General features: G+C 70.7%; 63 protein-coding genes (1 of these 63 running past the window's edge). 19 read left to right on the forward strand and 44 right to left on the reverse strand.

The window, feature by feature from the left end; all coding sequences use genetic code 11:
- Positions 1–201: 201 nt before the first annotated feature.
- The 8 genes from ACIRPH_RS25385 (at position 202) to ACIRPH_RS25420 (ending at position 5751) form a co-directional block, all read left to right on the forward strand.
- Entirely contained in the window at positions 202–564 is a 363-nt protein-coding gene (locus tag ACIRPH_RS25385) for a hypothetical protein (RefSeq protein ID WP_402918713.1), read from the forward strand.
- Complete coding sequence (locus ACIRPH_RS25390; RefSeq protein ID WP_402918715.1) at positions 557–982, forward strand: hypothetical protein; 426 nt, start codon at positions 557–559, stop codon at positions 980–982. The genes ACIRPH_RS25385 and ACIRPH_RS25390 overlap by 8 nt, the downstream gene beginning before the upstream one ends.
- Positions 983–1056: 74 nt before the next feature.
- Positions 1057–1908, forward strand: coding sequence for a sulfurtransferase (locus ACIRPH_RS25395; protein ID WP_402918717.1), 852 nt, complete (start codon positions 1057–1059; stop codon positions 1906–1908).
- 220 nt (positions 1909–2128) lie between these two features.
- Positions 2129–2734: a DUF4178 domain-containing protein gene (locus tag ACIRPH_RS25400; protein ID WP_402918719.1), complete on the forward strand. Its 606-nt coding sequence runs from the start codon at positions 2129–2131 to the stop codon at positions 2732–2734.
- Between the two features lie 7 nt (positions 2735–2741).
- Positions 2742–3275, forward strand: coding sequence for a DUF2617 family protein (locus ACIRPH_RS25405; RefSeq protein ID WP_402918721.1), 534 nt, complete (start codon positions 2742–2744; stop codon positions 3273–3275).
- The gene (locus ACIRPH_RS25410) at positions 3272–3619 is read left to right on the forward strand and encodes a hypothetical protein (protein ID WP_402918723.1); all 348 of its coding nucleotides are present in this window, start codon (positions 3272–3274) and stop codon (positions 3617–3619) included. Before ACIRPH_RS25405 ends, ACIRPH_RS25410 begins: the two co-directional genes overlap by 4 nt.
- Before the next feature lie 66 nt (positions 3620–3685).
- Complete coding sequence (locus tag ACIRPH_RS25415) at positions 3686–4114, forward strand: DUF350 domain-containing protein (protein WP_402918724.1); 429 nt, start codon at positions 3686–3688, stop codon at positions 4112–4114.
- A gap of 71 nt (positions 4115–4185) precedes the next feature.
- Positions 4186–5751 carry a polyamine aminopropyltransferase gene (locus tag ACIRPH_RS25420; RefSeq protein ID WP_402918725.1) on the forward strand — a complete coding sequence of 522 codons (1566 nt, stop codon included), beginning with the start codon at positions 4186–4188 and terminating at the stop codon, positions 5749–5751.
- 379 nt (positions 5752–6130) lie between these two features.
- On the opposite strand, the gene ACIRPH_RS25425 is transcribed toward ACIRPH_RS25420, so the two are convergent.
- Positions 6131–6589, reverse strand: coding sequence for a flavodoxin family protein (locus ACIRPH_RS25425; RefSeq protein ID WP_402918727.1), 459 nt, complete (start codon positions 6587–6589; stop codon positions 6131–6133).
- A 185-nt stretch (positions 6590–6774) separates the two neighbouring features.
- On the opposite strand from ACIRPH_RS25425, the gene ACIRPH_RS25430 reads away from it, so the two are divergent.
- From ACIRPH_RS25430 to ACIRPH_RS25470, 9 genes are all read left to right on the forward strand, one after another.
- On the forward strand, positions 6775–7638 hold the full coding sequence (locus ACIRPH_RS25430) for a hypothetical protein (protein WP_402918729.1): 864 nt from the start codon (positions 6775–6777) through the stop codon (positions 7636–7638).
- 361 nt (positions 7639–7999) lie between these two features.
- Positions 8000–8842: a nitrilase-related carbon-nitrogen hydrolase gene (locus ACIRPH_RS25435; RefSeq protein WP_402918731.1), complete on the forward strand. Its 843-nt coding sequence runs from the start codon at positions 8000–8002 to the stop codon at positions 8840–8842.
- 16 nt (positions 8843–8858) lie between these two features.
- Positions 8859–10265 (forward strand): dihydropyrimidinase, encoded by a 1407-nt coding sequence (gene hydA, locus ACIRPH_RS25440; RefSeq protein ID WP_402918733.1) that lies wholly within the window; start codon positions 8859–8861, stop codon positions 10263–10265.
- 19 nt (positions 10266–10284) lie between these two features.
- Positions 10285–11292: a TIGR03842 family LLM class F420-dependent oxidoreductase gene (locus tag ACIRPH_RS25445; protein WP_402918735.1), complete on the forward strand. Its 1008-nt coding sequence runs from the start codon at positions 10285–10287 to the stop codon at positions 11290–11292.
- Positions 11293–11558: 266 nt separating this feature from the next.
- Positions 11559–13124: an NCS1 family nucleobase:cation symporter-1 gene (locus tag ACIRPH_RS25450; RefSeq protein ID WP_402918737.1), complete on the forward strand. Its 1566-nt coding sequence runs from the start codon at positions 11559–11561 to the stop codon at positions 13122–13124.
- 910 nt (positions 13125–14034) lie between these two features.
- Positions 14035–15501, forward strand: a complete 1467-nt coding sequence (locus ACIRPH_RS25455) for an SDR family NAD(P)-dependent oxidoreductase (protein ID WP_402918739.1) — start codon at positions 14035–14037, stop codon at positions 15499–15501.
- Positions 15498–17558: a glycerophosphotransferase gene (locus tag ACIRPH_RS25460; RefSeq protein WP_402918741.1), complete on the forward strand. Its 2061-nt coding sequence runs from the start codon at positions 15498–15500 to the stop codon at positions 17556–17558. Before ACIRPH_RS25455 ends, ACIRPH_RS25460 begins: the two co-directional genes overlap by 4 nt.
- Before the next feature lie 40 nt (positions 17559–17598).
- The gene (locus ACIRPH_RS25465) at positions 17599–20331 is read left to right on the forward strand and encodes a CDP-glycerol glycerophosphotransferase family protein (protein ID WP_402918743.1); all 2733 of its coding nucleotides are present in this window, start codon (positions 17599–17601) and stop codon (positions 20329–20331) included.
- A gap of 407 nt (positions 20332–20738) precedes the next feature.
- On the forward strand, positions 20739–22913 hold the full coding sequence (locus ACIRPH_RS25470) for an acyltransferase family protein (RefSeq protein ID WP_402918745.1): 2175 nt from the start codon (positions 20739–20741) through the stop codon (positions 22911–22913).
- A gap of 297 nt (positions 22914–23210) precedes the next feature.
- Here the strand turns inward: ACIRPH_RS25470 and ACIRPH_RS25475 are convergent, their stop codons facing one another.
- Both ACIRPH_RS25475 and ACIRPH_RS25480 read right to left on the reverse strand, forming a co-directional pair.
- Positions 23211–23975, reverse strand: coding sequence for a crotonase/enoyl-CoA hydratase family protein (locus ACIRPH_RS25475; protein WP_402918747.1), 765 nt, complete (start codon positions 23973–23975; stop codon positions 23211–23213).
- Between the two features lie 9 nt (positions 23976–23984).
- Complete coding sequence (locus ACIRPH_RS25480; protein WP_330161798.1) at positions 23985–24758, reverse strand: SDR family NAD(P)-dependent oxidoreductase; 774 nt, start codon at positions 24756–24758, stop codon at positions 23985–23987.
- A gap of 203 nt (positions 24759–24961) precedes the next feature.
- On the opposite strand from ACIRPH_RS25480, the gene ACIRPH_RS25485 reads away from it, so the two are divergent.
- The gene (locus tag ACIRPH_RS25485) at positions 24962–25543 is read left to right on the forward strand and encodes a Uma2 family endonuclease (RefSeq protein WP_402918749.1); all 582 of its coding nucleotides are present in this window, start codon (positions 24962–24964) and stop codon (positions 25541–25543) included.
- Positions 25544–25547: 4 nt separating this feature from the next.
- Here ACIRPH_RS25485 and ACIRPH_RS25490 read toward each other — a convergent pair whose 3' ends face one another.
- The 4 genes from ACIRPH_RS25490 to rplM form a co-directional block, all read right to left on the reverse strand.
- Entirely contained in the window at positions 25548–26576 is a 1029-nt protein-coding gene (locus ACIRPH_RS25490) for an ROK family glucokinase (RefSeq protein ID WP_402918751.1), read from the reverse strand.
- 232 nt (positions 26577–26808) lie between these two features.
- Positions 26809–28149 (reverse strand): phosphoglucosamine mutase, encoded by a 1341-nt coding sequence (glmM, locus tag ACIRPH_RS25495; protein ID WP_402918753.1) that lies wholly within the window; start codon positions 28147–28149, stop codon positions 26809–26811.
- A 159-nt stretch (positions 28150–28308) separates the two neighbouring features.
- Positions 28309–28818 carry a 30S ribosomal protein S9 gene (gene rpsI / locus ACIRPH_RS25500; RefSeq protein WP_330161793.1) on the reverse strand — a complete coding sequence of 170 codons (510 nt, stop codon included), beginning with the start codon at positions 28816–28818 and terminating at the stop codon, positions 28309–28311.
- Between the two features lie 37 nt (positions 28819–28855).
- On the reverse strand, positions 28856–29305 hold the full coding sequence (gene rplM, locus ACIRPH_RS25505) for a 50S ribosomal protein L13 (RefSeq protein ID WP_267946666.1): 450 nt from the start codon (positions 29303–29305) through the stop codon (positions 28856–28858).
- A gap of 1228 nt (positions 29306–30533) precedes the next feature.
- Here rplM and ACIRPH_RS25510 point away from each other — a divergent pair.
- Positions 30534–31682, forward strand: a complete 1149-nt coding sequence (locus ACIRPH_RS25510; RefSeq protein ID WP_402918755.1) for a hypothetical protein — start codon at positions 30534–30536, stop codon at positions 31680–31682.
- Positions 31683–32037: 355 nt separating this feature from the next.
- Here the strand turns inward: ACIRPH_RS25510 and truA are convergent, their stop codons facing one another.
- The 37 genes from truA to ACIRPH_RS25695 all read right to left on the reverse strand — a co-directional run.
- Positions 32038–33036 carry a tRNA pseudouridine(38-40) synthase TruA gene (gene truA / locus ACIRPH_RS25515; protein WP_402918757.1) on the reverse strand — a complete coding sequence of 333 codons (999 nt, stop codon included), beginning with the start codon at positions 33034–33036 and terminating at the stop codon, positions 32038–32040.
- 145 nt (positions 33037–33181) lie between these two features.
- The gene (gene rplQ, locus ACIRPH_RS25520; RefSeq protein ID WP_402918759.1) at positions 33182–33673 is read right to left on the reverse strand and encodes a 50S ribosomal protein L17; all 492 of its coding nucleotides are present in this window, start codon (positions 33671–33673) and stop codon (positions 33182–33184) included.
- 70 nt (positions 33674–33743) lie between these two features.
- Positions 33744–34766: a DNA-directed RNA polymerase subunit alpha gene (locus ACIRPH_RS25525; protein WP_267946670.1), complete on the reverse strand. Its 1023-nt coding sequence runs from the start codon at positions 34764–34766 to the stop codon at positions 33744–33746.
- A 184-nt stretch (positions 34767–34950) separates the two neighbouring features.
- Entirely contained in the window at positions 34951–35355 is a 405-nt protein-coding gene (gene rpsK / locus ACIRPH_RS25530) for a 30S ribosomal protein S11 (RefSeq protein WP_053616319.1), read from the reverse strand.
- A gap of 65 nt (positions 35356–35420) precedes the next feature.
- Positions 35421–35801: a 30S ribosomal protein S13 gene (rpsM, locus tag ACIRPH_RS25535; RefSeq protein ID WP_267946671.1), complete on the reverse strand. Its 381-nt coding sequence runs from the start codon at positions 35799–35801 to the stop codon at positions 35421–35423.
- A gap of 214 nt (positions 35802–36015) precedes the next feature.
- A complete protein-coding gene (gene rpmJ, locus ACIRPH_RS25540; protein ID WP_082206327.1) occupies positions 36016–36129 on the reverse strand; it encodes a 50S ribosomal protein L36 in 114 nt (37 codons plus the stop codon).
- 54 nt (positions 36130–36183) lie between these two features.
- Positions 36184–36405 (reverse strand): translation initiation factor IF-1, encoded by a 222-nt coding sequence (infA, locus tag ACIRPH_RS25545; protein WP_013156135.1) that lies wholly within the window; start codon positions 36403–36405, stop codon positions 36184–36186.
- A gap of 394 nt (positions 36406–36799) precedes the next feature.
- Positions 36800–37264 carry a DUF1707 domain-containing protein gene (locus tag ACIRPH_RS25550; protein ID WP_402918763.1) on the reverse strand — a complete coding sequence of 155 codons (465 nt, stop codon included), beginning with the start codon at positions 37262–37264 and terminating at the stop codon, positions 36800–36802.
- 67 nt (positions 37265–37331) lie between these two features.
- The gene (gene map / locus ACIRPH_RS25555; RefSeq protein ID WP_402918765.1) at positions 37332–38156 is read right to left on the reverse strand and encodes a type I methionyl aminopeptidase; all 825 of its coding nucleotides are present in this window, start codon (positions 38154–38156) and stop codon (positions 37332–37334) included.
- A complete protein-coding gene (locus tag ACIRPH_RS25560) occupies positions 38156–38821 on the reverse strand; it encodes an adenylate kinase (protein WP_402918767.1) in 666 nt (221 codons plus the stop codon). The genes map and ACIRPH_RS25560 overlap by 1 nt, the downstream gene beginning before the upstream one ends.
- On the reverse strand, positions 38822–40135 hold the full coding sequence (gene secY / locus ACIRPH_RS25565; protein ID WP_402918769.1) for a preprotein translocase subunit SecY: 1314 nt from the start codon (positions 40133–40135) through the stop codon (positions 38822–38824). It abuts the gene before it with no gap.
- Between the two features lie 282 nt (positions 40136–40417).
- Positions 40418–40882 (reverse strand): 50S ribosomal protein L15, encoded by a 465-nt coding sequence (gene rplO / locus ACIRPH_RS25570; RefSeq protein WP_402918771.1) that lies wholly within the window; start codon positions 40880–40882, stop codon positions 40418–40420.
- Positions 40879–41064 (reverse strand): 50S ribosomal protein L30, encoded by a 186-nt coding sequence (gene rpmD / locus ACIRPH_RS25575; protein ID WP_013156129.1) that lies wholly within the window; start codon positions 41062–41064, stop codon positions 40879–40881. The genes rplO and rpmD overlap by 4 nt, the downstream gene beginning before the upstream one ends.
- Before the next feature lie 2 nt (positions 41065–41066).
- Positions 41067–41669: a 30S ribosomal protein S5 gene (gene rpsE, locus ACIRPH_RS25580; protein ID WP_267946677.1), complete on the reverse strand. Its 603-nt coding sequence runs from the start codon at positions 41667–41669 to the stop codon at positions 41067–41069.
- Between the two features lie 49 nt (positions 41670–41718).
- The gene (gene rplR / locus ACIRPH_RS25585; RefSeq protein WP_402918774.1) at positions 41719–42096 is read right to left on the reverse strand and encodes a 50S ribosomal protein L18; all 378 of its coding nucleotides are present in this window, start codon (positions 42094–42096) and stop codon (positions 41719–41721) included.
- Positions 42097–42098: 2 nt separating this feature from the next.
- A complete protein-coding gene (gene rplF, locus ACIRPH_RS25590) occupies positions 42099–42635 on the reverse strand; it encodes a 50S ribosomal protein L6 (RefSeq protein ID WP_267946679.1) in 537 nt (178 codons plus the stop codon).
- Positions 42636–42651: 16 nt separating this feature from the next.
- On the reverse strand, positions 42652–43050 hold the full coding sequence (gene rpsH / locus ACIRPH_RS25595; RefSeq protein ID WP_267946680.1) for a 30S ribosomal protein S8: 399 nt from the start codon (positions 43048–43050) through the stop codon (positions 42652–42654).
- Between the two features lie 284 nt (positions 43051–43334).
- The gene (locus ACIRPH_RS25600) at positions 43335–43520 is read right to left on the reverse strand and encodes a type Z 30S ribosomal protein S14 (protein WP_267946681.1); all 186 of its coding nucleotides are present in this window, start codon (positions 43518–43520) and stop codon (positions 43335–43337) included.
- Positions 43521–43533: 13 nt separating this feature from the next.
- On the reverse strand, positions 43534–44109 hold the full coding sequence (rplE, locus tag ACIRPH_RS25605; RefSeq protein WP_267946682.1) for a 50S ribosomal protein L5: 576 nt from the start codon (positions 44107–44109) through the stop codon (positions 43534–43536).
- Positions 44109–44414, reverse strand: a complete 306-nt coding sequence (gene rplX / locus ACIRPH_RS25610) for a 50S ribosomal protein L24 (protein ID WP_267946683.1) — start codon at positions 44412–44414, stop codon at positions 44109–44111. The genes rplE and rplX overlap by 1 nt, the downstream gene beginning before the upstream one ends.
- 3 nt (positions 44415–44417) lie before the next feature.
- Positions 44418–44786, reverse strand: coding sequence for a 50S ribosomal protein L14 (rplN, locus tag ACIRPH_RS25615; protein ID WP_013156121.1), 369 nt, complete (start codon positions 44784–44786; stop codon positions 44418–44420).
- A 107-nt stretch (positions 44787–44893) separates the two neighbouring features.
- Positions 44894–45166, reverse strand: coding sequence for a 30S ribosomal protein S17 (gene rpsQ / locus ACIRPH_RS25620; protein WP_267946684.1), 273 nt, complete (start codon positions 45164–45166; stop codon positions 44894–44896).
- Positions 45163–45417, reverse strand: coding sequence for a 50S ribosomal protein L29 (rpmC, locus tag ACIRPH_RS25625; protein ID WP_267946685.1), 255 nt, complete (start codon positions 45415–45417; stop codon positions 45163–45165). The genes rpsQ and rpmC overlap by 4 nt, the downstream gene beginning before the upstream one ends.
- Positions 45417–45830 carry a 50S ribosomal protein L16 gene (gene rplP, locus ACIRPH_RS25630; RefSeq protein WP_267946686.1) on the reverse strand — a complete coding sequence of 138 codons (414 nt, stop codon included), beginning with the start codon at positions 45828–45830 and terminating at the stop codon, positions 45417–45419. Before rplP ends, rpmC begins: the two co-directional genes overlap by 1 nt.
- Before the next feature lie 3 nt (positions 45831–45833).
- A complete protein-coding gene (rpsC, locus tag ACIRPH_RS25635; protein ID WP_402918780.1) occupies positions 45834–46637 on the reverse strand; it encodes a 30S ribosomal protein S3 in 804 nt (267 codons plus the stop codon).
- On the reverse strand, positions 46637–47005 hold the full coding sequence (gene rplV, locus ACIRPH_RS25640; protein ID WP_267950527.1) for a 50S ribosomal protein L22: 369 nt from the start codon (positions 47003–47005) through the stop codon (positions 46637–46639). Before rplV ends, rpsC begins: the two co-directional genes overlap by 1 nt.
- Before the next feature lie 72 nt (positions 47006–47077).
- A complete protein-coding gene (rpsS, locus tag ACIRPH_RS25645) occupies positions 47078–47356 on the reverse strand; it encodes a 30S ribosomal protein S19 (protein ID WP_053616300.1) in 279 nt (92 codons plus the stop codon).
- A gap of 12 nt (positions 47357–47368) precedes the next feature.
- Positions 47369–48208, reverse strand: coding sequence for a 50S ribosomal protein L2 (gene rplB, locus ACIRPH_RS25650; RefSeq protein ID WP_330089887.1), 840 nt, complete (start codon positions 48206–48208; stop codon positions 47369–47371).
- A 57-nt stretch (positions 48209–48265) separates the two neighbouring features.
- Positions 48266–48556, reverse strand: coding sequence for a 50S ribosomal protein L23 (gene rplW / locus ACIRPH_RS25655; RefSeq protein ID WP_267946689.1), 291 nt, complete (start codon positions 48554–48556; stop codon positions 48266–48268).
- On the reverse strand, positions 48553–49224 hold the full coding sequence (gene rplD, locus ACIRPH_RS25660; protein WP_402918784.1) for a 50S ribosomal protein L4: 672 nt from the start codon (positions 49222–49224) through the stop codon (positions 48553–48555). Before rplD ends, rplW begins: the two co-directional genes overlap by 4 nt.
- Positions 49225–49227: 3 nt before the next feature.
- The gene (gene rplC, locus ACIRPH_RS25665; RefSeq protein ID WP_267946691.1) at positions 49228–49878 is read right to left on the reverse strand and encodes a 50S ribosomal protein L3; all 651 of its coding nucleotides are present in this window, start codon (positions 49876–49878) and stop codon (positions 49228–49230) included.
- Between the two features lie 12 nt (positions 49879–49890).
- A complete protein-coding gene (rpsJ, locus tag ACIRPH_RS25670; protein ID WP_013156110.1) occupies positions 49891–50199 on the reverse strand; it encodes a 30S ribosomal protein S10 in 309 nt (102 codons plus the stop codon).
- A gap of 254 nt (positions 50200–50453) precedes the next feature.
- Complete coding sequence (tuf, locus tag ACIRPH_RS25675; RefSeq protein ID WP_402918789.1) at positions 50454–51647, reverse strand: elongation factor Tu; 1194 nt, start codon at positions 51645–51647, stop codon at positions 50454–50456.
- A gap of 81 nt (positions 51648–51728) precedes the next feature.
- Positions 51729–53843 carry an elongation factor G gene (gene fusA, locus ACIRPH_RS25680; RefSeq protein ID WP_402918791.1) on the reverse strand — a complete coding sequence of 705 codons (2115 nt, stop codon included), beginning with the start codon at positions 53841–53843 and terminating at the stop codon, positions 51729–51731.
- Between the two features lie 45 nt (positions 53844–53888).
- The gene (gene rpsG, locus ACIRPH_RS25685; RefSeq protein ID WP_267946694.1) at positions 53889–54359 is read right to left on the reverse strand and encodes a 30S ribosomal protein S7; all 471 of its coding nucleotides are present in this window, start codon (positions 54357–54359) and stop codon (positions 53889–53891) included.
- Between the two features lie 2 nt (positions 54360–54361).
- Positions 54362–54733: a 30S ribosomal protein S12 gene (gene rpsL / locus ACIRPH_RS25690; protein WP_014912437.1), complete on the reverse strand. Its 372-nt coding sequence runs from the start codon at positions 54731–54733 to the stop codon at positions 54362–54364.
- A 466-nt stretch (positions 54734–55199) separates the two neighbouring features.
- Positions 55200–55244: the final stretch of a hypothetical protein gene (locus ACIRPH_RS25695; protein ID WP_402918793.1), read on the reverse strand. The gene runs 3084 nt beyond the window's last position; 45 of the gene's 3129 nt are visible here — the last part of the coding sequence; its start codon lies beyond the right edge, outside the window; its stop codon occupies positions 55200–55202.

The raw sequence follows: 55244 nt of genomic DNA on the forward strand, positions 1-55244 counted from the left end.
CGGGGGGGGGGGGGGGGGGGGGGGGCGGGGGGCGGGGGGCGCGGGGGGGGGGGCGGGGGGCCCCCCGGCCCCGCGGCCCCCGCCCGTTCGGGCTCCCCGGTTGGCACGGGGGCCGAACGGAGTACTACGCTGTGTCGTAGACAAGTGTGGTGCGCGGACCGCTGACATGGGCGGACGCGGCGGAGTGCGAGCGGAGGCGGCGTGGTCGACTGGCTGACCATGACGATTCAGATGGTGTCGCTGGCGATGGCCGGCTGGTGCCTCGTCTCGACCTTCCGCGACCAGCCCATGGTGGTCCCCCACCTGGTCGGCATGGGCGTCCTGTGGCTGCTCGTGCTCGGACAGGTGGGCGTCTCCGTGGCCGCCATGGTCGGCGGCGACCGCCCCGCCGAGACGGCGATGTACGTGTCCTACCTGGCGACGGTGGCGCTGCTGCCGCCCGCGTGCGCCGTGTGGGGGTTCATGGAGCGGAGCAAGTGGGGTCCCGCGGTGATCGCCTTCGCGTGCCTGATCCTGCCCGTCCTGTTCGTCCGCCTGGAACAGCTCTGGAGCCCCGTTGCCTGAGACGTCCGCGCCCACCGGGGCCAAGACCCTGCGCACCGGTCCCGGCCGGCTCCTCGTCGCCGTGTACGGGGTGTTCGCGCTGGCGGCGACCGCCCGCGGGAGCTACCAGCTGGCCACGCGGTTCGACGAGGCGCCGACGGCCTACACGCTGTCGCTGTTCGCCGGGATCGTCTACCTGGTGGCGGCGGTGGGCCTGGCCCGTGCAGGGCGGACCTCGCGGCGGGTCGCCCTGGTCTCGTGCGCCGTCGAGATGGCGGGCGTCCTGGTGGTGGGGACGGCGAGCGTGTTCTGGCCGTCCGTCTTCCCCGAGGACACCGTGTGGTCCGGTTTCGGCAGCGGCTACCTGTTCATCCCGCTCGTGCTGCCGGCGCTGGGCCTGTGGTGGATCCTGCGGGTGCACCGCATGGACCGTGACTGACCGGGCCGGTCGCGTCCCCGGGGCGGGGCCCCGGATCCGTGTGCGGCGGACGGCGTCCGGTTAGGCTGTCGCCCATGTCAGAACCCTCGTCCCTCCCGGTGGCCGTGTCGGCCGACTGGCTCCGCGAGCACCGCGACCAGGTGGTCCTCGTCGACTCCCGCTGGTACCTCGACGGCCGTTCCGGCCGTGACGCCTACCGCGCCGGGCACCTGCCCGGCGCCGTCTTCGCCGACGTGGACACCGACCTCGCCGCCCCGGCGGGCCCCGGGGTCGGCCGCCACCCGCTGCCCTCGCCCGAGGACTTCGCCGCGGCGCTGGGCCGCCTCGGCGTCGGGGACTCCGCCCGCGTGGTCGTCTACGACGACGCCGGGGGCTCCGTGGCCGCCCGCCTGGTGTGGATGCTCCGCGCCCTGGGAACCCCTGCCGCGTTCCTCGACGGAGGCATGCGGACGTGGACCGGCGGCCTGGAGGAGGGGGAGGCCGCCCCCACGGCCGCGCGCCGGACGGCACGGCCCTGGCCGCCCGCACTGGTGGTGGACACCGACACGGTCCTAGCGGAGGCCGGCGAGCCCGCCGACCTGCTCGTCGACGCCCGCGCCTACGAACGCTTCACCGGCGAGCGGCCCGCGCCGGTGGACGCCCGCCCCGGGCACGTGCCGGGCGCCCGCAGCGCCGAGTGGACGGCGAACCTGGACGGCGACGGCCTCCTCGCCGCGCCGGAGGTCCTGCGCGAGCGCTTCGCCTCCCTGGGCGCCGACTCCGCCAGGACCATCACCGCGTACTGCGGTTCGGGGGTCACCGCCTGCCACGACCTGTTGGCCCTCGAACACGCGGGGTACGCCGGCGCCCGCCTGTACCCGGGCTCCTGGAGCCGGTGGGGCGGGGACGACTCGCTCCCCGCGGAGACCGGCGACCCCCGCGCCTGACGGGCCGTCCGCTCCCGGCGGCCCGCCCCGCGGGCGGCCGGGGCCGTCCCGGACCGACCACGCACCGTCGTGACCTGTCGCGATCCGGTCTCGGAGGGAACCGGCGCCCCCTGTGCGGCGTCCGACCAGTCAGTAGGATTGCCCGGCCCGGGGAACGACGCGGCCGGGGCACATCCGACACCCCGCCCCCGCACCCCGCTCCACCGCGAAACGAGGAACCTTGTCCGTCGAACTCGTTCTGCTGTTCATCCTCCTCATCGTCGCCGCCGTCGCCGGCGTCCTGATCTATCTCCAGCGCTCCAGGCAGCGGCAGGCGGCGCCCCCGCCGCCCGCGGCTCCCCGGGACCCCTTCGCCGACCAGGGCGACAGCGCCGCCGGGGACCCCCGCTCCATCAAGGCCGGCGACATGATCGACTGGGGCGCCGAGCGGACGTGGATCCGCGGCACCCTGCGCCTGTCCGAGGGCGGCTACGTCTGGTCCGAGCACTTCCTGGAGGTCGAGGGCGGCAAGCGCTGGCTCTCGGTCGAGGAGGACCCGGACGTGGAGCTCGCCCTGTGGTCCGGGCGCCCGGACCTGGAGCTGACCCCGCACAGCAAGACCATCGAACTGGAGGGCGTCACCTACCGCCTCCAGGAGAAGGGCAGCGGCTCCTACCGCTCCGAGGGCACCACCGGCCTCAAGGCGCAGGGCGGCCTCGACTACGCCGACTACGAGTCCTCGGACGGCAGGCTCCTGTCGTTCGAGCGGTTCGACCACGGCGGCTGGGAGGCCAGCACCGGCACCAAGGTCGCCCCCGGCACGTTCACCATCTACCCCGGGAGCTGATCCGCACGTGCGCGCGAGCATCAGCGCCCCCTTCGTCGACACCGGCGCGGACGACCTCGTCTGGACACTGGGGCATCCGCCGACCGAGCCGCTGGCCTCCCGCTCCCTCCGGGTGGCGGGCGCCAGGGTCGAACTGCGCGTGCTGGGGGCCTCGCACCAGGTCGTCGTCACGCCGGATTCCGGCGGAGGAGCCCTGGTGGAGACGGTCGCCTGCCTGCCCGGCCTGCCGGGCGGGCTCCCCGGGCGCGCGGAGCGCCCGGACCGGGGCGGCTACCGTTTCGGCTCCCTCGTGGAGACCCTCGCGCGCGGCGAACTGGCCGACCGCGTGGAACGGCTCCACCGCGAGGTGGCCGATTCCCCCGGCGGCCTCCTCGTCGCCTTCCCCGGCGACCCCCTGGCGATCACCGCCCTGCACCTGACCCCTCTCGGCGGTTCTCCCCTCGGCTGGCGCACCTGGCACGCCTATCCGCAGACAGGCGAACTGGTGACGACCACCTCGACGATGACCACTCCCCCCAGTCCGGAGAGATCCGCACCATGAACGCATACGAGGAAACCCACGAGAACAGGAACAAGATCATCACGGTGGTCGTCGTCGTCGGCGTCATCCTCCTGATCCTGATCCTGCTGAGCGCCTGCAACAGCAACAGCAACAACTACTGCCCCGACGACGACGTCGTCGCCGTGGAGGGCTATGACGACGACGACTGCGAGGGGTCCTCGTCGGGTTCCGGCGGTGGCGGCGGGTTCTTCTTCTTCGGAGGGACCGGCGGCAGCTACCGGAACGACAACAGCAGCAGCTACAACAGCGGCAGCAACAACTACCGGAACGACAACGGCAGCGGCAGCAGCTACCGCGGCGGCGGGAGCAGCTTCGGCAAGTAGTCCCCGCGTCCCCGGCGACCCCGCGACCGACAACCCGACGACGTCACCCCCTCTACGGACAGGACCATGAACGAGATCCTCTTCAACTCCCTCGCAGCCCTCGCCTACGGCGGTGTGGGCATCGCCATCCTCGTGGCGGGCTACCTGATCACCGACCTGCTCACCCCCGGCAAGCTGCACCAGCTGATCTGGGAGAACCGCAACCGCAACGCCGTGCTGCTCGTGTCCGCGAACACGCTGGGCTCGGCGATCATCGTCACGTCGGCGATCCTGTCCAGCGACTCGGAGATCGGCCTGGGCGCCGGCCTCCTCTCGGCCGCGGTCTACGGTGTGATCGGCCTGGGCGTCATGGCCCTGTCGTTCCTGCTGATCGACCTCATCATCCCGGCCAAGATCGCCCAGATCATCAGCAACGACGAACCGCACCCGGCCACCTGGGTGAGCGCCACCGCGCACGTGGCCATCGCGCTCGTCGTGGCCGCCGCCCTCACCTGACGCCGCCGGGACCGCAGGGCCCCTGACCCCGGCCGCAGCCCCACCCGCACCACCACACGAAGGCATCCGCGTTGACTGAGAACACGACCCGCGCCCGGCCAGGACTCCCGGTCCCCGCCAGGGCCGCACGGTTCCTGGTGCTGCTGGCGGTGTTCATCTGCGCGGCCTGCGGCCTGGTGTACGAGCTGGCGCTCGTCGCCATCGGCAGCTACCTGCTGGGCAACACCATCACCCAGGCCTCCGTGGTGCTGTCCGTGATGGTGTTCGCCATGGGCGTGGGGTCGCTGCTGTCCAAGCGCTTCCAGGCCAGCCCCGCGGTGTCGTTCGCGGTGATCGAGGGGCTGCTCTCCCTGGTCGGCGGCCTGTCGGTGCTCCTGCTGTACGGGGCCTTCGCCTGGTTCTCCGCCTACCAGCCCGCCCTGGTGGTGCTGTCGTTCGTCATCGGTCTGCTCATCGGCATGGAGATCCCCCTGCTGATGACGCTGATCCAGCGGATCCGCAGGCAGGAGGCCTCGGAGGCGGTCGCGGACCTGTTCGCGGCCGACTACGTGGGCGGGCTGATCGGCGGTCTGGCCTTCCCGTTCCTGCTGCTGCCGCTGCTGGGCCTGCCCCGGGGCGCGCTGGTGGTGGGGGCGCTGAACGCGGTGGTGGGCGTCGCGGTGGTGCTCTGGCTCTTCCGCTCGGAGCTGACCCGGCGCGCCTACGCGGGTCTGGGCCTCGGCCTGGCCGCCATCATCGCGGTGCTCGGCCTGGCCTACGTGTACGCCGACCGGTTCGAGGTGGACGCCCGCCAGGCGATGTACCGCGACCCGATCGTGCACGCGGAGCGCTCCGAGTACCAGGAGATCGTGCTCACGCGCTCCCTGGACGGCGAGGACGTGCGCATGTTCCTCAACGGGAGCCTCCAGTTCTCGACCCTGGACGAGTACCGCTACCACGAGTCGCTGATCCACCCCGCGATGGACGGGCCGCACGGGAGCGTGCTGGTCCTGGGGGGCGGGGACGGCCTCGCCCTGCGGGAGGTCCTGGCCTACGACGACGTGTCCTCGGTGACGCTGGTGGACCTGGACCCCGCGGTGATCGAGCTGGCGTCCACGGACCCGGTGATCACGGAGCTGAACGGGGACTCGTTCGAGGACCCGAGGGTGGAGGTGGTCAACACCGACGCCTTCCAGTGGCTGCGCGAGAACGGGGAGGGCTTCGACGTGGTCGTCGCCGACCTGCCGGACGGCGACGACACCTCCACGTCCAAGCTGTACTCGGTGGAGTTCTACTCGCTCCTGCGGCACGCCCTCGCCGACGACGGCCGCCTGGTGGTGCAGGCGGGTTCGCCGTTCTTCGCGCCCGACGCCTTCTGGAGCGTGGACCGCTCGCTGGAGGAGGCGGGGTTCTCGACCACCCCGTACAACGTGGACGTGCCGAGTTTCGGGAACTGGGGCTTCTACCTGGCGGCCGTGGGCCCGGCGCCCGAGCTGGACGTGCCGGACGACGCGCCACCGCTGCGGTTCCTGGACGAGCCGCTGTTGGACGCGGCGCAGGTCTTCCCGAGGGACCGGCGTGGGAGCGACGCCGAGGAGTCGACCCTGATGCACCCCCGGGTGATGGCCTACCACCAGGGCGCCTGGCGCGGTTACTGACGCCGCGCCGCCACGGCCGGCGGGGGCGCGGGGCCGGGACGGCCCCGGCGCGCCCTCCCGTGGAGTGGACACCGCGCGGCCTGGAACTGTGGGCCAGTGGGCGGCCACGCGGTGGGTCTGTGCGGGGGGCGGACGTCGTGCCGGACGTTCGCACGTCGGCCCGCGACCGGGTCCATCCTGTCCCGGGTGGCGGGCTTCCGCGGGGTCGCCACGCCGCCCCGGTCCCCGCACAGGCCAAGCCCTTACCCAGCCTTACCGCCCCTTTTCCGACAGGAGACGGGCCGCCCGGCGCGCCGGGCGGCCCGTCGGCCGCCGCGTGCCCGGGGCGGGCGGGGGTCGGCCCGGTCCCGCGCGCGGAAGGGCGCGGACGCTCCCGGGGTCAGCCCCTCTCCTGGGCGGCGAGGGCGGTCACGGCGCCCAGTTCCCAGCAGGCCTCGCGGGCGGCGGCGTCGGGGCTGCCGTGGACGGTGACCGGGGGCCGGTGGCGCTCCCAGCCGATGCCCTTCGCGATGGACTCCACCGCGCGGACGGCTCCGGCGGTGTCGTTGTCCCCGTGCACGTAGAGGGAGTAGGGCATCCCCTCCGTCTCCCCCTGGGCCGGGTAGAACACCGTGTCGAAGAAGTGCTTGAGCGCGCCGGACATGTAGCCGATGTTGGCCGGGGTCCCCAGGACCAGCGCGTCGGCCCCGAGCAGGTCGCTGACGGTCGCGGACAGTGCCGCCTTCGACCGCACCTCCACCCCTTCGATATCGTCGTCGCGGGCACCGTCGAGCACGGCCCCCAACATCTCCCGGGTGGCGGGTGAGACCGTGTGGTGAACGATGAGAAGTCGTGCCATGCCCCCACAGTAGGCAGTCGAACGCGTCTGGAACTGTCGGCCTCCGGCCGGCGTCACACTCAGCACGGGCAAGACGGCCCGGCCGCCTCCCGACCCGCCCGCAGCAGAAAGCCAGGACCTCCATGAGTCAGCCTCCTCCCCCGAACGGCCCTTACCAGGGACCTCCGACCGGTGGCCAGCCGCCCATGGGCCCTCCCCCGCCGGGTGGGCCCTACGGCCCCGGCGGCCCGTCCGACGGCTACCCGTCCGGGCCCTACGGCCCTCCCGGCGGAGACCCCTACGGTCCCCCCGGCGCAGACCCCTCCGGGCCCTACGGCCCTCCCGGCGGGGACCCCTACGGTCCCCCCGGGGGTGACCCGTACGGTCCCCCCGGCGGGGACCCCTACGGCCCTCCCGGCGGGGGCCCGTACGGCCACCCCGGCGGACCGGGCGGGCCCTACGGCCCCGGCGGCCCCCAGCCCCCCTACGGCCCCGGCCCGCAGGGGCCGAAGAAGAGCTCCCCGTGGCTGTGGGTCGGCCTGGGCTGCGGCGGCCTGTTCGTCATCGGCGTCATCCTCGTGGTGCTCATCGCCTTCGTCTTCAACGACCGGGGCACGTCGGGCGGCGGCTCCACGACGGTCACGACCGAGAGCCCCGGCGAGGGCTCCGGCGAGTCCGGTGGCGGCGGCGGTGGCGGCGGTACCGGCGAGACCGTCGAGCACAACGGCATCCTCTACACGATCACCGGCACCGAGGTCACCGACGAGGTCGGCGGTTACACCGCCGACGGTGAGTACGTCATCGTGCACCTCGACGTGGCCTACGCCGGCACCGACACGTTCTGGCGCGACGAGCAGCACCTGTACACGGCCACCGGCGAGCAGTTCGAGGAGGACTACGACGCCACCGGCACGCTCGGCGACTCCATGTGGAGCGACCTGCCCACCGACGGCACGCCGGTGAGCCTGAGCATCGCCTTCGACGTGGACTCGGCCGCCGACATCACCCACATCGGGCTGAGCTCGGAGACGTACGGCGGGGACGAGATCGAGGTCGAGATCAGTCCCTGACCCGCACCCGCCCCGGACACGGGGCCGAGCGCGAGCGGGGCCGTCGGAATCCCTTCCGGCGGCCCCTCGCCGTGTCCGCCGAAAGGCATGTGCGGTTCCCCGAAATTTCTCGGGAAAACGGCGCGAAACCTGTGTTTTCCTCCGAATTGTTTTCACCCGGAAACGCCATTATGCCCCTGTTGTGCAAGATGAGGAAACAGGAAACACCGACTTATCACATGAACGGGGATGTCGAACGTTGACCCCCCGTTCCCCTCTTCTCTAAGGTGCGACTCTCACGCGCACAGCCCGCCGCGCCCACCGCACGACCACCGGCGCCACCAGGGGGTACGCGGGCCGCCAGCCGAGGAGCGAGGAAGCCATGCCGAACAACGTCCGCGCCGCGCTCGTCCAGACGGAATGGACGGGCGACACCGGGTCCGCGCTCGCCGCCCACGAGGAGTACGCGCGCGAGGCGGCGGCGCAGGGCGCCCGGATCATCGGTTTCCAGGAAGTGTTCAACGCCCCCTACTTCTGCCAGGTGCAGGAGGCGGAGCACCACCGCTGGGCGGAGCCCGTCCCCGACGGCCCCACCGTCACCCGGTTCAGCGCCCTGGCCCGGGAGCTGGGCACGGTGATGGTGCTGCCGGTCTTCGAGGTCGAGAAGCCCGGCTTCTACTACAACACCGCCGCCGTCGTCGACGCGGACGGCGCCTACCTCGGCAAGTACCGCAAGCACCACATCCCGCAGGTCGAGGGCTTCTGGGAGAAGTACTACTTCCGCCCCGGCAACCTCGGCTGGCCCGTGTTCGACACCGCCGTCGGCCGTGTCGGGGTCTACATCTGCTACGACCGCCACTTCCCGGAGGGGTGGCGTGCGCTCGGCCTGGCCGGGGCACAGCTGGTGTACAACCCGTCCGCGACCAGCCGCGGCCTCTCCGGCCACCTGTGGAAGCTCGAACAGCCGGCCGCCGCGGTGGCCAACGCGTACTTCGTCGCCGCCATCAACCGCGTGGGCGTGGAGGAGTACGGCGACAACGACTTCTACGGGACCAGCTACTTCGTGGACCCGCGCGGGCAGTTCGTCGGCGATGTCGCCTCGGACACCTCGCCGGAGCTGGTCGTCCGCGACCTCGACCTCGACCTGGTCGACCGGGTCCGGCAGCAGTGGGCGTTCTACCGGGACCGCCGCCCGGACGCCTACGGTCCCCTGGTCGAGGGCTGAGAGGGGGAGCGGACCCATGGAACGCACCGTCATCAGCGGCGGCCTGGTCGTCACCGCCTCGGAGGAGGCGGAGGCCGACGTCCTCGTCGAGGGGGAGCGGATCGCCGCCCTGGCCCTGCGCGGCAGCGACACCGCGCGCTCCTGGGCCGCGAGCGGCGCCCGCACCGTCGACGCCGCCGGCCACTACGTGGTCCCGGGCGGGGTCGACGGCCACACCCACATGGAGATGCCCTTCGGCGGCACCCGCTCGGCCGACACCTTCGAGACGGGCACCCGCGCCGCCGCCTGGGGCGGGACCACCACGATCGTCGACTTCGCCGTCCAGGGCCGGGGGAGGTCCGTACGCGCCGGGGTGGACGAGTGGATGGCCAGGGCCGAGGGGAGGTGCGCGATCGACTACGCCTTCCACGCGATCCTGTCCGACGTCGACGAGTCCTCCCTGAGGGAGATGGACGCCCTGGTGGACGAGGGCGTCACCTCCTTCAAGCTCTTCATGGCCTACCCCGGCGTGTTCTACAGCGACGACGGCCGGATCCTCCGCGCCATGCAGCGCGGCGCGTCCAACGGCGCGCTGACCATGGTGCACGCCGAGAACGGCATCGCCATCGACGTGCTGGTCGAGCAGGCCCTCGCCGAGGGCAGGACCGACCCCCGCCACCACGGGGAGGTGCGCAAGGCCCTGCTGGAGTCGGAGGCCACCCACCGCGCCGTCCAGCTCGCCCGCGTCGCCGGGGCGCCCCTGTACGTGGTGCACGTGTCCGCCCGGGAGGCCGTGGAGGAACTGGTCCGGGCCCGCGACATGGGCCTCAACGTGTTCGGGGAGACCTGCCCGCAGTACCTGTTCCTGTCCGCCGACAACCTGGCCGAGCCGGGCTTCGAGGGCGCCAAGTACGTGTGCTCCACGCCGTTGCGCCCGCGGGAGCACCAGGAGCACCTGTGGCGGGCCCTGCGCACGAACGACCTGTCCGTCGTCTCCACCGACCACTGCCCGTTCTGCTTCAAGGGGCAGAAGGACCTGGGTGTCGGCGACTTCTCCAAGATCCCCAACGGCATGCCCGGGGTGGAGCACAGGATGGACCTGCTGCACCAGGCGGTGGTGGAGGGGCGCATCGACCGGCGCAGGTGGATCGAGATCGCCTGCGCCACGCCGGCCCGCATGTTCGGCCTCTACCCCTCCAAGGGCACGATCTCGCCGGGCGCGGACGCCGACATCGTCGTCTACGACCCGCACGCGGAACAGGTCCTGTCGGCCGCGACCCACCACATGAACGTGGACTACTCCGCGTACGAGGGCAGACGGGTCACCGGGAGGGCGCGCACGGTCCTCTCGCGCGGCCGCGTCGTCGTGGACGGCGGCGCCTACCTGGGCGAGGCCGGCCACGGCCGGTACGTGCCCCGTTCCACCTGCCAGTACCTGATCTGACCGCCCGAGGGGACACGACATGGACTTCGGACTCGTCCTCCAGACCGACCCGCCCGCCGACCTGCTGGTCGAGCGGATGGTGCGCGCCGAGGCCAACGGCTTCACCCACGGGTGGACCTTCGACTCGGTCGTGCTCTGGCAGGAGCCCTTCGTCATCTACAGCCGCGTCCTGGAGCGCACCGAGCGCCTGGTCGTGGGACCGATGGTGACCAACCCCGGCACACGCGCGTGGGAGGTGACCGCGTCCCTGTTCGCCACCCTGAACGACATGTTCGGGAACAGGACGGTGTGCGGGATCGGCCGGGGCGACTCGGCGATGCGGGTGGCGGGGCGCAAACCCGCGACGCTGGACCGCCTCTCCCTCGCGATGGGGGCGATCAAGGACCTGGCCGAGGGCCGGGAGGCGGAGGTGGACGGCACGCCCATGCGCCTGCCGTGGGTCCGCGGCGGCTCCCTGCCCGTGTGGATGGGCGCCTACGGCCCGAAGGCGCTGGACCTGGCGGGGCGCCGGGCCGACGGTTTCATCCTCCAGCTGGCCGACCCGTACCTGACCGAGTGGATGGTCGCGGCGGTGCGGGCGGCCGCGGCCGGCGCCGGGCGCGATCCCGCGTCGGTGAAGGTGTGCGTGGCGGCCCCCGCCTACGTGACCGACGGCTCCCCGGAGGCGCTGGCCCACGCGCGCGAGCAGTGCCGGTGGTTCGGCGGGATGGTCGGCAACCACGTCGCCGACCTGGTCGCGCGGTACGGCGAGTCCGGCGCCGTGCCGCAGGAGCTGACCGACTACATCCGGGCCCGCGAGGGGTACGACTACAGCCACCACGGACGGGTGGACAACCCCGACACCCGGTTCGTCCCGGACGCGATCGTGGACCGGTTCTGCCTGGTGGGCCCGGTCGAGGAGCACGTCGCGAAGCTCGAACGGCTGCGGCGCGCCGGTGTGGACCAGTTCGCGGTCTACGCGATGCACGACGACGTGGACGGGGTCGTCGAGGCCTACGGCCGCGACGTGGTACCCGCCCTCTCCTGAGGTCCGGGAGCACCTGGCCGGGTGGGACGCGGGGAGGCGGACGGCGCCCCCGCGCGCGGGCGGCCGCACACCGTTCCGGAGCCCGGCGGGGCCCGCTTCCCGGGGCGCGCGGGGAGACGTCATCTCACCCCGGTGACGTGCGAGGATATTCGGTGACCTCTGCACAATCCGGACTTTCCGTGCATGCCGCCGGGCTCCGTCCCCCGCGGGCCCGGCGCCGCCACCCCACCACGCTCCCCGCCAGCACCACCGAAACCAGGTGTCCCGTGACCCAAGCCCCGCCGTCCCCGGAACCCGCCGTCGTCACCCATCCCGACGGACGCGTGTCCCTGGCGGAGGGCTCCGCCCTCCCCGAGAGCCCCTTCGTCAACGCCGACCTCCAACCGGTCCCGATCTCCCGGCGCGACTGGGGCACGGGCAGCTTCACCGCCCTGTGGGTGAGCATGTCGGTCAGCATCCCGGCGTGGACCCTGGCCAGCGGCCTGATCGCGGCCGGCATGGACTGGCGCCAGGCGATGCTCGCCGTCGTCCTCGGCAACCTCGTCGTGCTGCTGCCGATGGTGCTGACCGGCCACGCCGGAGCCAAGTACGGCATCCCGTTCCCGGTGTTCGCCCGCGCCTCCTTCGGCCTGCGCGGCGCCAACCTGCCCGCGCTGCTGCGAGGCGCGGTGGCGTGCGGCTGGTACGGCATCCAGACCTGGGTCGGCGGCCAGGGCGTGTACGTCCTCCTCGGACGCCTGCTCGGCGACGGGTGGACCGGCGCCGCGCAGGTCGGCGGCAACCCGTGGACCCTGTGGCTGTCCTTCGGCCTGTTCTGGGCGGCCCAGCTCGCGATCATCCTGTGGGGCATGGAGGGTGTGCGCCGCGTCCAGGTGTGGGCCGCGCCGCTGATGGTCGTCGGAGGCCTCGCGCTGCTGGCGTGGATGGCCGTCGAGGCGGGCGGCGTCGCCCCGATGCTCTCCCTGGACTCCGGCGAGGCCCTGGACTGGGGCCCGTCCTTCTGGGCGCTGTTCTTCCCGTCCCTCATGGGCGTCATCGGCTACTGGGCGACCCTGACCCTGAACATCAGCGACTTCACCCGGTTCTCCGCGTCGCAGCGGTCCCAGGTCGTGGGCCAGACGCTCGGCCTGCCCACCACGATGACGCTGTTCTCCCTGTTGGCCGTGATGGTCACGGCGGGCACCGCCTCCGTGTACGGCGAGCCGCTGTGGAACCCGATCGACATCGTCGCGCAGATGGGCAGCGGTCTCGGCCTGCTCTTCGCGGTCTTCGTCGTGCTGCTCGCGACGGTGTCCACCAACATCGCCGCGAACCTGGTCGGCCCGGCCTACGACCTGGCCAACCTGAGGCCGAGGCTGATCAGCTTCCGCACCGGAGCGGTCATCACGTGCTTCCTCAGCGTCCTCATCTTCCCGTGGAAGCTGCTGGAGAACGAGAACGTGTACATCTTCACGTGGCTCGGCACCGTGGGCGGCGTCCTCGGCACCGTGGCGGGCATCCTGCTCGCCGACTACTGGCTGCTGCGCCGCACGAGGATGAACCTGGCCGCGCTGTACGAGCGCGGATCGGAGTACTGGTACGCGCACGGGTGGAACTGGCGGGCCCTCGCTGCGTTCGGGATCGGCACGGTGCTCGCCGTGGGCGGATCGCACTCCCCCGAGGGCTCGGGCCCCTTCCCCACCGACGGCCTGATCCCGGTCCTGGCCCCGCTGGCCGACTACGGCTGGCTGGTCGGGCTCGTCAGCGCGCTGCTGGTCCACTGGGCGCTGGGCGTGTTCCTGCCCGACCGCCGCGCCGGCGGGCGGCGGACCGCGGAAGGCCCCGCCGTCTGACCGGACCGACCGCCCGACGGGTCCCGGGGCCGCGCCGGCGTCCGGCGCGGCCCCGCCGCGTCCCCGGGCCGGGCCGCGGTCCCGGGCCGGGCCGCGGTCCCGGGCCGGGCCGCGGTCCCGGGCCGGGCCGCGGTCCCGTGGGGGCGCGCCGCGCGGCGGCGGTCCGGTCGGTCGGCACGGCCGCGCGCTCCCGTTCCGGTGGGATTGGACACCCTCCCGTCCGCGGGCAGCGCCCGGGCCGGGCGGCGGGAGTGCCTTCCGGGCCGGCCGCACGGACAGGGTTCGGCGCGGCCGCGCGGCCGACCCGTACGCCCGGGCCGTCCGGGACTCCGCCCCGGGCACGGCGGCCGTACCGGCGCCGGCGGACCCTTTCGCGGCGACCTCGGGTCGGATGACTGCTATCACACGAGAAGAAGGTTCTTCGGCGGGTTGGGTAGTGTTCACCTGTGTGTCCCCGCTACGTGGATATATCCGGCCGTCCGGGCGAACCGTTCCCCTGGGGCGGGGCGTTAGCCCAGGAGTCGGCCCACGAGTCCCGCTCCGGGCGCCCGACACGCGTCCCGCACTCCGTTCACACGGGGGACACCGGCCGTCCTGCCGCACCGTGGCGGACGGGCGGGCGATGTCACCCGAACAGGGGCCACAGGACACGCATCCCAGACCAAGACGACCAGAACGAACTACCACTCGCATCGGGCCCCGGGTAAACCCCGGGGCGGCCACGGCCGTCAACGTGACGCCGAAGCATCCACTTTCATCCAGACAACGCACACATGTCATGAAGTGACGCGCATCCCCCGCGCGGGCCCTGTCCCTCCCGCGTCCTCTCTCCCCCACACGCCCACCCCGACGGGGTCCGCGTAACCGGGGGCGTCGTTCGACATCTCGCGTTTCGACGGGAGACATCACCTTGCCTCACACCTCCGCGCGCCCGACGCCTGTGTCGGCGCACCGCACCGTGGCCGTCGTCCTGGCGGGCGGCAGCGGCCAGCGCATCGGACTGGCCACCCCGAAGCAGCTGCTCAAGATCGCCGGGAAGTCGATCCTCGAGCACACGCTCACGATCTTCGAGCAGGCTCCGAGGGTCGACGAGGTCATCGTGATGATGAACCCCGGGTTCGTCTCCGACGCGGAGGCGATCGTCCGCGGCGCCGGCCTGTCCAAGGTCACGCGCGTCCTGCCCGGCGGCACATCGCGCAACGCCACCACCCAGCTCGCCCTCGACGCCCTGGCGCACCTTCCGGCGGAGACCACGAACGTGCTCTTCCACGACGCCGTGCGCCCGATGCTGTCCCAGCGCGTCATCGACGACTGCGTCACCGCGCTCGGGTCCTTCGAGGCCGTGGACGTGGCGATCCCCTCCTCGGACACGATCATCGAGGTGGACGACGACGTCATCACCGACGTCCCCGTCCGCTCGCGGCTGCGCCGCGGCCAGACCCCGCAGGGCTTCCGCCTGGCCACCATCCGCGACGCCTACGTCAAGGCGTGGGACGACCCGGGCTTCGAGGCGACCGACGACTGCTCGGTGGTGCTGCGCTACTCGCCCGGCGTCCCCATCCACGTGGTGGCCGGCGAGGAGCAGAACATGAAGGTCACCCAGCCGGTGGACATCTTCATCGCCGACAAGCTGTTCCAGCTGGCCTCCTCCGCCGCCCCCGAGTTCTCCGACGAGGACTACGCGACGCGGTTGGCCGGGTCCACCGTCGTCGTGTTCGGCGGCAGCTACGGCATCGGCGCGGGCGTGGCCGACCTGGCCGAGAAGCACGGCGCGCGCGTCTTCCGCTACTCGCGCGGCACCACCCGCACCAACGTCGCCAACCCCGACGACGTCGCCGCGGCCCTGGAGCAGGCCCACTCCGCCACCGGGCGGGTCGACTTCGTCGTCAACACCGCCGGCGTGCTCCGGATCGGGCGCCTGGACAAGACCGACCCGGAGACCATCGAGGAGGCCCTGCGGGTCAACTACCTCGCCCCGGTCCACATCGCCCGCGCCGCCTTCCCGTACCTGGCCCAGACCGGCGGGCAGCTGCTGCTGTACACCTCCAGCTCCTACACGCGCGGGAGGGGCGAGTACAGCCTGTACTCCTCCACCAAGGCGGCCACCGTCAACCTCACGCAGGCGCTGGCCGACGAGTGGTCCCAGGACGGGGTCAGGATCAACTGCATCAACCCCGAGCGCACGCAGACCCCGATGCGCACCAACGCCTTCGGCGACGAGCCGGCCGGGAGCCTCCTCAGCGCGGAGAAGGTCGCCCGCACGTCCGTGGACGTCCTGTTGTCCGACCTGACCGGCCACGTCGTCGACGTGCGCCGCGAGGACCCTCCCGGCGCAGTGACCGGCGCCCCCCGCGGGGAGACGGAGGGAGCCAAGTGAACAAGTTCAGAGAACTGGGCAGGGAGACCATCGGCTGGTCCGCCCTGCTCGGGCTGTCCTACCTGGTCATGCTCGCCGGCGTGATCACCGGCCTGTGGTGGGTCTTCCTGCTGGGGGCCGTGGGCAGCTACGCCATGGACGCCCTCCTGCTGCACCGCCTGCCCGCGCTCGCCAAGCTCGTCCAGCAGATCCGCCTGGGCATCACGCCGCGGGCCCTGCTGCGCCAGCTCCTCGCCCTGGGCCTGCTCATCACCACGCCCACGGCCACCTCCACGGGCATCGGCATGGTCCTGCTGACCTGCCTGGTGCTGTTCGGGCTCCAGCTGGTGTGCGGTGTGGCCGCCCGGCTGCTGCGGATGCGCCGCCGCCTGCCGATCGTCACCCGCAACATCGACCTGGGCCCCCTGCGCATCCCCGACAGCCCGCCCATGGTGCTCGTCCGCGAGCCCATGAGCCGCCTGCTGCCCCTGGACGCGTTCCTGGTCGCCGGCGCGGTCGCCTACGTCGCCGAGGGCGCGGTCTGGGCCGTCGTGGTCGGGGCGATCGCCTCCGTGTCCCTGACCGTGCTGGCCCTGGCCCTGTTCGGGTGGCACCTGGCCCGGGCCCGGACCATCCCCGAGCCCGAGCGGGTCATGGAGTTCGCCCAGAACTGGCTGGACTCCTACCGGCCCGAGGTCGTCCTGTACTTCTCGGGTTCGGCCGACTCCGCCTACCAGGTCAACATGTGGCTGGAGGCCGTGGCCGCGCTGCCGCGCCGGTCGGTGGTCGTCCTGCGCGAGCGGGTCATCGCCGCGCAGCTCGCCCCGACCCCGGTCCCGGTCCTGTGCGTTCCCACCTCGACCGACCTGATGGCGCTGGACTTCGGCCCGGCGCGTGTGGCCCTCTACCCGGCCAACACCGGCAAGAACATCCACATGCTGCGCAACCCGCTCCTGGGCCACGTGTTCATCGGCCACGGGGACAGCGACAAGGTGGCCAGCATCAACCCGTTCAGCAAGGTCTACGACGAGGTGTGGACCGCCGGACGGGCCGGGCGCGACCGCTACGACCGCGCCCGGGTGGGCGTGCGCGACGACGAGATCGTGGAGGTCGGCCGCCCCCAGCTCGACGCGATCCGCACCGACACCGCCCCCAACGCCGTGCGCAGCGTGCTGTACGCACCGACCTGGGAGGGGTGGACGGACGAGCCCGGCAACACCTCGCTGACCGACGCCGGCCCGGCGCTGATCCGGACGCTGCTGGCCGCCGAGCCGCGGGTGCGCGTCCTGTACAAGCCGCACCCCTTCACCGGGGTCCGGTCCGCGGCCGCCCGGAGCGCGCACCGCCGCATCGTCGCGATGCTGGAGGAGGCCAACCGGGCCGCGTCCGTGAACGGCGACCGCGCTCCGGCCGGACGCGAGCGCCCGGACCTCGCCTCCCTCGAACGGCGCCTGGCCGCCTTCGACACCGACAACGGCGCCACCGACGAGGCCCACAACTCCCGTGAGGAGGGCACCGCCGACCCCGGCGCCGCCGCCGAGCTCCAGAAGCTGTCCGAGGAGTGGCACCGGGTGTACTGGGAGGGCCGCGCGGACACCGAGCACCTGGTCATCCAGGGACCCCGCCCGACGCTCTACTCGTGCTTCAACCAGGCCGACCTGCTCATCAGCGACATCTCCAGCGTCGTCGCCGACTTCATCGCCACCGAGAAGCCCTACGCCATCACCAACTGCGAGGGCATCACGGACGAGGAGTTCCAGGACAAGCACCCCACCTCCGGCGCCGCGTACATGCTCGCGCCGGACGGGAGCGGCCTGGAGGCCGCGCTCGCGGCGGTCCGGTCGGCCGGGACCGACCCCCTGGCGGAGGACCGCACCGCGCTCAAGGCCTACCTGCTCGGCTCCGGCGAGTCCAGCTCCCAGTCGCGCTTCGAGGTCGCCGTCGACGACCTCTACCGGCGCAGGAGCGACCAGCACCCGGTCGGCCCCGGGGCGGACGCGTCCGTCCCGGACGAGGCCGCCGGCTCCTCCGCCGGCTCCCCGCCCTCCGGGGCGGACCCCGCTCCCGCGCGCGTGTGACGCCCCGTCCACCGCGCTCCTGAAAGGAACCTGACAACCCATGGCCGGAGCAAAGCGCACGGTCCCCGAGGAACTCCAGCGCCTCATGCGCTACCTGCCCGAGTCCGAGGAGGACGAGCGGGCGCGCTTCCTCGCCGCCGCCGACGATTTCGTCGGCGGCTCGTCCCCCGGTGACCTGAGGGCCTTCTCCCCGCTGACCAGGGTCAAGCTGTGGCTGGCCAAGGAGCACCGCCTGGACGACCTGGAGACGGTCATCCGGTACGAGCGGGACAACCCGCAGGCCCACCTGGTGCGGGGGCGGCTGTCGCCCTCGGTCGAGGTGCCCGGCATCGCGCCGTCGTCCCTGCCCAAGGAGGTCACCCGGCTCAAGAACTCCGAGATGCCGCTGGTCACCAAGCTGACCGACATGGCCTGGGTGGAGGGACGCCTGCGCCTGCGCGGGTACGCGTACGTGCGCAACGTGCCCGTGGAGTCGGCGCCGCGCGTCCCCGCGATGGCGTGGCTCACCGACACGGCCTCGCGCCGGCGCGTCGTGGTCCGCATGGCCCCGCGGCACGAGCCGCGCGCCACGGCCGACTCCAAGCAGGCGCTGCACTGCTACGACTGGGCCGGGTTCGAGCTGTTCGTCGACCCCGCCAAGCTGCGCGGGGGCCACGGCTGGAAGCCCTCCACGTGGTCGCTGACGCTCGGCGTGTGGGCCTCCGGCAGGCCGCACAGGGCGGGGTTGGTCCCCGGTGACATCGGCCCCTCCGGCCACCAGCACGCCCACCGCCTGGACGCGTCCACCCGCTGGGTGAGCGCGTTCCGCAAGAAGCGGCTGGAGTTCGAGATCCAGCCCGTCGAGGCCGAACTCGTCGGCCACTCCCTCGACGCCGACCTGCTCAGCCTCGGGCTGCGCGGCCCGGCCGAGCGTCCCGTGGAGGGCCTCGTGCTCTCCCACGGCCCGGCCAAGGAGCCGGTCGAACGCGAGTACAGGGCCGAGGCGGACGGTCCCGACGGGCGCCGCCGCGTCACCGTGCCCCTCGCCGACCTCTCCGTGGCGGACACGGAGGAGACCCGTGAGCTGCGCGCCCACGCGGTCGTCGGCGGGCGCCGGGTGCCGGTCGTGGTCGGCGAAGGCGTGCTCTCGCAGGCCCACCCGACCGACGGCGGCCGCGAGATCTCGGTGGGCGTCACCGCCGTGGACACCCTCGTCCTGCACGACCGCCTCCGCCAGCCCGTCGTGGACGCGATGGAGTGGGTGGAGGGCGACCTGGTGCTGTCCGGCTCCTACACCGGCCCGGACCGGGACCGCGTGATGGTGCTGCGCCACGGGGAGCGGTTCGAGGAGGTCCCCGTGCCGGTGGAGGTCGCCGACGGGCGCTTCCGGGCGGTGATCGACCCCGAGCACCACGACTCCCACGGCGACACCCTGCCGCTGCGCAAGGGCCGGTGGTACATGTCGTTCCGCTCCGCCCGGGACTGGGACGACTCCAACGACGTACCGGTGAAGATCAGGCACGACCTGGTGCCGCGGCTGCCCCTGGTCCACCAGGGGGCCAAGCGCTCCTACTCCGTGGACCACCGGTTCCACGACCGCCTGTTCCTGTCCCCCGCCAGCCCGCTCGACGACTCCGAGAAGGGCGCCTACCGGCAGAGGGTCCTGCGCGAGGCGTTCACCGCGGAGCAGAAGGCGCTGCCCCTGCGCGAGGCGGTGTTCTACAACAGCTTCGGCGGCAAGCAGTTCTCGGACTCTCCGCGGGCCGTGTACGAGGAGCTGGTGCGCCGCGGCGCGGAGGTCGACCACCTGTGGTCGGTCGACGACCAGCAGGTGTCCCTGCCGCCGGGCGTCGTGCCCGTGGAGTGGCACAGCCGCGAGTGGTACGAGGCGCTGGCCCGCAGCCGGTACGTCGTCACGAACGTCGGCATCGGCGACTGGTTCGTCCGGCGCGAGGGGCAGACCGTCGTGCAGACCTGGCACGGCACCCCGCTCAAGAAGATCGGCGCCGACCTGCTCGGCACGCCGAAGGCCAACCGGGCCTACATCGCGAGCCTGCCGCACCGGTCCCGCCAGTGGGACTTCCTGGTCTCGCCGAACTCGTTCACCACGCCCATCATGCGGGGCGCGTTCCGCTGCGAGACGGAGATCCTGGAGGCCGGCTACCCGCGCAACGACGTCTTCCACGCCCCCGACCGCGAGGAGCGCGCCGAGCGGACCCGCAAACTCCTCGGCATCCCCGAGGGCAAGAAGGTGGTCCTCTACGCCCCGACCTGGCGCGACGACCAGCGCTACGGCGGGACCCGCTTCAAGCTCGACCTCCGGATCGACCTGGAGGCGGCGCAGCGCGAGCTCGCCGAGGACCACGTGCTGCTGTTCCGCAAGCACCCGAAGGTGCTGGACAGCATCCCGGGCGCGGGACAGGGGTTCGTCTGGGACGTGTCCAAGTACCCGGACATCGCCGACCTGTACCTGATCACGGACGTGCTGATCACCGACTACTCGTCGGTGTTCTTCGACTTCGCCCACTCCGGCAAGCCGATGCTGTTCTTCACCTACGACCTGGAGCACTACCGGGACACCCTGCGCGGGTTCTACTTCGACCTGACCGCGCGGGCCCCGGGGCCGCTGATCAAGACCTCGGACGAGCTCATCGGCTCCATCCGGGACATCGGGGCCGTCACCGAGGAGTACGCGCGGCAGTACGAGGCGTTCGTCCGCGACTTCTGCCACCCCTCCGACGGCCGTGCCACGCAGCGGGTGGTCGACCGCATGCTGGGCGGCGGCGAGGGTTAGGGCGTGTTCTCCGCCCCCGGGCGCCGGGTCCTCCCGGCGCCCGGGGGCGCAGCCGTGCGCCCCGGCCCCCGGCGGAGGGGCTCCCCGGGGGCCGGGGCCCGGCGCATCCGGCGCGGCGACCGCCGCCGTGTGACCGGGGGCACCCGCCCCCGGACTCGAGGCTACGCGTCAACACTGATTCCGTCTCGACTCGACAACGGGGCCCGCCCGGGAGGCGGGCCGCCCACGGCGCCCGCCGATACTGGACCCGCAGGGTTTCGCTCCGGGCGCCGTCGGCGCCCCGGCGCCGCGTCCGGCCCCCGCCCACGGCGGCGCCGGGCCCGGCCCTCCGCGGCCGCGCTCCCGGAGCACGGCCCGGCCGCGGCCCCTGGCCCACCCCTGTCGAGTCCCGAGGCTGATCCGCACCCGTGCCCCTTCCCGCCCCCTTCCGCCCCGAGCCCTCCCCCGCCCGCGCCGAACCGGGGCGCCGGCGTTCCGACATCGAGGGGCTGCGCGCCGTCGCGGCGCTGCTGATCGCCGTCTACCACGTCTGGTTCGGCACGGTCTCCGGAGGCGTCGACGTCTTCCTCCTGCTCACCGGGTTCCTCGTCACCGGCTCCCTGGTCCGGTCGGTGGAGCGCGACGGGCGGATCGCCTTCGGAGCGTTCTGGGCCAGGCTGGTCGAGCGGCTCTTCCCGGCGGGAGCGGTGGTGCTCGCCGCCGTGCTGGCGGGCGCGTACCTGCTCCTGCCGCGTTCGCGGTGGACAGGGGTCATCGCGGAGGTACAGGCCTCGGCGCTGTACTTCGGCAACTGGCGCCTGGCCCTGGACTCGGTCGACTACATGGCGGAGAACGCGGCCGCGAGCCCCGTGCAGCACTTCTGGTCGCTGGCGGTGCAGGGGCAGTTCTACCTGCTGTGGCCGCTCCTGATCGCGGCGGCCGGCCTGCTCGCGGCGCGGCTGGGCCGGGACGTGCGCGCCGTCGCCCTGGCCGCGGTGGGCGCGGTGCTGGCGGCGTCGTTCGCGTACTCGCTGTGGATCACCGCCGCCGAGCCCGTGTGGGCCTACTTCGACACCGGGGCGCGGTTGTGGGAACCGGCCCTGGGCGGCGTGCTCGCGCTGGTCGTGCACCGGGTGCGCCTGCCCCGGCGGCTGCGGACCACAGCGGGATGGCTGGGGCTGGCCGCGCTGGCCGCCTGCGGGGTGGTGGTCGGCGACGCCCTCCCCTACCCCGGCTTCGCGTCCCTGTGGCCGGTGTGCGCCGCGGTCCTGGTCGTCCTGGCGGGCACGGGCGGGGACGGCGCCCCCCTGTCGGCCACCCGCCTGCTGGGCCTGCGCCCGCTCACCTGGTTGGGCGGTCACGCCTACACGCTGTTCCTGTGGCACTGGCCCGTGCTGGTGTTCCACCTGGAGGTCACCGGTGGGGACCGCCCGACCCCGGCGGGCGGCCTGCTCGTCCTGGGCGTCTCGTTCGCGGCCGCCGTGGCCACGAGCCGGGTGGTGAACGGGGGCGTGGGCCGGCTGACCCGTACGCGGAGCACCCCGTCGCGGTCGCTGGCCGCGGGCGCCTCGTTCGTCGTTCCCGTGCTCGCCGCGGGCCTGCTGTGGGGCGGGTCCATCGAGCACGACCGCAGGCTGCGCCTGGAGCTGAGCTCCGACCCGCTGGCCTACCCCGGCGCGGCGGTGCACCTGGACCCCGAGCTGAGGGCGAACCTGCCCGCGCTCCCCGTGTACCCGGACACGACCACGGTCGTGCGGGACACCATCGACCAGACCTCCGAGTGCAACTCCCTGCTCCCGGACACGGAGATGCGCAGGTGCGTGCTGGGCGGCCCCGAGGCGGACTACACGCTGGTGCTGACCGGCAGTTCGCACGCCCGGCACTGGTTCCAGGCCCTGCGCCCCATCGCCGAGCGGCACGGGTGGCGGCTGGTGGTGATGACCAAGAACGCCTGCCAGTTCAGCGCGGAGCCGCAGACCTACCGGGGCGAGCCCTTCGCGGAGTGCACCGTCTGGAACGACCGGGTGATGGACGAGATCGCGATGCTGCGGCCCGACGCCGTGTTCGCCCTGGGTTCCCTGACCCGGGCGGGCGAGGGCGCCTCCGAGCACGTCCCGGAGGGCTTCGTGGAGCGGTGGCGGCAGCTGGACGGCCTGGGCGTGGACGTGGTCGCGGTCCGCGACACCCCCCGTTTCGGGTTCGACGTGGCCGAGTGCGTCGACCGCCACGGCCCCGGGCGCTGCACCGAGGACCAGTCCCGCTCGATGGCGCTCTCCTCCCCCTTCGAGGACCTGGAGGAGGTGCCGGGCAACACGCGTTTCCTGGACATGACCGACTACCTGTGCGAGGAGGGCCGGTGCCGCGGAGTCATCGGCAACCAGCTGGTGTACTACGACTCCGACCACTTCTCCTACGCGTTCTCGACGTCGCTCGCGGCGGTCCTGGAACCGCACCTGCTCGACGCCCTCGTGGACGCCCCGGCGGAAGGGGGCTCCCTCGCCGAGGCGGCCGGCCACCCGCTCGTGCCCGTCGGCTCCTCCGGGGAGGGGGCGGACGGGCTACCGGGCGCCGGCCCCCCGGGAGGCGGCGGGGAGCGGCCCTGACGGTCGCGCCCCCGTGGCGCCGACCGGGGCCTCCCCCGCGCGGCGGCCCCGGCGGCCTCCGGGTCATCCGTGCACGGCCGGCGCGCCCGCCGGGAGCGGTGGCGCAGCGACCGGGCGGTCCGGCGCCCGCGACAGGGGCGCCGGGACGCGACGGGCCCCGAAGAGGGGCACGGGGGTGAGACCGCGGCGCCCGGGGCCGGGCGCCGTTCGCCCGTCCCCTCCCGGGGCGGACCACTGCGGCGGCCGCCCCGGGAGGGGACGGCCGCCGCACGCGGAGCCGGAGGCGCCGGGCGGGCGCTACTCGCCCCTCCACACGGGGGCGCGCTTCTCGGCGAACGCCGCCGCCCCCTCCATCGCGTCCCGGCTCACGAACACGGGGCCCGCCAGCTCGTTCTGCCTCTCCCACATCTCCGCGGAGGACCAGTCGTCCGAGGAGGCGATGATCTCCTTGGACACCCTCACCGCCAGCGGGCCGTTGGGGGTGATCCGCGCCGCCAGGGCGCGGGCCCCCTCCAGGGCCCCTCCGCTCGCGGTGACCTGGTTGACCAGGCCCAGCTCGGCCAGCCGGGGGGCGCCGACGAAGTCGCCGGTGAGGGCGAACTCCATGGCGATGTTGCGCGGGATCCGGTGGTGCAGGCGCAGCAGCCCGCCCGCGCCGGCGACCAGGCCGCGCTTGGCCTCGGGGATCCCGAACCGGGCGTCCTCGGCGGCCACGACCAGGTCACAGGCGAGGACCGCCTCGAACCCGCCCGCGAGGGCGTAGCCCTCGACGGCGGCGATCAGCGGCTTGCTCGGACCGCGCTCGGCGAACCCGCCGAACCCGCGCCCCTCCACCAGGGGGACCTCGCCCTTCATGAAGGCCTTGAGGTCCATCCCCGCGCAGAAGGTGCCGCCCGCGCCGGTGATGATGCCGACGCTCAGGTCCTTGCGGGCGTCCAGGTCGTCGAGGGCTTCGGCGACCTGGGCGGCGACCGCGGCGTTGACCGCGTTCCTGGCCCCGGGCCGGTTGATGGTGATGACGGCGACGCCGTCCTCGGCCGTGTAGAGAACCTCGTCGGACACGGTGTCCCCCTACTTCGGCGGCATGCGGAGCGCGCCGTCGATGCGGACGACCTCTCCGTTGACGTAGCTGATCTCCAGCAGGGCGCGTGCCAGCTTCCCGAACTCCGCGGCGGTGCCGAGGCGCTTGGGGAAGGGGACCGGCGCGGCCAGGCGGGCCTTGAACTCCTCCGAGGCGGGGCCCTCGCCGTAGATGGGCGTCTCCAGGATGCCGGGGGCGATCGTGTTGACCGTGATGCCGACCGCCGCGAGGTCGCGGGCCGCGGGGAGGGTCATGCCGATGACGCCGCCCTTGGAGGAGGAGTAGGCGATCTGGCCGATCTGGCCCTCGATGCCCGCGAGGGAGGCGGTGTTCACGATCGAGCCGCGCTCGCCGTCCTCGTTGAGCGGCTCGGTCTTGGCGATCTCGGCCGCGGACAGGCGCAGCACGTTGAAGGTGCCGATGAGGTTGACCTGGATGACCTTCTGGTAGCTGTCCAGGTCGTGGGGGGTTCCGTGGCGGTCGACGGTGCGGGTGGCCCAGCCGATCCCGGCGCAGGAGACCGCGACGCGGAAGGGCTTCCCGGTGTCGACGGCGGCCTGGACCGCGGCCTTGACCTGGTCCTCCCGGGAGACGTCGGTGGAGACGAAGACCCCGCCGATCTCCTTGGCGACGGCCTCGCCGCGTTCGGCGTTGAGGTCGGCGACGACGACGGTGGCGCCCGCTGCCGCGAGCTCCTTGGCGGTGGCCTCGCCCAGGCCACTCGCGCCGCCCGAGACGAGGGCGGAGATTCCGTTCAGATCCATGGCCCGAACTCTACCGAGGATGTGACCCACGCACTAGAACCAGGTTCGGTTAATTGAGGGCGGCCCCTCCGGGCGGGTGCCCCCGCCCTCCCACCGGCCCCTTTCCCGATCCGACGCACCCTGTCGTCACGGAGCGCTACCGTCCTGTCATGAGCAGAGCGACAGGATTACAGTGGGCTCAGGAATCGACCCCGGAGGAATCGATGACCGCCGAGCCGCTCCCCGCCTGGTTCATGCCGCCGCCCGGTGGATGGACCGCCGACCACATGGACAACCTTCCCCCGGGGGTACCCCGGATGGAACTCATCGACGGAGCGCTCGTCTTGCTTTCCCCCCAGACCAAATTCCATTCCCGGGTCATGGTCAATCTGGTGCACGACCTTCAAGCCGTCGCTCCCGAGGACGTGGACGTCCTGGCCGAGATGACCATGAAGCTGGGCAGGCACCAGCGTCCGGAACCCGACCTCGTCGTCTACCGCGACAGGTCGGACGGGAACGAGACCGACACCCACGTACTGCCGGAGGACGTCCTGGTCGTCGTCGAGATCGTCTCCCAGGAGTCCCGTGAACGCGACCGGACCACCAAACCGTTGAAGTACGCCCAGGCCGGCATCCCCCACTTCTGGCGAATCGAACGGGAGGAGAACGGCCCGGCGATCCACGTCTACGAGCTCGACGGGACGAAGGACCCCCGCTACGTGCCGGTCACCATCGCACGGGAACGGCTCAAGCTGGACGTGCCCTTCCCGATCGACATCGACGTGAAGGCGCTGGCCCCCCGCTGACGGCTCAGCCCCGGTACGGCCCCCTCAGGCGCCGCTGGCGGCGCCTCTGGTGCCACCGGGGCAGTCCCTCCCTGGCGAGGTCGGCGGCGCCGATCAGCCCCGCCTCGTTCCCGAGGGCCGCCGCCTCGACCCGTGCGGTCGGCCGGTAGCCCCGCCCGGTGAGGTTGCGCTCGAACGCCGCACGCGCCGGCGCCAGCAGCAGCTCCCCCGCCTCGGACACGCCGCCGCCGATGATGAACAGCTCCGGGTCGAACGCCGCGGCCAGGTTGGCCAGGCCGGCCCCCAGCCACTCCCCCGCGTCCTCCATGAGCTCCACGCACGCCCGGTCGCCCTTGCGCGCCAGCTCGCTCACCAGCGGACCGGTGATGAGCCGGGCGTCGCCGCCGACCGCCTGGTGCAGGGCCCGGGCCACCGGCGACTCCGCCGCCACCAGCTCCCGGGCCTCCCGGGTCACCGCGTTGCCGCTGGCGTACTGCTCCCAGCACCCGCGGTTGCCGCACTCGCACCGGTGACCGCCCGGCACCACCGTCATGTGACCGAACTCACCCGCCAGCCCGTACCGGCCGCGGTGCAGCCGACCGTCCAGCACCACCGCCCCGCCGATCCCGGTGCCGAGGTTGACCACCACGACGTGGTCCACCCCCTGGCCGGAACCGGCGCACACCTCCGCCCACGCGGAGGCGTTCGCGTCGTTCTCCACCACCACCGGCAGGCCCAGCCGCAGCGACAGGGCGTCGCGCAGCGGCTCCTCGCGCCACGACAGGTGCGGGGCGAACAGCACGTTCGCGCGCCGCTCGTCCACGAAGCCGGCCGCCCCTACCCCCACCGCGCGCACGGGGAACTCCCGGCGCAGCTCCTCCACCGCGGATACGATCGTGTCCTCCACCACTGCGGGGCTCTTGCTCCGCTCGGGCGTCTCCGTGCGCAGGCGGGCGAGGATGCGCCCGCCCGGCGTCACCACGCCCGCCGCGACCTTCGTGCCGCCGATGTCCACCCCGATCGTCAGGGCGTGCCCGTACCGCGTGTCCGCCATCGTGACCACTTCACCGGTTCCAGGGACCCGCGCCGGAGTGGCGGGTCCGCCACACAGGGGAACGCGCACCCGGGCGTCGTCGTGCCCGGATGCGCGTTCGAGGGGTCGGGGCCGCGCCCCGGCGTGCCTCCGCGGCGCGAAGACCCCTGGGGAGCCCGGCCCGTGTGCCGCGGGCCGTTCCTGGCACGCGGCGCGGGCGCCGGGCCCGCCGGGGACGCCCGCGGACCACGCCCTAGCCCAGGGCGGAGCGCACCACCGCGGCCAGCCGCTCGGCCACCGCCGTCGCCTGCTCCTGCCCGGGAGCCTCCACCATCACCCTGACCTTGGGCTCGGTCCCGCTCGGACGGATCAGCACCCGTCCGGTCTCACCCAGCTCCGCCTCCGCGGCGCGTACGGCCGACCACAGCTCCTCGGAGTCCTTCACGCGGGACCTGTCCACGTCGGGGACGTTGATGAGCACCTGCGGCAGGCGGGTCATCACCTTGGCCAGCTCGGCCAGCCCCTGCCGGCGGTGGGCCATCGCCGCGAGGAGGTGCAGCCCGGTCAGCACGCCGTCGCCGGTCGTGGCGTGGTCCAGCAGGATCACGTGCCCGGACTGCTCACCGCCCAGGCCGAAGCCGCCGCGCTTCATCTCCTCCAGCACGTAGCGGTCGCCCACCGCGGTCTCCACCACGGCGATGCCCTCCCGCTCCATCGCCAGCTTCAGCCCCAGGTTGGACATGACCGTCACCACGAGGGTGTCCTGGGCGAGCCTGCCCGCGTCCTTGGCCTCCACCGCCAGGATGGCGAGGATCTGGTCGCCGTCGACCACGCGGCCGTCCGCGTCCACCGCCAGGCAGCGGTCGGCGTCGCCGTCGTTGGCGATGCCCGCGTCCGCGCCGTGCAGCAGCACGGCCTCCTGGAGCACCTCCAGGTGCGTGGAGCCGCAGCCCTCGTTGATGTTGTAGCCGTCCGGCCGGTCCCCGATCGTGACGACCTCGGCGCCCGCCCGGCGCAGGGCCTCGGGGGCGACCGCGGTGGAGGCGCCGTTGGCGCAGTCCACCACGACCTTGAGGCCCTTGAGGCTGTGCGGGACCGACGCGAGCACGTGGGCGACGTAGCGCTCGGCCCCGTCGTCCGCCTCGCCGACCCGGCCGACCTGGTCGCCCACGGCGGGGGTCGAGGGCACGCCGAGCATGCCCTCGATCTCCTCCTCCAGGGCGTCCTCCAGCTTCTGGCCGCCCCGGGCGAAGAACTTGATGCCGTTGTCGGGGGCCGGGTTGTGGCTGGCGGAGAGCATCACGCCGAAGTCGGCGTCCAGCTCACCGGTGAGGAAGGCCACGGCCGGCGTGGGGAGCACACCCACGCGGACCACGTCCACGCCGGTGCTCGCCAGGCCGGCGACCACGGCCGCCTCCAGGAACTCGCCGGAGGCGCGCGGGTCCCGGCCGACCACGGCCCTGGGTCTGCGCCCCGATCCGCTGTCCCGGGTCAGCACCCTCGCCGCGGCGATGGAGAGGTCCAGGGCCAGGGACGCGGTCAGGTCCCGACCGGCGACACCCCGTACACCATCTGTTCCGAACAGCCGAGCCACAGGCGACCAGCCCCTTTCGCAAACGGCGCCGCGTCCGGCGCCGGTGAAGTTCAGCGTGGCGCAAGCCACCGGAAAAACCAAAGACCCGCACGCCGTCCCCTGGAAACGGGAACGGCGTACGGGCCGAAGCTCAGCCGAGCAGGTGCCGGCGCATGAGCACTAACGCTTGGAGAACTGGGGAGCCTTGCGCGCCTTCTTGAGACCGGCCTTCTTCCGCTCCACCTCACGGGAGTCGCGGGTCAGGAAACCGGCCTTCTTCAGGGTCGGGCGGTTGTTCTCCGGGTCCAGGGTCGCGAGCGCACGGGCGATGCCGTGGCGCAGCGCGCCGGCCTGGCCGCTGGTGCCGCCGCCGTCGAGACGGGCGAAGACGTCGTAGGCGCCGTCGAACCCGAGGGAGACGAACGGGTCCTTGATGGTCTGCTGGTGGACCTTGTCCGGGAAGTAGACCTCAAGGGGCTTGCCGTTGACCTTCCACTCGCCCGAACCGGGGGCGATGCGGACGCGGGCGACAGCCGACTTGCGGCGACCGGTACCGGCGCTGGGGCCGGAGGCGGTGGGGACGTAGGCGGCGACGGTCTCGTCGGACTCGCTGGTGTACTCGGAGGGGAACTCCTCCGGGTTGTCAGCGATCTCCTGCTCGACCTCTTCGATGCCGGTGGGCTCGACCACGGTTTTCCTCGTGCTCTCTGTAAAAGTCTGCGAACGCCTAGGCGGGCTGCTCGATCTTGGTGATGGCGAACGGAACCGGCTGCTGGGCCTGGTGCGGGTGCTCCGCGCCCGCGTACACCTTGAGCTTCTTGGCCATCTGGCGGCCGAGGGAGCCCTTGGGCAGCATGCCCTTGACGGCCTTCTCGATGGCGCGCTCGGGGTTGTTCTCCAGCAGGTCGACGTACGCCACGGAGCGCAGACCGCCGGGGTAGCCGGAGTGCCGGTAGGCCTTCTTCTGCTCCAGCTTCTTACCGGTCAGGGCGACCTTGTCGGCGTTCACGACGATCACGAAGTCGCCGGTGTCGATGTGGGGCGCGTAGTACGGCTTGTGCTTGCCCCGAAGGAGCGTGGCAACCTGGCTCGCCATACGCCCGAGCACGAGATCGGTAGCGTCGACAACGTGCCACTGACGCTGGACATCGCTTGGTTTGGGGCTGTATGTGCGCACGATCGTTTGCCTTCGCTTCTTCAGTCGGCTGCCCCATCCCGAAGGTGGGAAGGGGGACTCGTATACACACCCGCGGTTGCGGGGTGTTTGGCCGGGTGTCCCATGCCAATCACAGGACTCTCCGATGGTGAGTGCGCAGACGATGGTGCGTGGATCGGCACCCGAATACGGGAGTTCGGGGCCCACGGCAACTCAACGCACAACGACGGGATATCCTACCTGGCCACCATAGCGCAGGTCAAAGCCAGCGGCAGGGCGGACCGGCAGGACCACGCTCGGCGGGAAGCGCCGGCACGGGGTCACATCCGTGACCTCTCCGCCTTTTATTATGCCTTGTGCCGAGAGTGCTTCGTCCTGCGGTCGTCCGCGCGTTGGCTACGCTTGCACCGAAAGGCCGGTCTCCGCCCGGAACGACGGGCGCCGACACGTACCCCAGGAGACGCCCGTCACGGACGCCGACACCCCGGGAGCCGGTGCTGACGCCAGAGGGCGCACCAGGCCGTGAGCCCGGTCGACCGCGGCCCGGTTCCCATCCCCAGAGCCTTCGGAGACTCCCATCAGTACCCATCCGAACCAGCCACAGTACGGACCCGACGGGCGACCCCTCGGACCGGAGGCCGGTGACGGCCAGGACCTGCTCGGATCAGCGGCCCCCCATGCCGAGGGCCAGCATCCCACATCGGGGCCGCAGCAGCCGCACCCCGCACCCGCGGGCGGCCGGCCTCCCCTCCCCCCGCCCCCCTTCCCGCCGCACGCGCAGCCCGGCGGCCCGCAGACCCCTCCCCCGTACCCGCCGAGCGGGCCCCAGCAGGGGTTCCACGGCGGCCCGGGCGACCCCTCGGGCCGCGGCGGTCCGAGCGGCCCCCAGGAGCCGCCGTACCCCGGCGTGCCCGCCGCGCCCACGGGCGGCCAGCCCTCGATGCGCCCCGGACAGCCGCCGTACGGCGCTCCCACCGGCGGACACGTTCCTCCGCACGGGAACCCCGCCGGGGGCCAGCTCCCCCCGCACGGGGGGCCCACGGGCGGCGGGCCCGGCGTGGGACATCTCACCCGGGGCGGTCCCCAGCAGCCCCCCGGCGGGACGCTTCCCCCGGGCGCCCTCCCGCACGGCCAGGGCGCGCCTCCCCTCCCCCCGCACGTGCAGGGACGGCCCGGCCCGCCCCCCGGCGCCCCGGCGCCCGGACGGCCTCCGGCTCCCGGCGCGCCCCAGGGACCGCAGGCGCCCGGCATGCCCCAGGGCCCGCAGGATCCCCGAAGACAGCAGGGCCCCCAGCAGGACTTCCAGGCGCCCGGGCAGCCGCCGTACGGCGCCCCCGCGGGCGGGCAGGTCCCCCCGCACGGAGGCCCCACGGGAGGCGGCCCGCGCCCGCTTCCGGGCATGCCGTCCGGCGGCCAGGTCGGCGGCGCCCCCGCGCTGCCGCCCGGCGCGCTGCCGCCCGGCGCGGCCCCGAGCCCCCAGCAGGCCTTCCAGGCGCCGCCTCGCGGCCCGGGGGCCGGCGAGCCCGACCGGGGTGACCCCGTGTTCCCCCCGGAGGCCATGGGGGCCACACAGAACATCCACGCGGTCCCCGCGGCCCCGGGCAGGCGCGACAACCGCCCCCTGTACCGGGACGAGGTCCCCGACGACGCCGGCGTGGACACCGCGCAGTTCGACGTCCAGGGGATCGACGACTACGAGGACTACGACGACTACGCGTCCGGTGACGACGGCTACGCGGACGCGCGCGCCAGGAAGCGCCGCCTCCTGATGATCGCCGGGTTCGCCGTGCTGCTGGTCGTCGCGGGCGGCGGGACGTTCCTCCTCGCCAGCGGCGGGGGCACGGAGTCCGGCGGCGCGAGCGCCTCCACCGTCGCGGACGAGTCCGACGACCCGGGCGCGCTCGCCCCGGACGACCTCTTCCCCGAGACCCTCGACGTGGAGGGCGGCACGTTCAGCCGGGTGGCCGTCGACGACGTCGAGGACTGCTCCGCGGGCGCGCACGGCGACTACGGCCAGGTCCTCTCCGACAACGAGTGCCGCCAGCTGGTCCGCGCGTCCTACCTCAGCGAGGACGAGGCCCACGCGGTGACGATCGGGGTCGCGGCGATGCCCTCGGACGAGGAGGCCTCCGCCGCCATGGAGGCGCAGGACCTCGTGGGCGCGCAGTGGTTCGCCGGCCTGGCCGGCGAGGAGGGCAGCCCCGCGGAGCGGCTCGGCCACGCGGGCGGCCACGGCAGCAGCGGGCAGTGGGGCCGCTACGTGCTCTTCGCCCTGGCCACCAACAGCGACGGCTCCGAGGAGGGCTCGGAGGAGAGCGAGTCCGCCACCGAGCTGCGTACCATCGGCGACGGCTTCCTCGACGAGGCGTTCGGCTCCCTCAGCGAGGACCGCGCCTGATCCGCCCGGGAACACGGTGAGGGGGCGCCCGGTCCGGGCGCCCCCTCCGCCGTCCCCGGCCCCGTCCACAGCCCGCAGGACGGGCTTCCCCGGTCCACGGCCCGGCCCTACCGTGGAAAGCGGGGGGACCCCGGGGTCACACCGGCCCCGCCGCACCGCACAGGTCGCACGAGCGGCGCCCGGCCGCACAGGCCCCGCAGGCCCCGGCACCGCACGCCCCGACCGTCCCCCAGGACACGGCCGCACCGGGCACCGCACGCCCGACCACGCCCAGCCACCGCACGCCCCGGCACCGCACCCGCCGATCGCCCGGCCACGGCCGGCCCCGCGCACCCGCACGGCCCCGGCCGCCGCGTCAGGCGGAGTGCCCCCGGCAGGGGAGCTCGCGCACCCGCCGTGTGGCCGAGGCCCGCGCCGCCAGCTCCTCGTCCCCGGGGTAGCGCACCTCCTCCAGGCTGAGCCCCTGCGGTCCCACCACGTGCACGGAGGAGTCGCGCACGGCCGCGCCGAGCACCGTCCCGGGCCAGTCCGCGTCCCTGCGCCCGTCGCCCACGGCCAGGAGCGCCCCCACGAGGGCGCGCACCATGTTGTGGCAGAAGGCGTCCGCCTGGATCGTCCCGCGCAGCAGGTGGGTGTCCACGCGCGCCCACTCCAGGCGCAGCAGCTCCCTGACGGTCGTGGCGCCCTCCCGCTTCTTGCAGAAGGCCGCGAAGTCGTGCTCGCCGACCAGCCGTGCCGCGGCCTCGTTCATCCGGTCGGCGTCCAACGGGCTCCTGTGCCACAGCACCGACCGGCGCAGCAGAGGGTCCACCCCGTGAGGGGCGTCGCTCACGTGGTACTCGTAGCGCCGGAACAGCGGGGAGAACCGCGCGTCGAACCCCGGCGGGGCCTTCCGGGCCCCGGTCACGCGCACGTCCTTGGGCAGGACCCCGGCGAGGCGGCGGAGCACCCTCTCCCCCTCGGCCTCCCAGGTGGCCGCCGGGATGTCCGCCTGCGCCACCTGCCCCCTGGCGTGCACCCCGGCGTCCGTGCGCCCCGCGCAGGTCAGTGCCACGCGCGGCAGCCGCAGGACCCTCTCCAGGGCCGACTCCAGCTCGCCCTGCACCGTGCGGCGCCCGGGCTGCGCGGCCCACCCGGAGAAGTCCGTGCCGTCGTAGGCGATGTCCAGCCGGATCCTGACCGCCGGCTCCGCCCCGGACGCGTCGCCGGCGTCCCGGCCGCGCGCCGGAGTCGCGGCGGCGCCACCGCTCGCGACGCCCCCCGGAGCACCGGCGCTTCCCGGCTCCTTCACCGCGGCGCCGTGCGGGGGCTCCACCGCGGGCCCCGCCCCGGCCGTCGTCCCGTTCTCGTCCATCACACCCATCCGTTCAGGCCCACCGTCGGAGGGCGGCGCGCCAGGCGTCCGCCCTCCTGGAAAACACGAGTGCCCGACCCCCGGAGGGGTCGGGCACTCGGCGAGCGGTCGCACACACAGGTCCTGCCCGCGCGCGCCATCCGCCCTACTTGCTCTCGGCGCTCTTCTCGGCGGCCTCGTCGGTCTCGGCGACCTCTTCGGTCTCCGTGGCCGCGGTCTCCTCGGCGGGGGCCTCGGCGGGCTCCTCGACCGGGGCGGTGGCCGGAGCGGCGGGGGCGTTCAGCGCCTCGACCAGCTCGATGACCGCCATGGGGGCGTTGTCGCCCTTGCGCGGACCGATCTTGGTGATCCGGGTGTAGCCACCGGGACGGTTCTCGAAGCGCGGGCCGATCTCGGTGAACAGCTCGTGCACCACGGACTTGTCCGTGATCTTGGTGAGAACCTGGCGACGGGCGTGCAGGTCACCGCGCTTGCCGAGGGTGATCAGCTTCTCGGCGTACGGGCGCAGACGCTTGGCCTTGGCCTCGGTGGTGCGAATGCGGCCGTGCTGGAACAGCGAGGTCGCGAGGTTCGCCAGGATGTGCCGCTCGTGAGCGGGCCCGGAACCCAGACGGGCGCCCTTGGTAGGCGTGGGCATGGTGTCGTTCTCCTAGTGATGCGATCCGCGGCCGCACTCGGCCGTGGACCATGTGGGCGACGAAGGTCGGTTAGTACTGCTCCGTCTCGACGAAGGACTCGCCCTCGTCGTCGTCGGAGCTGTAGGAGTCGGCCGCCGTACTGGGGTCGAATCCGGGCGGGGAGTCCTTCAGGGACAGGCCCATGTCGATGAGCTTCTGCTTGACCTCGTCGATGGACTTCGCACCGAAGTTGCGGATGTCCAGCAGGTCCTGCTCGGAGCGGGCGACCAGCTCACCAACGCTGTGGATGCCCTCCCGCTTGAGGCAGTTGTACGAGCGCACCGTCAGGTTGAGGTCCTCGATGGGCAGCGCCAGGTCCGCCGCGAGGGCGGCGTCCGTCGGCGACGGGCCCATGTCGATGCCCTCGGCGTCGACGTTGAGCTCCCGCGCCAGACCGAACAGCTCGACCAGGGTCTTGCCCGCGCTGGCGACCGCGTCACGGGGACGGATGGCCGGCTTGGTCTCGATGTCGACGATCAGGCGGTCGAAGTCGGTGCGCTGCTCGACACGGGTGGCCTCGACCTTGTAGGTCACACGCAGGACCGGGGAGTAGATGGAGTCGATCGGGATGCGACCGATCTCCTGGCCGGCCTGCTTGTTCTGCGTCGCCGAGACGTAGCCGCGGCCGCGCTCGACCGTCAGCTCCATCTCCAGCTTGCCCTTGCCGTTGAGCGTGGCGATGTGCAGCTCGGGGTTGTGCACCTCGACGCCGGCGGGCGGAGCGATGTCCGCCGCGGTGACGACGCCGGGGCCCTGCTTGCGCAGGTACATCAGCACGGGCTCGTCGTGCTCGGAGCTGACGACCAGGCCCTTGAGGTTGAGGATCATCTCCGTGACGTCCTCCTTGACACCGGGCACGGTGGTGAACTCGTGCTCGACGCCCTCGATGCGGATGCTGGTGACAGCCGCGCCGGGGATGGAGGACAGCAGGGTGCGCCGGAGCGAGTTGCCGATGGTGTAGCCGAAACCGGGCTCCAGCGGCTCGATGACAAACCTCGAGCGCAGGTCCGAGATGACTTCCTCGGCGAGCGTGGGACGCTGTGCGATCAACATGGTCCGTGTCTTCCCTTCCACATGGCCGACCGCTATATGACGGCCACCGGATGGACGTTCCGCCGGAACGGCGGTGTCCACTACTCGGATTACTACCCAGCCCGCGCGGGCCCCAGCGGGGACCGCGCGGGATCAAGCACGGCACGGTGCCCTGCCGGCCGGGGCCGCGGGCACGCGCTGCCGATCAGACGCGGCGGCGCTTCGGCGGACGGCAGCCGTTGTGCGGGACCGGGGTGACGTCCTGGATGGAGCCCACCTCGAGGCCGGTCGCCTGGAGCGAGCGGATGGCGGTCTCCCGGCCGGAGCCCGGGCCCTTCACGAAGACGTCCACCTTGCGGACGCCGTGCTCCTGCGCGCGACGGGCAGCGGCCTCGGCGGCCATCTGCGCGGCGTACGGCGTCGACTTGCGCGAGCCCTTGAAGCCCACCTGTCCGGAGCTTGCCCACGCGATCACGGCACCGGTCGGGTCGGTGATGCTCACGATCGTGTTGTTGAACGTGCTCTTGATGTGAGCGTGTCCGTGGACAATGTTCTTCTTTTCCTTGCGGCGCACCTTGCGCGCGGCACCCTGACGGCCCTTAGGCGGCATTAGCGAAACTCCCAGAGATCATCGGTCCGTTGCTGTTCTCGGACGCGGTCGACAGTCCGAGCGGACTACTTCTTACCGGCCTTCTTCTTACCGGCCACGGTCTTCTTCTTGCCCTTGCGGGTACGCGCGTTGGTCTGCGTGCGCTGACCGCGGACCGGGAGCCCGCGACGGTGGCGGACGCCCTGGTAGCTACCGATCTCCATCTTGCGACGGATGTCGCCCTGCACCTCGCGGCGCAGGTCGCCCTCGACCTGGTAGTTCGCGCCGATCCACTCGCGCAGCTTGACCAGGTCCTCTTCGGACAGCTGGTGGACGCGCGTGTTGCCGTCGACGCCGGTCTGCTTCAGGGTCTCGAGCGCGCGGGTGCGGCCGATCCCGAAGATGTACGTGAGAGCGATCTCCACCCGCTTGTCGCGAGGGAGGTCAACGCCTTCAATACGTGCCATGTGGGCGAGACTCCATATCCATGCCCCGGAGGTCTGCCCCGTTCCACCCTCTCGTCGCCCAATCGACGAGGCCCCGGCCTCCGACCGGGGGTTGTCCCCGGGCCTCGTCGGCGCCGGGAATCGGAACAGGTTTTCGTTTGTACTGCGCCCGGGAGGGAAGTCCTTCCCTTGCCGGGTTGTCGCGGTTCAGAAGCCGCGGCGAGCTGCGGGGGTGTTAGCCCTGGCGCTGCTTGTGCCGCGGGTCCGAGCAAATGACCATGATCCGACGGTTGCGACGGATCACGCGGCACTTCGCGCAGATCTTCTTCACGCTCGGCTTGACCTTCATGGTGACTCCGAACTCATCACATCACTCATCCTGGGCCGTGCGGCCCACGACGGGCTACTTGTAGCGGTAAACGATGCGCCCGCGCGTGAGGTCGTACGGGCTCAGCTCCACGACGACGCGGTCGTCGGGGAGAATACGGATGTAGTTCATCCGCATCTTGCCGCTGATGTGGGCAAGAACCTGGTGCCCGTTGTCGAGCTCTACCTTGAACATCGCGTTGGGTAGGGACTCGACAACGGAACCCTCGATCTCGATGGCGCCGTCTTTCTTTGCCATGTCCTCCACGCCTCGCTCATCGATTGGTTGATCAGGCCCGACGCGACCCCGGTGGTCTCGCACAACGCGACGGCCCCGGCGACACCGGACGGGCCGGATGTCGTCGACGCCAGGACACACTGGTAGTTCAGGCCAACTGCAAGGGCGTACGTCGATGGGAAGACGTGGCACAAAGAAGGCAGACTGACCCAACAGCCCGCGTATGGGCAGTGACAGTCTATCGCCTTCGGGCAAGTGCTTCTGACCGGCGGGCAGAGAACCCTACACCGTCGTCCCCACAGGGGGAACCGGCGCCGCTCCGCGCCCCGGGCCGCCTCCGGCGACCGCCTTCCTCCCCCGGCCGACGGCCCCGGGCCCGCGGACGGGACCGGGCCGCGGCCGCCCTGGGGCCGGCCTACGGCGCGTGGCCGCCGCCGGGGTGGCTGCGCTGCGAGGCCAGGACCCCGAAGGTCACCACGCTCATCACGATGCCCCACGGCCCCAGCACCCACAGGAACCACGGGTAGTTGTAGTCGGTGGTGAGGAAGAGGATCAGCCAGATCACGAAGCACAGGACGTTGACCCCGGCGTACAGGATCCACGGCACCATCAGCGCCGGGTCCCGCATGCTGATCGGCGGCGCCAGCAGGGGCTCCTCCTGGAGCGGGGAGGCCCCGTGCAGGTCCGCCAGGTCGCGCTCGGGGAGGTCGCGGGTGACCGTGGCGAGCTCGTCCGCCGTCCGGGACTTGTAGACGCGGCCGAGCCGGTCGGTGAACTCCTCGTGGTCGAGCCGGCCTTGGGCGAAGTGCGCCTGGAGGAGCTGCGCGACACGGTCGCGCTCGGAGTCGGACGTTCGTATCGACGGCACCGGGTCGGACACTGCGCGCACCTCGATCTTCACCCGTGAGTGGTCGCGTCCCGCGCGCGGTGCGCGTGGGGCGGGGCCGCTACCAGGTTGGCTGGACGAACCCCATATGAGCGATTTTATCGCGGTTGGACTCACGAGCGGTCAGGACCACGGGGCCCTCGGCGGTCACCGCGACCGTGTGCTCGAAGTGCGCCGCCCTCTTGCCGTCCCTCGTGACCACCGTCCAGCCGTCGTCCAGCTGGAGCACGTCCTGGCGGCCCAGGGTGGTCATCGGCTCGATCGCCAGGCACATGCCCTCGACGAGCTTCAGCCCGCGGCCCCGCTTGCCGTAGTTGAGGACGTGCGGGTCCATGTGCATCTCGGTGCCGATGCCGTGGCCGCCGTACTCGCGGACGTTGCCGTAGCCGCCGTTCGCGGAGATGTGGCCGCCGATCGCGAAGCCGATGTCGCCCAGGCGGTTGCCCGGCCGCATCTGCGCGATCCCCTGCCACATGGACTCCTCGCAGACCTCCATCATGCGGAGGTCCTCGGGCCGGCCCTCGCCCACGGCGACGGTGATCGCCGAGTCCCCGTGCCAGCCGTCCAGGATGGCGCCGCAGTCGATGGAGATGATGTCGCCCTCGGCCAGCACCCGGTCGGCGCTGGGGATGCCGTGGACGACCTCCTCGTTGACCGAGGCGCAGATGGACCCGGGGAAGCCGTGGTAGCCCTTGAAGGACGGGACGGCGCCCGCGTCGCGGATGACCTTCTCCGCCACGGAGTCGAGCTCCAGTGTGGACACTCCGGGCCGCACGGCGGCCCGGAGGGTGTCCAGGGCGCGGGCCACGACCTGGCCCGCCGCCCTCATCTTGGCGATCTGTTCCGGCGTCTTGATCTGCACGTCCGGCTCCGCCTTCCGAAACATCAGGAACTGGCCTTTCGGGCCTGCTCCTCGATCGCGGCCTTGGCCCGGGCCGTGACCGCGTCCACGGAGCCCGTGGCGGCGATGGTCGCCAGCAGCCCCTCGCGCTCGTAGAACTCCACCAGCGGCGCGGTCTGCTCGCGGTAGACCTTCAGGCGGTGCCTGATGGTCTCCTCGCGGTCGTCCTCGCGCTGGTACAGCGCGGCGCCCTCGTGGTCGCACACGCCCGCGGACTTCGGGGCGTCGTACTCCACGTGGTACACGCGGCCGCACTCGGGGCACGAACGGCGCCCGGAGAGGCGCTTGACGACCTCGTCCTCGTCCACCCTCAGCTCCAGGACCACGTCCAGGTGCGTCTTCAGGTCGGCCAGGATGCCCTTGAGCGTCTCCGCCTGCGGGACGTTGCGGGGGAAGCCGTCGAGCAGGAAGCCCACAGCGGCGTCGTCCTGCGCCAGTCGGTCCTTGACCATGGCGTTCGTGACCTCGTCGGGGACGAGGTCGCCACGGTCCATGTACTCCCTGGCCTTCTTGCCAAGCTCCGTGCCACCGCTGACGTTGGCCCGGAAGATGTCACCGGTGGACACCTTCGGGATCGACAGCTCCGACGCGAGGATCTGGGCCTGGGTGCCTTTGCCGGCCCCAGGCGGCCCCACCAATACTGCTCGCATTTATCGCAGAAAACCTTCGTAGTTCCTCTGCTGGAGGTGACTCTCGATCTGCTTCACCGTGTCCAGCCCGACACCGACCATGATCAGGATGCTCGTCCCGCCGAAGGGGAAGTTCGCGTTGGCGCCGGTGGCCCCGAGCGCGACCATCGGGAGAAGAGCGATCACACCCAGGTACAGGGATCCGGGGGTCGTCAGCCTCGTCAGGACGTAGTCGAGGTACTCGGCGGTCGGACGCCCCGGTCGGATACCCGGGATGAACCCACCGTACTTCTTCATGTTGTCGGCGACTTCAGTGGGGTTGAACGTAATCGCCACGTAGAAGAACGCGAACCCGATGATCATGACGAAGAAGGTCGCCAGGTACACGGGGTGCGTGCCGGTCAGGAAGTAGGTCTGGATGAAGGTCACCACGGGGTTCGTGGAGTCCTGGCCGACCAGTCCGACGACCAGCTGCGGGAGGTAGAGCAGCGAGGAGGCGAAGATCACGGGGATGATGCCCGCCTGGTTGACCTTCAGCGGGATGTAGGTCGAACTTCCGCCGTACATGCGGCGTCCCACCATGCGCTTGGCGTACTGCACCGGGATGCGGCGCTGCGCCTGCTCCATGAAGACCACCGCGGCCACGAGCACGAGGCCCGCGATGCAGATGAGGGTGAAGACCCAGATGGAGCGCTCCTCGAAGAGCCCCATGATGGAGGACGGGAACATCGCGATGACCTGGGTGAAGATCAGGAGCGACATGCCGTTGCCCACGCCGCGCTCGGTGATCAGCTCGCCGAACCACATGACGATGGCGGTGCCGGCGGTCATCACGAAGACGATCGTCACCAGGGTCAGGATGTCCTGGTTGGGCATGTAGGTGCTGACCGGGATGGCCCCCTGGAACAGGGCGCCCGTCCTGGCCATGGCGACGATGCTGGTGGCCTGCAGGACCGCGAGCATCAGCGTGAGGTAGCGGGTGTATTGGGTGATCTTGCTCTGACCCGACTGGCCCTCCTTCTTGAGGGCCTCCAGGCGGGGGATCACCACCGTGAGCAGGTTGATGATGATGCTCGCGGTGATGTACGGCATGACCCCGAGCGCCAACACCGCCAGTTGCAACAGTGCGCCGCCGCTGAACAGGTTCACGAGCGCGTACACACCGCTCTGGTCGGCGGCGGTGACCGCCTCCATCTGCTCCCGGATCGCCGCGGAGTCGATACCCGGAGCGGGAATCACCGACCCCAGACGGAAGATCGTCAGGATGAACAGTGTGAACAGCAGCTTGTTACGCAGGTCGGGCGTGCGAAATGCACGGACGAACGCACCTAGCACGTCTCCTCCTGCGCGGCTTCGGCGGCGGAACGGGTTCCAGACATCGCGGCCGATCCTGAATCGTCGTAGAACGTCAGCAGCGGGCAGTCGCCCGTTGCTCGGAAGTATTCACAGTACGTCAAGCGGGGAGCTCAAACAGATGGAACTGTAACAGCCATCACGCGGCAGTTGCGGTCGTGAGTCATAACGATCACTTCTCACAACACACGGGGGCGCCCGCCGACCGGTCTTTCACTGACCTGCCGGGCGGACGCCCCCAGTTGCGCATTTCGGGGTAGACCCCTACAGCTCGGTGACGGAGCCACCGGCAGCGGCGATCTTCTCCTTCGCCGAGGAGGAGAACGCGTTCGCGCTCACCTGCACGGCGACGGTGATCTCACCGGTGCCCAGAACCTTGACGAGCTGGTTCTTGCGAACCGCGCCCTTGGCGACCAGGGCCTCGACGGTGACCTCGCCACCCTCGGGGAACAGCTCGCTCAGCTTGTCCAGGTTGACGACCTGGTAGGTCGTCTTGAACCGCGCGTTGCTGAAGCCCTTGAGCTTCGGCACCCGGCGGATGAGGGGCATCTGCCCGCCCTCGAAGCCGGGGCGGACGGTGTTACGAGCCTTGGTGCCCTTGGTGCCCCGGCCCGCGGTCTTGCCCTTGGACGCCTCGCCGCGGCCCTTGCGGGTCTTGGCCTTGTTGGCGCCCGGGGCGGGCCGCAGGTGGTGCAGCTTGAGCAGCTCGTCGGGGTTGTAGTCGCTCATTCGGCAACCTCCTCGACAGAGACGAGGTGCGCGACGATCGTGATCTGCCCGCGAACCTCAGGGCGGTCCTCACGGACGGTGGACTTGCCGATCCGGCCCAGGCCGAGCGACTGGAGAGCAGCGTGCTGCTTCACCTTGCCGCCGATCTTGGAGCGGGTCTGCGTGATCTTGAGCTTGGCCATGGTCAGGCTCCTGCCTTCGCCTCAGCACGAGCACGCAGCATGGCGGCCGGGGCGACGTCCTCGATCGGCAGGCCACGGCGGGCGGCGATCTCCTCGGGCTGGTTGAGCCCCTTGAGAGCCGCCACGGTGGCGTGCACGATGTTCAGCGGGTTGGACGACCCGAGCGACTTGCTCAGGATGTCGTGGATGCCGGCGCACTCCAGCACGGCGCGCACGGGGCCGCCGGCGATGACGCCGGTACCCGGAGCGGCCGGACGGAGCAGGACGACGCCAGCGGCGTCCTCGCCCTGGACCCGGTGCACGATGGTGCCCTGGATGCGGGGGACGCGGAAGAAGTTCTTCTTCGCCTCCTCGACGCCCTTGGCGATCGCGGCCGGAACTTCCTTGGCCTTGCCGTAACCGACACCGACCATCCCGTTGCCGTCACCGACGACGACGAGAGCGGTGAAGGAGAAGCGACGGCCGCCCTTGACGACCTTCGCGACCCGGTTGATGGTCACGACCTTCTCGATGTAGGAGACACCCTTGTCTGCGGCGCCGCCGCGGCGATCGTCACGGCGATCACGCCGCTCGCCACCGGCGCCGCGCCGCGGTGCTGCAGCCATCAGTGGTTCCTCTTCTCGTGGTTGATCTTGCCCAGTACAGAGGTCATCGCTAGAACTCCAGCCCGCCCTCGCGCGCCGCGTCGGCGAGCTTGGCGATACGGCCGGCGTACTGGTTGCCGCCGCGGTCGAACACCACGGCGGAGACCCCAGCGGCCTTGGCGCGCTCAGCGATGAGCTGACCGACCTTGGCGGACTTGTCGGACTTGGTGCCCTCGGCACCGCGCAGGTCGGCCTCGACGCTGGAGGCGGCGACCAGGGTGTGGCCCCTGGTGTCGTCGATGACCTGCGCGACGATGTGCTTGGAGGACCGGAACACGGCCAGACGCGGACGCTCGGCGGTGCCCACGACCTTCTTGCGGACGCGGAACTGGCGGCGCGCACGGGAGGTCGCGCTCTTGGAGGTCCGCTTGCGCACGGAGATACCCATGGCTACTTACCAGCCTTTCCGGCCTTGCGGCGGATGTGCTCGCCCTGGTACCGCACGCCCTTGGCCTTGTACGGGTCCGGCTTGCGCAGGCTGCGGATGTTCGCGGCGACCTGGCCCACCAGCTGCTTGTCGATGCCCTCCACGTGGAGGATCGTCGGCTTCTCGACGCGGAAGGTGATGCCCTGCGGGGGCTCGACCACGACGGGGTGGCTGTAGCCCAGCGAGAACTCCAGGTTGGAGCCGCGGGCCTGGACGCGGTAACCCACGCCGTGGATCTCCAGCGTCTTCGTGTAGCCCTTGGAGACGCCCTCGGTGAGGTTCGCGACCAGTGCACGGGTCAGACCGTGCAGCGACCGGTTCTCCGGCTTGTCGTCGGGACGCGCAACCGTGACGACCCCGTCCTCGAAGGAGACGGTGATCGGCTCGGCGACGGTGTGCTTCAGTTCGCCCTTCGGCCCCTTGACAGTGACGTCTTGCCCGTTAATCGTGACTTCGACGCCCTTGGGGACCGAGAGCGGCAGTCGACCGATTCGCGACATGCTTCAGTCTCTCCCTCTACCAGACGTAGGCGAGGACTTCGCCGCCCACGCCGCGCTTCTTGGCCTGCTTGTCGGTCATCAGGCCACCGGACGTCGAAATGATCGCCACACCGAGGCCACCCAGCACGCGCGGGAGGTTCTCCTTCTTGGCGTACACCCGCAGACCGGGCTTGGAGACCCGGCGGATGCCCGCGATCGAACGCTCCCGGGTGGGGCCGTACTTCAGGTCCAGGACGAGGCTCTTGCCCACAGGGGCCTCCTCGGTCCGGTGGCCCTGAATGAAGCCCTCCTGCTGGAGGATCTCGGCGATGTGCGCCTTGATCTTGGAATACGGCATCGCCACGGTGTCGTGGTAAGCCGAATTCGCGTTACGCAGACGCGTGAGCATGTCTGCGATCGGGTCGGTCATCGTCATGGCCGACTGGCCCTTCCTCACCGCGGTTTCCGAGTGCGGGCTTTCCCAGAGCCTGCCCTCCCACGGGTCTCCCCGTGGAGGTGCACAAACGGACCTACGGCGTGGTCGTGGGCACCGCTGTCCCTCGCGGGACTGCCGTGCCCTGATGGTTGGATGTTGCTGGACCGCTGACCGCGTCGGGCGGTCACGGACACTTGTCGAGCCACCAAGGGGGTGGCGGTTCGGGGGGCCGAACCCAGTGCGCCCTCCTCAGGGAGTGAGCGCCTGGTCGGCCCCGCCGGAAACTACCAGCTCGACTTGGTGATACCGGGCAGCTCGCCGCGGTGCGCCATCTCGCGGAAGCAGATGCGGCAGAGGCCGAACTTCCGGTAGACGGCGCGCGGACGGCCGCACCGAGAGCATCGAGTATACGCGCGGACGCTGAACTTCGGCTTCCGCTGCGCCTTGGCGATCAGGGACTTCTTAGCCATGTGTGCTTACCCCTCAGGCTTCCTTGAACGGGAAACCGAGCCGCTTGAGCAGGCTGCGGCCCTGTTCGTCGGTCGTGGCCGTGGTGACAACCGTGATGTCCATCCCACGCTGCCGGTCGACCTTGTCCGGGTCCACCTCGTGGAACATGACCTGCTCGGTCAGACCGAAGGTGTAGTTGCCGTTCCCGTCGAACTGCTTCGGGGAGAGGCCGCGGAAGTCCCGGATACGGGGCAGAGCCAGCGAGAGCAGCCGGTCGAGGAACTCCCACATCCGGTCGCCGCGCAGCGTGACGCTGGCGCCGATCGGCTGGCCCTCGCGCAGCTTGAACTGCGCGATGGAGTTCTTGGCCCGGTTGATCCGAGGCTTCTGGCCGGTGATCGCCGAGATGTCGGCGATCGCGCCCTGGATCAGCTTCGCGTCACGAGCCGCCTCGCCGACACCCATGTTGACCACGATCTTCGTGAGACCGGGGACCTGCATGATGTTGGCGATGTCGTGCTCCTCCTTGAGGGCAGCGACGATCTCGTTACGGTACTTCTCCTTGAGCCGCGGCATCGGAGGGGCCGTGATGTCGTTGGTAACCGTCATCAGATGTCCTTACCGGTGCGACGGGAGACGCGAACCTTGGTTCCGTCGTCCTCGAAGCGGTAGCCGACCCGGGAGGGCTTGCCGTCCTCGGCGAGCGCGATGTTGCTCACGTGGATCGGGGCCTCCTTCGTGACGACCTCGCCCTGCTGGCCGCCCGCCGGGTTCGCCTTCCTGTGCTTCTTGACCAGGTTGACGCCCTCGACGACGACACGGTCTTCCTTCGGCAGGGCCTTGACGACCTTGCCGGTGGCACCCTTGTCCTTGCCGGCGAGGACGATGACCTCGTCGCCAGTTTTGATCTTCATCGCTCAGAGCACCTCCGGCGCCAGCGAAATGATGCGCATGTACTTCTTGTCACGCAGCTCGCGGCCCACCGGGCCGAAGATGCGGGTGCCTCGCGGGTCCCCACCGTCCTTGATGAGCACGGCAGCGTTCTCATCGAAGCGGATGTAGGAGCCGTCGGGCCGGCGGCGCTCCTTGACGGTGCGCACGACAACGGCCTTGACGACGTCGCCCTTCTTGACTCCAGCGCCAGGCAGGGCGTCCTTCACCGTGGCGACGATCGTGTCGCCGATCCCGGCGTAGCGCCGACCCGAGCCACCGAGAACACGGATGGTGAGGATCTCCTTGGCACCCGTGTTGTCGGCGACCTTGAGTCGCGACTCCTGCTGAATCACGTCTGCTCCTGATGTGATGCGTGCGGTCCACTGCCGCACGGCTAGGTGGTCTCACCCCTCGCGCTGGCGGCCGACAACGCGTGTCGGCCGCCAAACGCAGGCTGGGGTTACTTAGCCTTCTCCAGGATCTCCACGACGCGCCAACGCTTCGTCGCGGAGAGCGGCCGGGTCTCCATCACTCGGACCCGGTCGCCGACGCCACAGGAGTTCGCCTCGTCGTGCGCCTTGTACTTGGTCGTCCGACGGATGACCTTGCCGTACATGGCGTGCTTGATGCGGTCCTCGACCTCGACAACGACGGTCTTGTCCATCTTGTCGCTGACGACGTAGCCCTCGCGCACCTTGCGGTAGTTGCGGGTCGCGGTCTGGTTCTCACTCATTCGGCTGCTTCCTTCGTCTCCTCAGCCGACTCACCAGACAGCGGGGCGATGCCCAGCTCGTGCTCACGCATGACCGTGTAGATCCGCGCGATCTCGCGCTTGACGGTCCGCAGACGGCTGTGGTTGTCGAGCTGGCCGGTGGCGGCCTGGAAGCGGAGGTTGAAGAGCTCTTCCTTGGCTTCCTTGAGCTTGGCGACCAGGTCCTCGACGGACTGGTCCCGGAGCTCATGGGCAGTCACGGACTTCGCCATCACTCCCCCTCCCGCTTAACAAACTTGCACTTCATCGGGAGCTTGTGCATGGCACGGCGCATCGCCTCCTTGGCGATGTCCTCGGGCACGCCCGACAGCTCGAACATCACGCGACCGGGCTTGACCGGCGCGACCCACCACTCGGGTGAACCCTTACCGGAGCCCATGCGGACCTCGGCGGGCTTCTTCGTCAGCGGACGGTCCGGGAAGATGTTGATCCACACCTTGCCGCCACGCTTGATGTGACGCGTCATAGCGATACGAGCGGACTCGATCTGACGGTTGGTGACGTAGGCCGACTCCAGAGCCTGGATGCCGTACTCGCCGAAAGTGACCGTCGTTCCACCCTTGGCCTTACCGCGCAGATCCGGGTGGTGCTGCTTGCGGTACTTGACCTTACGAGGAATAAGCACTGGTCAGCTCCCCTCGGGCTTCGCGGACTCGGCCGGAGCCTTGGCCTCGGTGTTCTGCGGCTGACCGCCGCCGGCACCGCCACGACGACGACGCTGCGGGCGCTCGCGGCGCTGACCGCCGCCACCGCCGCCGCCACCGGCGGAACGCTGGGCGGCCTGGGCCGCCTCGCGCTCGGCGCGGGTCGCGGGCGCGTCACCCTTGTAGATCCACACCTTGACGCCGATGCGGCCGAACGTCGTACGGGCCTCGAAGAAGCCGTAGTCGATGTCGGCGCGGAGCGTGTGCAGCGGGACCCGGCCCTCGCGGTAGAACTCCGAGCGGGACATCTCAGCCCCGCCCAGGCGTCCGCCGCACTGGATACGGATGCCCTTGGCACCGCTCTTCATCGCGCTCTGCATCGCCTTGCGCATCGCGCGGCGGAAGGCCACACGGCTGCTCAGCTGCTCGGCGACGCCCTGGGCGACGAGCTGTGCGTCGACCTCGGGGTTCTTGACCTCGAAGACGTTGAGCTGAACCTGCTTGGAGGTCAGCTTCTCCAGGTCGGTCCGGATTCGATCGGCCTCGACGCCGCGGCGGCCGATGACGATGCCCGGCCGGGCGGTGTAGACGTCCACGCGGACACGGTCACGGGTGCGCTCGATCTCGACCTTGGAGATGCCCGCGCGCTCCATGCCGCGGGTCAGCATCCGACGGATCGCAACGTCTTCCTTGACGTAGTCCTTGTAGGACTTGTCGGCGTACCAGCGGCTCTTGAAGTCGGTGGTGATGCCGAGGCGGAACCCGTGCGGGTTTACCTTCTGCCCCACTATCGGGTCCTTTCCTTCGTCTTGGACGAGGCGCCCGAGCGCTCAGCGACGACCACGGTGATGTGGCTCGTACGCTTGGTCACCCGGAAGGCGCGGCCGAAGCCTCGCGGTCGAATGCGCTTCAGGGTCGGACCCTCGTCCACCCATGCGCCCTCGACCACCAGCGTCTCGCGGTCCAGCTTGTCGTTGTGCTCAGCGTTGGCGATGGCGCTAGCCAGCACCTTGCCAACAGGCTCGCTCGCCGACTGGGGCGCGAACCGGAGCACCGCCTGTGCCTCGTCAGCGGGCAACCCGCGAATAAGGTCCACCACCCGGCGGGCCTTCCGGGGCGTAACACGGACGAACCGTGCCTGTGCCCTCGTTCCCATCGCTTTTCCCTCGCTCACGGAAATTCATCTCCACTCACCGTGGAGAAATGGTTCTTTCTCCTGCTGCAACCGCTAACGGCGGCTACGGCGGTCTTCCTTGACGTGGCTACGGAAAGTACGCGTGGGAGCGAACTCACCGAGCTTGTGGCCGACCATCGACTCGGACACGAACACGGGGACGTGCTTGCGGCCATCGTGGACGGCGATCGTGTGACCGATCATCTCCGGGACGATCATGGACCGCCGGGACCACGTCTTGATGACGTTCTTGGTCCCCTTCTCGTTCTGGACTTCCACCTTCTTGATGAGGTGGTCGTCGACGAAGGGACCCTTCTTAAGGCTACGTGGCATCAGACGTGCTCCTTACCGCTTCTTCTTACCGCTACGCCGACGCCGCACGATCAGCTTGTCGCTGGCCTTGTTCTTGGCCCGGGTCCGGCCTTCCTTCTTGCCCCAGGGGCTGACCGGGTGTCGTCCACCGGAGGTCTTGCCCTCACCACCACCGTGCGGGTGGTCGACCGGGTTCATCACGACACCGCGGACGGTCGGGCGCTTGCCCTTCCAGCGGTTACGACCGGCCTTGCCCCAGTTGATGTTGGACTGCTCGGCGTTGCCGACCTGACCAACGGTGGCGCGGCAGGTGATCTCCACCATGCGCATCTCGCCGGAGGGCATACGCAGCGTGGCGTAACGGCCCTCCTTGGCGAGGAGCTGGATCTGGGAGCCGGCGGAGCGGCCCAGCTTGGCGCCACCACCCGGCTTCAGCTCGACCGCGTGCACGAACGTACCCGTGGGGATGTTGCGCAGCGGGAGGCAGTTGCCGGGCTTGATGTCGGACTGGGGGCCGTTCTCGACCCTGTCGCCCTGCTTGAGACCGGCGGGTGCCAGGATGTAGCGCTTCTCACCGTCCACGTAGTGGAGCAGTGCGATGCGAGCGGTGCGGTTCGGGTCGTACTCGATGTGAGCGACCTTGGCCGGAACGCCGTCCTTGTCGTGACGACGGAAGTCGATCACGCGGTAGGCGCGCTTGTGGCCACCACCCTGGTGGCGGGTCGTGATCCGGCCGTGGCCGTTGCGCCCGCCCTTGGAGTGCAGAGGACGCACCAGGGACTTCTCCGGCTCCGAGCGCGTGATCTCGACGAAGTCGCTCACGCTGGAACCGCGACGACCCGGTGTCGTCGGCTTGTACTTACGAATGCCCATCTTCTTCGCGCATTCCTTTACGTGTTGCTTGGTGTGTAGCGGTCAGACCCGGAAAGGTCACCGACCGAAGATGTCGATCCGGTCGCCCTCGGCGAGGCCGACGATCGCGCGCTTCGTGTCGGGACGCTTCCCGAAACCGAAACGGGTCCGCTTGCGCTTGCCCTTCCGGTTGATCGTGTTCACGCTCGTGACCTTCACCTCGAAGATCTTCTCGATCGCGATCTTGATCTGGGTCTTGTTGGCGTCGGGCTTGACGATGAACGTGTACTTGTTCTCGTCCATGAGCCCGTAGCTCTTCTCGGAGATCACCGGCTCGATGATGATGTCCCGGTGGTCGGCGATCCTCACTGGTCGTCCTCCTCGGACTGAGCGGCCTTGGAGGCGCCGGCCGCGTGGGCCAGGAACTCGGCGTAGCCCGCCTCGGTGAAGACCACGTCGTCCGAGTAGAGGACGTCGTAGGTGTTCACCTGGTCCGCGTCGAGGATGTGCACCTCTTCGAGGTTGCGCAGGGCGCGCCGGTTGTGCTCGTCGTCGCGGGCCAGGACGACCAGGACCTTGTCGGACCCGGTGACCTGGCGGAGCGCCTTCAGAGCGTTCTGCGTGAGCTTGCTGCTCGCGTCCTCGGCCACGAAGTGGCTGATGACGTGGATACGGCCGTGCGTGGCCCGGTCGGAGAGGGCGGCGCGCAGGGCGGCGGCCTTCATCTTCTTCGGGGTCCGCTGGCTGTAGTCGCGCGGCTGCGGTCCGTGGACCGTGCCACCGCCGGTGTACTGCGGGGCGCGGATGGAGCCCTGGCGGGCCCGGCCGGTGCCCTTCTGGCGGTACGGCTTCTTACCACCGCCGCGGACCTCGCCGCGGGTCTTGGTGGCGTGCGTGCCCTGGCGGCCCGCGGCCAGCTGGGCGTTCACGACCTGGTGCAGGAGCGGGATGCTGACCTGCTGGGCGAAGACGCTCTCCGGCAGCTCGACACTGCCCTGAGCGGCGCCCTCGGGGTTCTTGACCTCGATCTGGGCCATGGCTTACTTGTCCCCCTTCACAGCGGTGCGGACGAGCACCAGACCGCCGTTGGGACCGGGCACAGCACCCTTGACCAGGATGAGGCCCTTCTCCGCGTCCACGGAGTGAACGGTCAGGTTCTGGACGGTCTTGCGCACGTTGCCCATGCGCCCTGCCATCCGCATGCCCTTGAAAACGCGGCCGGGCGTGGCGCAGCCGCCGATGGAACCGGGCGAGCGGTGCTTGCGCTGGGTACCGTGCGAGGCGGAGAGGCCACGGAAGCCGTGACGCTTCATCACACCCGCGAAGCCCTTGCCCTTGCTCTTGCCCGTGACGTCGACCGTCTGGCCGCTCTCGAAGCTGTCCGCGGCGACCTCCTGGCCGAGCGTGTACTCGGAGGCGTCGGTGGTGCGGACCTCGACGTAGTGCCGGCGCGGGGTCAGGTCGTTCTTGCGCAGGTAGTCGCCGAGGGGCTTGTTCACCTTGCGCGGGTTGATCTGCCCGTAGCCGAGCTGGACGGCCGAGTAGCCATCGGTGTCCGGAGTCCGGATGCGGCTCACGACGCACGGACCGGCCTTCAGAACCGTCACGGGCACCATCTTGCCCGTGTCGTCGAAGACCTGGGTCATGCCGAGCTTTTCGCCCAGAACTCCCTTGATCTGCTTGGTGGCCATGTCTGTGCGTCCTTAAAGCTTGATCTCGATGTCAACACCAGCCGGCAGGTCGAGTCGCATGAGCGAGTCGACCGTCTTCGGCGTGGGGTCGATGATGTCGATCAGCCGCTTGTGGGTGCGCATCTCGAAGTGCTCGCGCGAGTCCTTGTACTTGTGCGGCGATCGGATGACGCAGTAAACGTTCTTTTCCGTCGGCAGCGGCACCGGGCCCGCGACCTGTGCGCCAGTTCGCGTCACAGTCTCGACGATCTTGCGCGCCGAGCTGTCGATGACCTCGTGGTCATAGGCCTTTAGCCGAATGCGGATCTTCTGTCCCGCCATGTGGCCTGTTCGTCCTTCGCTTCAGTGTCCGTAACGGTGAGCTGTCCCGGTCACAGAAGCCCAGGCCTGACGGAATCCGCCGTGTGGCCGTGAGCCCCTATTCCCTTGAGAAACCGCAACAGGGCTTGCCCCTGCGGTGCGTCACCGTCACAGTGCCCGATGACGTCTTGTGTGTGCGGCGGGTGGGCCGTGCGAACACGGCCCGCCCACCACGCCGGGGGCGGCTCCTCAGGGGGCCGCCCCCGGCATGCGTACTACTTGAGGATCTTCGTGACGCGACCGGCGCCCACGGTACGGCCACCCTCGCGGATGGCGAACCGCAGACCGTCTTCCATCGCGACCGGCTGGATCAGGTTGACGGTCATCTCGGTGTTGTCACCGGGCATGACCATCTCCGTGCCCTCCGGCAGCGTCACGACGCCCGTGACGTCCGTGGTGCGGAAGTAGAACTGCGGACGGTAGTTGTTGAAGAACGGCGTGTGCCGCCCGCCCTCGTCCTTGGACAGGATGACGACGTTGGCCTCGAACTCCGTGTGCGGGGTGGTCGTGCCCGGCTTGATCACGACCTGGCCGCGCTCGACGTCCTCGCGCTTGATGCCGCGCAGGAGCAGCCCGACGTTGTCGCCGGCCTGGCCCTGGTCGAGCAGCTTGCGGAACATCTCGACACCGGTGACGGTGGTCGTCTGCTTCTCGTCCTTGATACCGACGATGTCGACGGTCTCGTTGACGTTGACGATGCCGCGCTCGATACGGCCGGTGACGACGGTGCCGCGACCGGTGATCGAGAAGACGTCCTCGATGGGCATGAGGAACGGCTTGTCGGTGTCACGCTCGGGCTCGGGGATGTAGGTGTCCACGGTGCCCATGAGCTCCAGGACGGACTTGCCCCACTCCTCGTCGCCCTCCAGCGCCTTGAGCGCGGAGACCTTGGTGACGGGGACGTCGTCGCCGGGGAACTCGTACTCGCTGAGGAGCTCGCGGACCTCGAGCTCGACGAGCTCGAAGATCTCCTCGTCGTCCACCATGTCGGCCTTGTTCAGGGCCACCACGATGTAGGGGACGCCGACCTGGCGGGCCAGGAGCACGTGCTCCTTGGTCTGCGGCATCGGGCCGTCGGTGGCGGCCACGACCAGGATCGCGCCGTCCATCTGCGCCGCACCCGTGATCATGTTCTTCACGTAGTCGGCGTGACCGGGGCAGTCCACGTGAGCGTAGTGGCGCTGCTCGGTCTGGTACTCGACGTGCGCCACGGAGATCGTGATACCGCGCTCGCGCTCCTCGGGAGCGTTGTCGATGTCCTCGAACGGCGTGAACGGGTTCAGGTCCGGGTACGCGTCGTGCAGCACCTTGGTGATGGCCGCGGTCAGCGTGGTCTTGCCGTGGTCAATGTGACCGATGGTGCCGATGTTGACGTGCGGCTTAGTCCGCTCGAACTTTTCCTTCGCCACTGGAAGTCTCCTAGACGTACAGAGCTATCTGGGTCCATCCCCGCCGCCTGGGCGGGGATCGGATTGGTTACGTGTTCGCGACTACTCGCCGCGAACCTTCGCCACAATTTCTTGGGCGACAGCGGACGGAACCTCCGCGTAGGAGTCGAACACCATCGAGTAGTTGGCTCGACCCTGCGTACGGCTGCGCAGGTCACCCACGTAGCCGAACATTTCGGAGAGGGGCACCTGGGCCTTGACGATCCGGACGCCGGAACGCTCGTCCATGGACTGGATCTGTCCACGGCGGGAGTTCAGGTCGCCGATCACGTCACCCATGTACTCCTCAGGGGTGGTGACCTCCACCGCCATGACCGGCTCAAGGAGAGTCGGCTTGGCGAGCCTGACGGCCTCCTTGAAGGCCATCGAACCCGCGGTCTTGAAGGCCATCTCGGAGGAGTCGACCTCGTGGTACTGGCCGTCCTGGAGCGTCACCTTGACGCCGACGAGCGGGTAGTGCGCGAGCACACCCAGCTCGGCGGCCTCCTGGGCGCCGGCGTCGACCGACGGGATGTACTCCCGCGGGATACGGCCGCCGGTGACCGCGTTGACGAACTCGTAGCCGGAGGCGTCGCCGCTCTCGACCTCGAGGGGCTCGACGTCGATCTTGACCTTGGCGAACTGGCCCGACCCACCGGTCTGCTTCTTGTGGGTGTAGACGTGGCCTTCGACCTTCTTGCGAATGGTCTCGCGGTAGGCCACCTGGGGCTTACCGATGTTCGCGTCGACCTTGAACTCGTCGCGCATGCGGTTGACGAGGACCTCGAGGTGCAGCTCGCCCATACCGGAGATGATGGTCTGGCCGGTCTGGTCGTCCGTGGCGACCTGGAACGAGGGGTCCTCGTCCGCGAGGCGCTGGATCGCGATGCCCAGCTTCTCCTGGTCGCTCTTGGTCTTGGGCTCGATGGCCACCTCGATGACCGGAGCCGGGAACGTCATGGACTCCAGGACGATCGGAGCCGACTGGTCGCACAGCGTCTCGCCGGTCGTGGTGTCCTTCAGACCCATGACCGCGACGATGTCGCCCGCGCCGGCCTCGCCGATCTCCTCACGCTTGTTGGAGTGCATGCGGTAGATCTTGCCGATCCGCTCCTTGCGGCCCTTGAGACTGTTCAGCACCTGGGTGCCGGTCTCGAGGACGCCGGAGTAGATGCGCACGTAGGTCAGCTTGCCCAGGTGCGGGTCGCTCATGATCTTGAAGACCAGGGCGGACATCGGCTCGTCGACGCTCGGCTTGCGGGAGAGCTTGGTCTCCTCGGTCTCGTCCTTGGGGTCGTGGCCCTCGATGGCGTCCACGTCCAGGGGCGAGGGGAGGTACGCGGTGACCGCGTCGAGCAGGGGCTGGACGCCCTTGTTCTTGAACGCGGTGCCGCACACGATCGGGATCGCGGTACCGGCGATGGTCGCGCGGCGGATCGCCGGGACCACCTGCTCCAGGGAGGGCTCCTGCCCTTCCAGGTACAGCTCCATGATCTCGTCGTCGGCCTCGGCGAGCACCTCGATGAACTTCTCGCGGGCCTCGCGGGCGGCGTCGGCGTGGGACTCGGGGATGTCGATCGTGTCGTACATCTCGCCGAGCGCGGCCTCGTCGTTCCAGACGTAGGCCTTCATGCGGACCAGGTCGACGACGCCCTTGAAGTCGCTCTCGGCGCCGATGGGCAGCTGGATCGGCATGGCGTTCGCGCCGAGGCGCTCACGGAACATGTCGACGCAGCGCTGGAACTCGGCGCCGATCTTGTCCATCTTGTTGACGAAGCAGATACGCGGAACGCCATAGCGGTCAGCCTGGCGCCAGACCTGCTCGGACTGGGGCTCGACGCCTTCCTTGGCGTCGAACACCGCGACGGCACCGTCGAGGACACGCAGCGACCGCTCGACCTCGACCGTGAAGTCGACGTGGCCGGGCGTGTCGATGATGTTGATGGTGTGGTCGTCCCAGTGGGTGGTGGTAGCAGCCGAGGTAATGGTGATACCCCGCTCCTGCTCCTCCTTCATCCAGTCCATCGTGGCGGCGCCATCGTGGACCTCACCCACCTTGTGGGTCACACCGGTGTAGTAGAGGATCCGCTCAGTCGTGGTGGTCTTGCCCGCGTCGATGTGGGCCATAATCCCGATGTTGCGGACCTTGGCCAGGTCAAGCGCAGTCTTAGCAGCCATGAGGCTCGTCTTCCCTCGGTCTCAAGGAATCGAATCGCCGCGGGGTTACCAGCGGTAGTGGGCGAAGGCCTTGTTCGACTCGGCCATCTTGTGCGTGTCCTCACGCTTCTTGACGGCCGCGCCGAGACCGTTGCTGGCGTCGACCAGCTCGTTCATCAGACGCTCGGTCATGGTCTTCTCACGGCGCTGACGCGCGTAGGAGACCAGCCAGCGCAGGGCCAGCGTGGTGGACCGGGAGGCGCGAACCTCGACCGGCACCTGGTAGGTCGCGCCACCGACGCGGCGGCTGCGGACCTCGAGCGCGGGCTTGACGTTGTCCAGGGCGCGCTTCAGCACGACGAGCGGGTCCTGGCTGGTCTTCTCGCGGGCGCCTTCGAGGGCGTCGTAGACGACGCTCTGGGCGATGGAGCGCTTGCCGTCGAGCAGCACCTTGTTGATCAGTGCGGTGACGAGCGGCGAGCCGTAGACCGGGTCGGTGATGAGCTGGCGCTTCGGCGCCGGGCCCTTGCGCGGCATCTTTACTTCTCCTTCTTGGCGCCGTAGTGGCTACGCGCCTGCTTGCGGCCCCGGACACCCTGGGTGTCGAGCGAGCCGCGGACAATTCGGTAGCGGACGCCCGGCAGGTCCTTCACACGACCACCGCGAACGAGCACGATGCTGTGCTCCTGGAGGTTGTGACCAATGCCGGGGATGTAGGCCGTGACCTCGATGCCGCTGCTCAGCTTGACGCGAGCGACCTTACGCAGAGCGGAGTTCGGCTTCTTCGGCGTAGTGGTGTAGACACGCGTGCACACACCACGACGCTGCGGACTCCCCTTCAGCGCCGGGGTCTTGTTCTTTGCGACCTTGTCCTGTCGGCCCTTGCGGACCAGCTGCTGGATGGTGGGCACCGCGTCTCCGTCTTCCTCGTGACCTACGCCGGTTCTCGTAGCCGATATCGCTATTGACCTGCTGAATTTCCCGAACCTCCCCGACCCCCGTGGTCGGGCGTGTCGCGCTGGTTGTCGCGCACGGCAAAAAACCGATCACACCCGGCCGGAGGCCGATCATGGGAGGGGGTTCACCTGCGCGGCGCGCCTTACGTCCTCAACTGGTGGGACCGAGGCGCCGCACACGCACGTGTGACCCGTCGACTCACGGGCACAATCACACAGGCTACCGTTTACCGTCTGGGCGGTCAAAACGGCGTGCGACATGGCGAGAATCATGGAACCGGTTCTCGCGTAGCCGTGGGTCACCGCCAGTCTACGCGCTCCCGGAGTCGTTTCGCCCCGGGTTTCCCCGGAGACCGTCGGCGGGCGGCCCGGACATGCGGCCGCTCCCCCGGAACATTGTCCTGGAGGAGCGGCCGCGGCGCTACAGGACCAGCCAGATGGCGACGGAGATCACCGTCACCAGGAT

The sequence above is a fragment of the Nocardiopsis sp. NPDC101807 genome (assembly GCF_044766605.1).
GTDB classification, from domain to species: domain Bacteria; phylum Actinomycetota; class Actinomycetes; order Streptosporangiales; family Streptosporangiaceae; genus Nocardiopsis; species Nocardiopsis tropica.

Excerpts from the sequence above, each read along its gene's own strand:
- ACIRPH_RS25510 (WP_402918755.1), top strand. The coding sequence starts at position 30,534 with ATGCCCCAGGGCCCGCAGGATCCCCGAAGACAGCAGGGCCCCCAGCAG.
- rplQ (WP_402918759.1), bottom strand. The coding sequence starts at position 33,673 with ATGCCCACGCCTACCAAGGGCGCCCGTCTGGGTTCCGGGCCCGCTCAC.
- rpmJ (WP_082206327.1), bottom strand. The coding sequence starts at position 36,129 with ATGAAGGTCAAGCCGAGCGTGAAGAAGATCTGCGCGAAGTGCCGCGTG.
- ACIRPH_RS25395 (WP_402918717.1), top strand. The coding sequence starts at position 1,057 with ATGTCAGAACCCTCGTCCCTCCCGGTGGCCGTGTCGGCCGACTGGCTC.
- ACIRPH_RS25600 (WP_267946681.1), bottom strand. The coding sequence starts at position 43,520 with ATGGCTAAGAAGTCCCTGATCGCCAAGGCGCAGCGGAAGCCGAAGTTC.
- rpsJ (WP_013156110.1), bottom strand. The coding sequence starts at position 50,199 with ATGGCGGGACAGAAGATCCGCATTCGGCTAAAGGCCTATGACCACGAG.
- ACIRPH_RS25445 (WP_402918735.1), top strand. The coding sequence starts at position 10,285 with ATGGACTTCGGACTCGTCCTCCAGACCGACCCGCCCGCCGACCTGCTG.
- ACIRPH_RS25430 (WP_402918729.1), top strand. The coding sequence starts at position 6,775 with ATGGGCCCTCCCCCGCCGGGTGGGCCCTACGGCCCCGGCGGCCCGTCC.
- ACIRPH_RS25560 (WP_402918767.1), bottom strand. The coding sequence starts at position 38,821 with ATGCGAGCAGTATTGGTGGGGCCGCCTGGGGCCGGCAAAGGCACCCAG.
- fusA (WP_402918791.1), bottom strand. The coding sequence starts at position 53,843 with ATGGCTGCTAAGACTGCGCTTGACCTGGCCAAGGTCCGCAACATCGGG.
- rpsS (WP_053616300.1), bottom strand. The coding sequence starts at position 47,356 with ATGCCACGTAGCCTTAAGAAGGGTCCCTTCGTCGACGACCACCTCATC.
- ACIRPH_RS25435 (WP_402918731.1), top strand. The coding sequence starts at position 8,000 with ATGCCGAACAACGTCCGCGCCGCGCTCGTCCAGACGGAATGGACGGGC.
- ACIRPH_RS25490 (WP_402918751.1), bottom strand. The coding sequence starts at position 26,576 with ATGGCGGACACGCGGTACGGGCACGCCCTGACGATCGGGGTGGACATC.
- infA (WP_013156135.1), bottom strand. The coding sequence starts at position 36,405 with ATGGCAAAGAAAGACGGCGCCATCGAGATCGAGGGTTCCGTTGTCGAG.
- ACIRPH_RS25480 (WP_330161798.1), bottom strand. The coding sequence starts at position 24,758 with ATGGATCTGAACGGAATCTCCGCCCTCGTCTCGGGCGGCGCGAGTGGC.
- truA (WP_402918757.1), bottom strand. The coding sequence starts at position 33,036 with ATGGACGAGAACGGGACGACGGCCGGGGCGGGGCCCGCGGTGGAGCCC.
- ACIRPH_RS25410 (WP_402918723.1), top strand. The coding sequence starts at position 3,272 with ATGAACGCATACGAGGAAACCCACGAGAACAGGAACAAGATCATCACG.
- rplV (WP_267950527.1), bottom strand. The coding sequence starts at position 47,005 with ATGGGAACGAGGGCACAGGCACGGTTCGTCCGTGTTACGCCCCGGAAG.
- rplE (WP_267946682.1), bottom strand. The coding sequence starts at position 44,109 with ATGACGGTTACCAACGACATCACGGCCCCTCCGATGCCGCGGCTCAAG.
- rplC (WP_267946691.1), bottom strand. The coding sequence starts at position 49,878 with ATGGCCACCAAGCAGATCAAGGGAGTTCTGGGCGAAAAGCTCGGCATG.
- ACIRPH_RS25425 (WP_402918727.1), bottom strand. The coding sequence starts at position 6,589 with ATGGCACGACTTCTCATCGTTCACCACACGGTCTCACCCGCCACCCGG.
- map (WP_402918765.1), bottom strand. The coding sequence starts at position 38,156 with ATGTTTCGGAAGGCGGAGCCGGACGTGCAGATCAAGACGCCGGAACAG.
- rpsG (WP_267946694.1), bottom strand. The coding sequence starts at position 54,359 with ATGCCGCGCAAGGGCCCGGCGCCGAAGCGCCAGCTCATCACCGACCCG.
- rpsH (WP_267946680.1), bottom strand. The coding sequence starts at position 43,050 with ATGACGATGACCGACCCGATCGCAGACATGCTCACGCGTCTGCGTAAC.
- ACIRPH_RS25525 (WP_267946670.1), bottom strand. The coding sequence starts at position 34,766 with ATGTTGATCGCACAGCGTCCCACGCTCGCCGAGGAAGTCATCTCGGAC.
- ACIRPH_RS25465 (WP_402918743.1), top strand. The coding sequence starts at position 17,599 with ATGGCCGGAGCAAAGCGCACGGTCCCCGAGGAACTCCAGCGCCTCATG.
- rplF (WP_267946679.1), bottom strand. The coding sequence starts at position 42,635 with ATGTCGCGAATCGGTCGACTGCCGCTCTCGGTCCCCAAGGGCGTCGAA.
- hydA (WP_402918733.1), top strand. The coding sequence starts at position 8,859 with ATGGAACGCACCGTCATCAGCGGCGGCCTGGTCGTCACCGCCTCGGAG.
- rplX (WP_267946683.1), bottom strand. The coding sequence starts at position 44,414 with ATGAAGATCAAAACTGGCGACGAGGTCATCGTCCTCGCCGGCAAGGAC.
- rplB (WP_330089887.1), bottom strand. The coding sequence starts at position 48,208 with ATGGGCATTCGTAAGTACAAGCCGACGACACCGGGTCGTCGCGGTTCC.
- rplD (WP_402918784.1), bottom strand. The coding sequence starts at position 49,224 with ATGGCCCAGATCGAGGTCAAGAACCCCGAGGGCGCCGCTCAGGGCAGT.
- rpsK (WP_053616319.1), bottom strand. The coding sequence starts at position 35,355 with ATGCCGCCTAAGGGCCGTCAGGGTGCCGCGCGCAAGGTGCGCCGCAAG.
- rpsQ (WP_267946684.1), bottom strand. The coding sequence starts at position 45,166 with ATGAGTGAGAACCAGACCGCGACCCGCAACTACCGCAAGGTGCGCGAG.
- rpsE (WP_267946677.1), bottom strand. The coding sequence starts at position 41,669 with ATGGCTGCAGCACCGCGGCGCGGCGCCGGTGGCGAGCGGCGTGATCGC.
- rplR (WP_402918774.1), bottom strand. The coding sequence starts at position 42,096 with ATGGGTATCTCCGTGCGCAAGCGGACCTCCAAGAGCGCGACCTCCCGT.
- rpmD (WP_013156129.1), bottom strand. The coding sequence starts at position 41,064 with ATGGCCAAGCTCAAGATCACGCAGACCCGCTCCAAGATCGGCGGCAAG.
- rplO (WP_402918771.1), bottom strand. The coding sequence starts at position 40,882 with ATGAGCGACTACAACCCCGACGAGCTGCTCAAGCTGCACCACCTGCGG.
- ACIRPH_RS25415 (WP_402918724.1), top strand. The coding sequence starts at position 3,686 with ATGAACGAGATCCTCTTCAACTCCCTCGCAGCCCTCGCCTACGGCGGT.
- rpsM (WP_267946671.1), bottom strand. The coding sequence starts at position 35,801 with ATGGCACGTATTGAAGGCGTTGACCTCCCTCGCGACAAGCGGGTGGAG.
- rpmC (WP_267946685.1), bottom strand. The coding sequence starts at position 45,417 with ATGGCGAAGTCCGTGACTGCCCATGAGCTCCGGGACCAGTCCGTCGAG.
- ACIRPH_RS25485 (WP_402918749.1), top strand. The coding sequence starts at position 24,962 with ATGACCGCCGAGCCGCTCCCCGCCTGGTTCATGCCGCCGCCCGGTGGA.